Source organism: Arthrobacter mobilis (assembly GCF_012395835.1).
GTDB lineage: Bacteria > Actinomycetota > Actinomycetes > Actinomycetales > Micrococcaceae > Crystallibacter > Crystallibacter mobilis.
The window spans coordinates 113313-153961 of record NZ_JAAZSQ010000003.1; the positions used below are offsets into that span (position 1 = coordinate 113313).

Below are 40649 nucleotides of genomic sequence, written 5' to 3' on the forward strand. Positions count from 1 at the left end.
GGGGCGACACTGGAGGTACGCCGTCGAAAGGATGTCATGGCAGCGACCGGGATGCGTCCCATTGATCTGGAACGCCGGCAGCGGTGCCTGGACGAGCTCCGCGCCCGCTTCCCGGATCATGCCGGAGAGGTGATGGCTGCCGTGGACGCAAACCCGTCAGCTGACCTGCCCTACCACGGAACCCCGCATCTGTTCGTGGTCGCCCTGGCAGCCCTGGACCTCGCCCAGGCCGAAGGCCTGACTCCGGACGAGACGGACACAGTATTCCTGGCCGCGCTCTTCCACGACTGGGGCTACCTCTCCGCCCCGGACGATCGGGTGAACATCGCCGTTGCCGTGGCGGCCGCCCGGGAGCACCTGGGCTTTACCGCTGCCGGCCGGATCGCCGAGGTCATCGAAGGCAGCTGTTTCCCGTATGGGCCGGAACCGCCGGACCGGGTGCAGGCCGTGCTGCGCGATGCCGATGTCCTGTACTCGACCCTGATGCTGCCGGACTCCCAGCACTTCCGCACCGGCCTGTTCCTGGAGCGGGGCGCGCCGGCCACCGAGCAGGACGCCATTGCGTTCATCCTCCGCCACGGTGCCCAGACGGCCTCCGGTGCCCGGGCGGTCACCGGGTTCCTGGCCCGGCCTGCCGCACCGTGAGACGTCTGTCAGGCCGGAGGGTGCTCCGCCCGCGGACGGTGCCGGGCGGAGGTGCCCGCCCAGGCTATGACCAGGACCGCCAGTCCCATCGCGGCGAGCCCCAGACCCGAGTAGCCGGCGGCGGCCAGCACCGGTCCGGCCAGGGCACCGGCGGAAGCTCCCGCCGCATTCATGACCAGGTCCGAGGTTCCCTGCACGGTGGCGCGGTGTTCGACCTGGACCGCTTCGGCGACCAGGGCCGAACCCGCCACGACGGACGCGGACCAGCCCAGGCCCAGCAAAACCAGGCAGGCCGTGACGGCTGGACGGGACCCGGCGCCGGCCCAGGCCAGCAGCAGGGCGGACAGCAGCAGGACCTGGCCCAGCAGGATCACCGGCAGCCGTCCGGCACGGTCCGCCAGCCAGCCGAAGACCGGCGAGAGGGCGTACATCCCTGACACATGCAGACTGATGGTCAGACCCACCACCGCCAGAGTGGCTCCGTGTTCATACAGGTGGACCGGCGTCATGGACATCAGTGCCACCATGGTGGCGTGGCTGAGCGCTACCGCCGCGACCGCGAAGCGGGCCCGGGGATTGGAGCCCAACACGGCCAGCGCGCCGGCCCGCCGGGGAGGCCCCGCCCCGGCGGGATTCCTAGCCAGCGCGGTGAGCAGCGGGTCGGGCCGGAGGCCCGCGGCGAAGACGACGGCGGCCAAAGCCAGGGTCAGGACGGAAAAGGCGAACGCCCCGGACAGCTCGGGCAGTCCCAGCATGGCGCCCACCGCTTCCCCTGGTTCAAAGAGGTTGGGTCCGAGTACTGCCCCGATGGTCGTTGACCAGACCACCAGCGACAGATCCCGTGCACGGGTAGTGTCACTGGCCAGGTCGGTGGCCGCGAAGCGGGCCTGCAGGTTGATGGCGGAGGCTGCACCCAGCATCAGCAGCGCGGCAAGCAGCAGCGGAAAGGACCTCACCGCCGCGGCCGTAATGGCCAGGACTGCACCCAGGGAAGCAGTGACAGCACCTGCTGACAGCGACACACGGCGCCCGCGGGCCTGGGCCAGGCGGGCCAGCGGGACGGCCAGGAGTGCTGCGCCCAGCGTGCTCATGGTCGCGGCCATGCCGGAGAACGCGTTCGAGCCGGAGATCGCTGCTGCCAGCAGCGATCCCAGGGAGAGCGTGGCACCCATCCCCACGCCGCCCAGGACCTGGCCAGCCGCCAGGATCCCGACCACCCGCCGCTGGTCCGGGTCCCCGGCTGCGGTGGACGGCGGCCGGCGCCTGTGGCGGACAGGGCCCTCCAGACGGTCCCGCTTCATGCTGCGGCTCCTTTGCTGGTGCGGCAGCCGGGGAGCGGTGAGGCATCACCGCGCGGCCGCTCCGTCACCAGTATGCCTGAGACCGCAGGGGAGAAGTTCCCCCCTCCCGTTGCCTCTGCCGGGGCCGCCGATAAGGTAGACAGCGGACCCAGGCCGCGACCGCGGGGCGGTTGTGCATCAACAGATGGAGGCACCGATGAGTATGGCCACGAGGACGGAAACGCAGCCGCCTGCGCTGCACGTCGCCGACAGCCACGACCTGATCCGCGTGCAGGGCGCACGGGAGAACAACCTCAAGGACGTGCATCTTGAGATCCCCAAGCGGCGGCTGACGGTGTTCACCGGTATCTCGGGGTCAGGCAAGAGCTCGCTGGTGTTCGGCACGATCGCCGCGGAGTCACAGCGGATGATCAACGAAACCTACAGCGCTTTCGTGCAGGGCTTCATGCCGACGCTGTCGCGGCCGGAGGTCGACCTGCTGGAAGGGCTGACGACGGCGATCATCGTCGACCAGGAGCGGATGGGCGCCAACCCCCGCTCCACCGTGGGCACCGCCACCGACGCCAACGCAATGCTGCGCATCCTCTTCAGCCGGCTCGGGCAGCCGCATATCGGCTCGCCCAACGCGTACTCCTTCAATGTCCCCTCGGTGAAGGCCAGCGGCGCGATCACCATCGAGCGTGGCAGCAAGACGAAGGCCGAGAAAGCCACCTTCAACCGACTCGGCGGCATGTGTCCGCGCTGCGAGGGGATGGGCTCAGTCACCGACTTCGACCTTTCGACCCTGTACGACGACAGCAAGTCACTGAGTGAAGGTGCGCTCGCCGTCCCCGGCTACTCCATGGACGGCTGGTACGGGCGCATCTTCAGCGGCAGCGGCTTCTTCACCATGGACAAGCCGATCCGCAAGTACTCGAAGAAAGAACTACACGACCTGCTCTACAAGGAGCCGACCAAGATCAAGGTTGAGGGCATCAACCTCACCTACGAGGGCCTGATCCCGAAGATCCAGAAGTCCATGCTCTCCAAGGACCTCGACGCGCTGCAGCCGCACGTCCGTGCCTTCGTCGAGCGGGCCGTGACTTTCCAGACCTGTCCCGAGTGCGGCGGCACCCGGCTCAGCCAGGAGGCGCTGTCGTCGAAGATCAAGGGGAAGAACATCGCCGACGTCTGCTCGATGCAGATCACCGACCTGGCCGGCTGGATCCGGGACCTCGACGAACCCTCGGTGGCCCCGCTCCTCAAAGGGCTGCGGCACCTGCTCGACTCGTTCGCGGAGATCGGACTGGGGTACCTCTCGCTGGACCGGCCGGCGGGAACGCTGTCCGGGGGAGAGGCGCAGCGCACCAAGATGATCCGCCACCTCGGTTCATCGCTCACCGACGTCACCTACGTCTTCGACGAGCCCACGATCGGCCTGCACCCCCATGACATCGAGCGGATGAACAACCTGCTGCTGCAGCTGCGGGACAAAGGCAACACGGTGCTGGTTGTGGAGCACAAGCCCGAGACCATCGGAATTGCAGACCACGTCGTCGACCTCGGCCCAGGCGCCGGGACTGCCGGTGGCGAGGTGGTGTTCGAGGGCACCGTCGACGGGCTGCGCGCCAGCGGCACGCTCACCGGCAGGCACCTCGACGACCGCGCGGCACTCAAGGAGGCGGTGCGTTCGTCCCCGGGCACGCTGGAGGTCCGCGGCGCGTCGGCGCACAACCTGCGGAACGTCGACGTCGACATCCCGCTCGGGGTGCTCTGCGTGGTCACGGGCGTCGCCGGCTCCGGCAAGAGCTCGCTGATCCACGGCTCCGTCGCCGGCCGCGACGGCGTGGTGGTGATCGACCAGGGGGCCATCCGCGGTTCCCGGCGGAGCAATCCGGCGACCTACACCGGGCTGCTCGAGCCGGTCCGCAAGGCGTTCGCGAAGGCCAATGGCGTGAAGCCGGCGCTGTTCAGCTCCAACTCCGAGGGTGCCTGCCCCGCCTGCAACGGCGCCGGCGTCATCTATACCGACCTGGGCGTGATGGCCACCGTCGAGTCCACCTGCGAGGAGTGCGACGGCAAGCGGTTCCAGGCGTCGGTGCTGGAGTACACGCTGGGCGGCCGGAACATCACCGAGGTGCTCGCGATGTCCGTGACCGAGGCCGAGGCATTCTTCGGCGCCGGCGAGGCACGTACGCCGGCCGCCCACAAGATCCTCGACCGGCTCGCCGACGTGGGGCTCGGCTACCTCACGCTCGGCCAGCCGCTGACCACACTCTCCGGCGGCGAGCGGCAGCGGCTCAAGCTCGCCACCCAGATGGCCGAGAAGGGCGATGTCTACGTCCTCGACGAGCCGACCACCGGCCTGCACCTGGCCGACGTCGGGCAGCTGCTCGGCCTGCTGGACCGGCTCGTCGACTCCGGCAAGTCGGTCATCGTCATCGAGCACCACCAGGCGGTCATGGCGCACGCCGACTGGATCATCGACCTCGGCCCCGGCGCCGGGCACGACGGCGGCCGGATCGTCTTCGAGGGCACGCCTGCTGAACTTGTTGCGACACGTTCCACGCTCACAGGCGAACACCTGGCGGCCTATGTCCGCAGCTGACCGGGGGAGGATGCGGACGTCGACGATGACAACGGCGGCCTACTGCATATTCGACCCAGGATTCCTTTGCACGGCACTCGATTGCCGCAGGGGAGTGCCTGACCGGCCGGGTGATGATGGCCACGGGTGGTGAGTAGCCACGGAACATGCGGACTGTTCGGATGTGCGGCCGTCAGGACGTTGCCGGGAAAGGTACGCCGGGATGCCATGCCAAGTCGCGGATTCCAGCACACTTCGGGACGGCACGGCAACAGACTGCCGCGCGTCACCGCATCGGTGAAAAGAGAGCCGCAGGATCGACGGAGGATTATGTCAACCTGGGTGGGATCGTCGCTGCGGCTCCAGGTCCGGCGGCTTCGATGCCGGCGCGGTTTGGGTACTGGTCAGTGATGCGGGCCAGTACTTTAGGACGACTGCCTTCCTGCGGCAGCGCCGTCGTTAATGCCGTTCATGACCTGGCCTTCGCAGCGTGCGGTGCACGCATCCGGCCGCTCAGCGCAGCCGGACAAACCACGGGCCAACGCCTTGCCGGTGGGTGGAACCTTCGAGGACCGGTATGCCGGGCACCCAATGCACCTGAACCGGGTTCTTGGATGCCTGCGAACAGCCGCTGTGCGGTGCCCGCTTGGCTCTCATTAAAACGCCGATAATCTACATTATGTCAACTAACGTTTCGGGAGTGCTCCCCCTGCGACTGATTGACTGTGTCCGTTCTCAATCGAGGTGGCAATTTTCGACCGCGCAGAGGATTCGCGCTCAGCGCCTCGTCTCGTACCTGGTCAGGACCACACCGCCGGGAAACGTCCGCGTCTCCACCAGGTCCAGGTTCACCCAGCTGTCCAGCGCGGTGAAGAACGGCGTGCCGCCGCCCACCAGGACCGGATAGGTGGCCAGCGCGTACTCGTCGATCAGCCCGGCCCGCATGGCCGCCCCGGCCAGCGTTGCCCCGCCGATGCCCATCGGGCCGCCGTCCCCGGCCTTGAGCCGGGTGATCTCGGCGATCGCGTCGCCGGTGACCAGGCGGGTGTTCCAGTCGACCTTGTCGATCGTCGAGGAGAACACCACCTTCGGCGTCTCCCGCCAGTTCCGCGCGAACTCGATCTCCGCTGGTGTAGCGTTGGGCTGCTGGTCGCCGGTCGGCCAGTAGGAGCTCATCGTCTCCCACAGCCTGCGCCCGTACAGCGACAGGCCGCTCGCCCGCTCCCGGTCGAGCCACCACTGGAACAGCTCCTCGCTCGGCCCGCTCCAGCCGATGTCGTCGCCGGCCGCGGCGATGTAGCCGTCCAGGGTCAGGTTCATGCCATAGACCAGTTTCCGCATGGCGCCAGCCTTCCATCAGTCGGTCCCAGCGTATAGACCGGCGCGGCACGGGAAACTCACCGGTGCGCGATCCGGGCCGCTGCTCCTGGCATTGGACGAACACGCCCCGGCCGACTGAACCCTCGTGGCGCGTTTCGCTCGCATTCTGGCCCACCCCTCCCAGGGGTCCGTTGCGTCGAGTCGAAGCACAGCGCGGGCGGGGAGCGCCGTGGACCGCTCCCCCGGTTCCACAGCAAGACGCCGCGTCGTCCCGTTGCTCCCTCCGCCCCGAGCCACCACCGGCCGTACCAGAGCTGTCCGGGCCGACACCATTGTCTTCGCCGCCATGGGCATCGCGGCCAAGGGCAGCTTCCGGGCACCGGAACCGTCCCGCCAGTGCGTGATCTGTCCCGCACGCCACGGGGCGGCCTCCCCCAACGGGAGACCGCCCCTGACTGGCGGATCGGGTGGATTACTCGCCCTGGTCGCCGCCCTTCTCAGCGAACTTTGCGGCCTTCCATTCGGCCTTACCTTCCGCCTTGACGGCCTTCCAATCGGTCCGGCCCTGCGCCTTGGCGGCCTTCCACTCAGCATCAGCTTCGGCCTTGACCACCTTCCACTCGGCAGTCGGCTGCGGAGCCGGCTTTTCCTCAATCGGCTCTTCCTCGACGGGGGCCGGCTCCTCGATCACCGGGGGCTCCTCAACCGGGACCGGCTCGGGGGCCGGCTCCTGGACAGGTGCTTCCTCCACCGGAGGCTCCTCGATCGGGGCCGGCTCGGGGGCCGGTTCCCCGACAGGCACTTCGCCCTCACCTGGCGCCGGCGCGGGCGCCTCCTCCACCGGAGGCTCATCACCGGGGGCCGGTGCCGGGGCGGGTTCTTCCGCAACGGGGGCATCGCCGGCGGTGCCGTCCTCGACGACCGGAGTGGTTTCCTCGACTGGAGCCGGGGTGATGGTCACATCCTCGGCCGCGATGGAGACGAACGGATCCTGCGTTTCGTGGGCCGAAGCGGCTCCACCGACTCCAGCGGTCACCATACCTGCAACGGCGACCCCTGCAGCCAGCCGGCGGGCCCTGGCTTTCAGAAACGACGACATGTCTTGCTCCAATCTCTAGGGAATGTTGCAACTTAATCGTTACATCAGCATGCTTGCCATTCGCAAAGAGAATGAGTTACTTGCGGGCAAAAAGAGGCGAACCTGCTGGCAGGGGTGGACAGGCGGCTCCGACCTGCGGCAACATATTCGCCCGCGCGAGGGTGCGGACAATGAGGTTCGACTCTTCCCTTGGAGACCGGCGGGAGGTGATCCCGGATACAAGTTGGTTCACGCCGAAGCCAAATCATTTTCAAGATCCGGCGCATTGAAGCCTGGAGGTGCCAGTGTCGGTCCCTTTCCACCGCCGTACGGCCGAGGTCCCTCAATCCGGGTTCGGGGGCGGTCCGTGGACGCCGCTGTTCGCTGGGCGGGGCTGAATTTCAAGAAGGCGCTGTGGGCGGGCGCTGTCTGATGTATCCGATATGGACGGGGGCACGGACTAGACCGGCCAGAAAATGGAGCATTTGCGGGCCAGCGCATTCGACTCGCTGGAAGGGCTGCCTGCCGTCGGGGATTCCGGCGGACAGGCCGTCCTGCGTGAAATGGATGATCAACATGAATCCAAGGGAAAGCGGCATTGTGCCCAGCCTCGGAAGGTCGCCGACGCGATTGATGTTGAGGCCGCACCGCTCCGCTCCCCTGGGAATCCTGATCGCCGGCGCCGGGCAGCCACCAATTGAGGCAGGCTGCGGAACGACTGTAGTCACCGGCCTCTAAGCCTGTCCCCCGGTGAATGTATCTGCGTCGGAAGGTGTCCGCCGCCGCGGCGGCCCGCAGCTTCAGTCCGCCCGGCCGGCGGAGAGGGTCCGGGCCCACCATTCCAGCCCCTCGGCGAGGGCGGCGAGCTTCGGCTCGATCCGTTCGAACACGCTGAAATCGCCAGGGTCTTTCGACTTCATGGCGGGGCGGATGTCCTCGGGCAGGATGTGCACGGCGTGACGCATCGGCGCCATCTCGAACTCGACGGCCACCTCGCGCAGCTGCTCGATCGCCCGGGCGCCGCCGACGCCGCCCCATCCGATGAAGGCGACCGGCTTGCGCCTCCACTCGATGAAGGTATGGTCCATGGCATTCTTCAGCACCGCCGGATAGCCGTGGTTGTACTCGCCCGTCAGGATGACGAAGCCTTCGGCCTCGTCCAGCTTCCGGCCCAGTCTTGCCACTTCCGGCGTCGGGTAGTCGCGCAAGGTGACCGACGGGGGTTTCTGGTCGAAGAAGGGCAGCGGGTAATCCCGCAGGTCCACCAGTTCCACCTCGAAGCCGCGGTCCTTCAGCCGCTGCACCGCCCACGGCGCCACCCTTTCACTGAAGCGACCGGTCCGGGTGGTACCCATAATGATCTGGATCCTGGTCACGGTGTCCTCCCGGGAATCACGAAAGGCGGATCCTTCTGGGGGAAACCGGGACGGCGGCCATGTTATTTCCGGATCGTCCGTCCGGGCTGGTCAGGGCCGAGTGCGGCCCGGTTATCCGGCTGTCCGGCGTGCCTCACGGATTTTTTCCGGAGTCTATGAAAGCTTAGACGTTTAACCTAAACTTGGAACGTTGGCCGCGAAGGTTCGTTCCGGTGCCTGCTCCGGCCAGCGAGCCATTCACTACGCACAGCACGGAGAAACAACCCCCATGCCACTCGCTCCCAAAATCGCCTCGGTTGCCCTGGCCGCAGGCCTCCTCGTATCAGGCGGGGCCGGTGCCGCCGTCGCAGCCGAGCCCAAGCCCGCATCCGTTGCCGCCGTCGACGGTTCCTACTCCGCCGAGGAGCTGGCTGCCCTGAAGAAGGCTGCCGCCGCCGAGAAGAAGGAAGCCGCAGAAGCCAGGAAGGCGCTGGCCAAGGCCAAGGCTGCAGAGAAGAAGGAAGCCGCCGAGGCCAGGAAGGCAGCGGCCAAGACCAAGGCCGAAGCCAAGAAGCTGGCCGCCGCCGAGAAGAAGCTCAAGGCGAAGGCAACCGCCGCGGCCAAGAAGGAAGCCGCAGCCGCCAAGAAGGCGCTGGCAGCTGCGAAGGTCGCAGAGAAGAAGGCAGCCCTCGAAGCGAAGAAGGCGGCCAAGCAGGCTGCTGACGCCGCCAAGAAGGCCGCCCGCGAGGCCCGCCAGGCCGAGGAGCGTGCCGCCGAACTGCGCGAGGCCGAGGAAGAGGCCGCCCGCGAAGCCGAGGAAGCGGCAGCGGAGGAGGCCGCGGAGCAGGAAGCCGGCGACGACGCCGCGTCGGATGACACCACGGACGGAACTGTCCCCGGTGACGAAACCACCTCGGGTGGCACCACCGACGGCGCCACGGAGGAAACGGACTCCGGTGACGTCCAGGAGCAGCCCGCGGCCTAAGCTGCCGGCCGTACCGCCATGGTGAAAGCGCCCCGGCCGCCGGTCATCCGGCCGGGGCGCTTTTTCCTGCGGCCGGCACCCCCGGTGTTGCGGAGGCCGTGGCTCGGTGCACTGTGGCAGGATCAATCCCAGCCAATCCGCACCGCAGGTCTTTGCCCAATCTGCCGCACACATGGGGAACACGAACATGCTCAAAGTCCATCTGGCGCGCCCGCTGGCGGCCCTCGCCGCCGCCGGAGCACTGCTGCTGGGCGGCTTCGCTGCCGTACCGGCCGGCGCTGCCGGCCCGAAAGCCACCGGGCCGTCCGCTGCGTCGGTACTGAACACCCTGCCGGTCAAGGGCAAGGCCGCCAAAACCGGCTATGACCGCGACAAGTTCGGCCCCGCCTGGTCCGACACGAACAAGAACGGCTGCGACACCCGCAATGACATCCTCAAGCGGGACCTGGCCCGCGACCGCTTCAAGGCCGGAACCCGCGACTGCGTCATCACCACCGGGACTCTGAAAGACCCCTACACAGGCAAGACCATCAGCCATGTGCGCGGCGGCAACAAGGTCGACATCGACCACGTCGTCGCCTTGGGCCAGGCGTGGGTGGCCGGCGCCCGGAAGCTGTCCACCGCCCAGCGGACCGCTTTCGCCAACGATCCGCTGAACCTGCTTGCCGTGGACGCTTCCGCGAACCGCCAGAAGGGAGACCGCGAGGCCTCCGCCTGGCTGCCGAAAAACAAGTCCTTCCGCTGCACCTATGTGGCCACCCAGATCGCGGTGAAGAAGAAGTATGCCCTGTCGGTCACCTCGGCGGAGAAGTCCGCGATGAAACGGGTGCTCTCCTCCTGCCCGGGCCAGAAGTCGGTCAAGGTCACCCCGATCAAGCCCGCCGGCGGGAAGACCACCTCTCCGTCCAAGCCCCCGGTGAAGGACACTGCCCCGGCAAAAACCGTCAAACGTGTGCGCCCCGGGGCGTACTGCGCGTAAGCAGTGGCGGGCTACAAGGGCATCGGTACCAACGGCCGGACCTACACCTGCAAGACATCGGCCGCGGACAGCCGGCTGCGCTGGCGCGCCTGACGCCAGGTGAAGGACGGAAACGGAAGCGCCGGGTGCCCGGCGCTTCCGTTTCTTCTTCCCGGGGTTGGAAATTTGAAGCGGCAGCCCCCCGTTGTCGAGAAAGGATGATCCCGCCATGCACCCTGGCTCTGTCAGTCCGCCAATTGTGGATGCGATCCGTGCCGGTGACTTCCCCGCGGTAATGACCGTCATCGGGACAGACCGTACCGGAGTGGCCCGGCACCGGAAGGACATCTCTGCCCTGTTCCAGGCCATCGCCGATGCCCCGCACGGCTCCCGATCCCCGGAAGGGCACTGGCACGGGGAGCTGGACCGGCACTACGAGTGCGCGCTCGCTGCCCACATGGCCTGCATCGGGGCCGAACGGGCAGCGAAACTGACTGCAGTCCCCAGGCCGTTCGCCTCCAAAGCCATCCCGAAGCTGTTCCCGGGCGGGTTGCCCGTCTTCGTGACCGTCTGGTCCGAGCTCTACCAGCGCTCCCCGCGGAACTGGGACCGCATCGCCCACTACCCCGTTATGTTCGATTGGCTCCGCCGCGGTCTGGTGGATCCGCCCCGGCAGGACGGGGCGGTGAACCTGCTGCTCTCCCACCTGCCTGATACCCCGAATCCCGTGAAGTACCTGCGCGATAGACCCGGGCTGGTCGGGGTCACCTTGCCGGCGCTGTTCGATGCCGCAGTGCGCCCCTCCATCGGGGCGGCCGCGGTGGATTCCAACCTCCCGCCCGGCGACAGCCGCCGCATTGACATGACGGTGGCCGCCCTCGCGGCCGAAAACCTGTGGGAGCAGGAGATGGTGGAAGCCGGCATCGGCCGCGCCTGGGAAGCCCGGACCAGCCCCTTCCAGCGCCGCTGGCTGGCGGGCCTGCGCAGCCTGCTCGAGCAGGGTTGAGGCGGCTTCAGCCGGCGGACTCGTCACCGTCGGAGGGCATTTCCCCGCCCACTTCCCCGAAGGTGTCCCCCGGCGCTTTCGGAGAACCGCCTGCGCTGATGCGCCGCCTGATCCCGGACCGCTTCCACAGGTTCTTATCCGCTACTGGCCGGCCCGGCCCCGCCCGGAGCCTCCGGGACCGGCTGGTCCGGACAGGAAGAGGTAAGGATCCGTTTGATGGCCGAGTGCTCAGCCGGGGTCATCCATAACCCGTACTTGGCCTTGACTGCCGTCTGCAGGGCCACGTACCGGCAGCGGAAGGCCCGGTTCGGCGGCAGCCAGGTGGCGGCATCGGCGTCGGACTTGGCATTGTTGGTGGGCCCGTCCACGGCCAGCAAGTTCAACGGGTCGTTGGCGAAGGCCTCGCGCTGCTTTGGGGCCAGCTGCTGCGCGCCGGTCTGCCAGGCCAGTGCCAGTGGGACGACGTGGTCGATCTGGACTTCTGCGCTGGTCCGGTCCCCGCGGACGAAGTCGATGACGGTGCCCGTGTAGGGGTCGGTCAGGGTGCCGGTGAGCACGATGCAGTTGCCGGTGCCGCGTTTGAACGTCTCGTCCACCAGGTCGCGTGCCAGGACGTCGTTGCGGGCGTCGCAGCCGTTGCGGTCCGGGTCCAGCCAGCCGTCACCGAACTCTTCGCGCTCATAGCCGGTGCGCGGGGCGCGTCCCTTGACCGGTATGCTCTCCAGCTGCTCCAGGGCCGTTCCTGCCGGCGGCTCCCGGGCAGGCATCCCGACGTCGCAGCCGGCAGCGCCGAGGCTGATCAGGACGGCGGCAACGGCAGATAGGGCTCGGGAGGCTGATGTTCTCATGGTTCTCGTGGGTGGTAGCTGTGCTGGCCATTTTCCCACGCACCCGGGCAACCTGTATCGTCAGCCCCGCTCGGCGAACGGGGGGACATGGTCGTGCGGCCCGAACGGCTTGAACCAGTCCTCGAACTTCATCGACGGAGCACCCTCCGGGCTGGCCGCCGGGTCGTTCTCGAAACCGTCCATTGCCGGGTCGTAGAGCATCATCGAGTCGGCGAAGCGCAGAAACGCATTCTCCAGCATGCCCAGCCAGTCCGGCGGCAGTTCGGCCTCGAGCTCCAGTTCCTCAGCCAGGTAGTCTGCCTCGGCCAGCAGGCACCGTACGGCCAGTTCCTGGGCCACGCAGGACGGTTCCTTCCAGCCGGCCACCAGGTTCATCGACAGGTCGGTGCAGATGGTGAGGAAGCGCGCCGCGAAGCGGGTGTCATAGCGGTGGGCGAACTGCGGGGGCAGGTTGGCGATCACGTAGGTCTCGTCGATGTCGGCGGAGGTGGGGGTGCGGTCCCGCAGCAGGTCCAGATCATTGAACAGTTCATCGGTCATGGCCGCCGCTGCATGCCAGAGCAGGCCGGCCAGCACCCTGGCCCGGTGCTCGGCGAGCCGGCGCTGCGCCTCCTCGGCAGCCTGATCGACACCCAGCAGATCCAGGTTCAGCCCGGTGACCCGGCGCGAGGCCTCCAGCAGGCTGGCCACCGGATCGTCGCCAATCCCGGTGGCCGCGGGCTCGCGCTCGTCCGACTCCCCCGCAAAGCCCGGCAGAGCCAGGTCGGCCACCCCGTGCCCTTGCGCCGGTTCGACCTTGCCCCGCAGCAGCCGGACGCCGGGAACGTCTTCGGCGATGGCCAGCGGGTCCATCGAGACGGCCAGGGCCGCATACAGGTCTGCCGAGGCCATGGCGATGTGCTCGGGGGTTTCGGCCTTGGCCACCGCGAAGCTGCGCATCGCCTCCGGGTCGGTAATGTCGAGGTCGATGGCAATGTAGATGGAAGCTTCGATTGGCTGGTCCGGGCTCATGCCGGAAAGACTACCCGCTGGGGCCAAGCGAGGCAGCCGGTACCGGAAGGCCAACGTGGCGCGGCCCGGCCGGCGAAGGGCTCTGATCCGATTCGGCCGGCGGGCCGCATCACCATGGTAGGCGCCGGCAGGCGTTTTGGCTCCGGTCTTTGCCAAACCGTGCCCGTGGTCACGGGTCAGTCTCGCCGCACTGCCTCCGCAGGAGGGCGCCTGCCAGCTGACCGCCCGGAAATGCAGGGCCGGGTGCGGCATCCCCCAATACCGCGCCCGGCCCCTGATGCACAGTCGCTGTTTCCTGGACAACATCCCCACATGTTGTCCAGGAGCTCCTGTGTACGGCTTCGGCCCGCCCCGCTGCCTGTGATAAATCGTATGACCGGTACCGGTTTGGCGTCGACGAAATTTTTCCCAAAGGTTTGCGCCATACGGGCCGGCCTGCTGGGTCCCGTATGGCAGGCCAGGGGCCGGTTCGCCCTGGACGGGGGTGGGAACCGCCCCCGGTCCACGCTAGTGTGATCGCAGATCGGACCGCGCCGTGGGCAGGCAGACCTATGGATCCTGGACACCGCGTCCGGTCCCTGCCGGCGAACGCTCCCGCGCGCCTTCCCACTCCCCTACGTTCAGGACATTAGATGAACGACTCCCAGCCCTCCCGGAAGCCGGATCCCGTCCTCGGCCCCGACCAGCTCGAACGCATCAATGCGTGGTGGCGGGCAGCGAACTACCTGTCAGTCGGACAAATCTACTTGATGGACAACCCCCTGCTGCGCGAGCCGCTGCGCCCTGAACACATCAAGCCGCGGCTGCTGGGGCACTGGGGAACGACGCCGGGATTGAACTTCATCTACGCCCACCTCAACCGCGCCATCAGCGAGCGCGGCGTGGAGATGATGTACATCATGGGGCCGGGCCATGGAGGCCCCGGCCCGGTGGCAGCAGCCTGGCTGGAGGGCACCTACAGCGAGACCTATCCCAACGTGTCCCGGGACCTGGAAGGGATGCGGAGGCTGTTCCGCCAGTTCTCCTTTCCCGGCGGCATTCCCAGCCACGTTGCGCCCGAAACGCCCGGCTCGATCCATGAAGGCGGCGAACTCGGGTACGCGCTCTCGCACGCCTACGGAGCAGCCTTCGACAGCCCGGACCTGGTTGTCGCCGCCATTCTTGGCGACGGGGAAGCCGAAACGGGCCCGTTGGCCGCCAGCTGGCACTCGAACAAGTTTCTCAACCCGGCCCGCGACGGCGCGGTGCTGCCGATCCTGCACCTGAACGGCTACAAGATCGCCAATCCCACGCTCCTGGCCAGGATCGAGCACGACGAACTGGATGCATTGCTCCGCGGCTACGGCCATGTGCCCCACTTCGTGGAAGGCGACGATCCGGTACAGATGCACCAGGACTTTGCCCGGGTCCTGGACACCTGCCTCGACGATATCCGGCAGATCCAGCGCCGGGCCCGCGCTGACAGGCAGACGGGCAGGCCCCGCTGGCCGATGATCGTGTTCCGCTCCCCCAAGGGCTGGACGGGACCGGCCGAGGTCGACGGGCAGAAGATCGAGGACTACTGGCGCGCCCACCAGGTGCCGTTCGACGCCGCACGGGAGAACGATACCCACCGGCAGGTGCTCGAAGATTGGCTGCGCAGCTACCACCCGGAGGAACTTTTCGACGAGGCCGGCACCCCTGTCGAAGCGGTCGCCAGCCTGCACCCTGAAGGGCACCACCGGATGAGCGCCACCCCGTACGCCAACGGGGGCCTGCTGCTGAAGGACCTGCGGATGCCGGACTTCCGCGACTACGCGGTGCCGGTGCCCGAGCCAGGCACCGGAGCGGTGGAATCGACCCGCGTGCTGGGTGAAATGCTGCGGGACGTGGTGGCCCGCAATCCGGACAACTTCAGGGTCTTCGCTCCGGACGAGAACAATTCGAACCGGCTCGGGGCCGTGCTGGAAGCAACAGACCGGACCTGGAACGCCCGGAGGCTCCCGGAGGATGACCATCTGGATCCCGGCGGCCGGGTGATGGAAATCCTCTCCGAGCACACCTGCCAAGGCTGGCTGGAAGGATACCTGCTCACCGGACGGCATGGGTTCTTCTCCTGCTACGAGGCGTTCATCCACATCGTCGACTCGATGTTCAACCAGCACGCCAAATGGCTGCATACCAGCAACCGCATCGCCTGGCGCAGGCCGGTGGCCTCGCTGAACTACCTGCTGACGTCCCACGTCTGGCGGCAGGACCACAATGGGTTCTCGCACCAGGATCCGGGCTTCATCGACCATGTGGTCAACAAGAAGGCCGACGTGGTGCGTGTCTACCTTCCCCCGGATGCGAACACCCTGCTCTCCGTGGCCGACCACTGCCTGCGCAGCCGCCAGTACGTCAACGTGATCGTGGCCGGCAAGCAGCCGCAGCTGCAGTACCTGGACATGGACGCGGCCGTGGTGCACTGCACCAAAGGGATCGGCATCTGGGAGTGGGCGAGTTCGGATGCCGGGGCCGAACCCGACGTCGTCATGGGCTGCGCCGGGGACGTGCCCACGATGGAAACCCTCGCCGCCGTCGAAATCCTGCGCTCGCGGTTCCCGGACCTGCGGATCCGGGTGGTCAACGTGGTGGACCTGATGCGGCTGCAGGACGACGCCGAAAACCCCCACGGCCTGCCCCACCGTGCCTTCGACGCCCTGTTCACCACGGACAAGCCAATCATCTTCGCCTACCACGGCTATCCGTGGCTGATCCACCGGCTGACCTACCGGCGCACCAACCACGGCAACCTGCACGTCCGCGGCTACAAGGAGGAAGGCACCACCACCACGCCGTTCGACATGTGCGTGCTGAACCAGATCGACCGGTTCAGCCTGGCCATCGACGTGATCGACCGGGTGCCGCGGTTGACGGATGTTTCGGCCCATGCGCGCGAGGAACTGCAGAACAAGCTCATCGAGCACCGCCGGTACATCCGGATCCACGGCGAGGACATGCCGGAAGTCAGGAACTGGCAGTGGACCGCTTCCGCAGGTCCGGCGAACCGGCGGCCGGATGAAGCACGGCAGGAGCCCGTTTAGCACACCCGCGTACAGCGGCCGCAGGCCGGAGCCGGACCCGAGGAGGAAACCCATGCTCGTGCTCGTGATCAACTCCGGCTCCTCATCGCTGAAGTACTCGGTGCGCCTGATGGACGCGGACAATCCTGACGGGGGCGGACGGAGGATCGCCGGGGGCGTGGTGGAGCGGATCGGCGAAGACGAGGTCGCCGACCATACCCAGGCCTTCGGCGTTGCCAGCCGGGAGCTGCAGGACGCGCTTGGCGGACAAGCGCTCGACGCCGTCGGGCACCGCGTGGTCCACGGCGGCGAGCGCTTCACCGGTCCGGTGCTGATCGACAACGAGATCACCCGCTCCATCGAGCGGCTGAACCCGCTGGCCCCGCTGCATAACCCGCCGAGTGTGCTGTGCCTCCGCGCGGCCGTCCAGCAGTGGCCCCGGGTACCGCAGGTGGCCGTTTTCGACACGGCCTTCCACCGCACCCTGCCCGAGCCTGCCTGGCGCTATGCCCTGCCGGACGGGCTGTACCGGCGGTACGGGATCCGCCGCTATGGCTTCCACGGGACCAGCGTCGAATACGTCGGCCGCCGTGCCGCCGCCCTGCTGAATGTGCCGTGGGAGAAGTTCGACGGCGTCGTCGCCCACTTGGGCAACGGCGCTTCGGTGACTGCCATTCAAGGCGGGCGCAGCGTGGACACCTCCATGGGGTTCACGCCCCTGGAGGGACTGGTGATGGGCACCCGGTCCGGGGACGTGGATCCGGGCATCCTCATCTTCCTGCTGCGCGAAGGCTACGGCGCCGACGAACTCGACAGCATGCTGAACCGGAATTCCGGATTCAAGGCACTGGCCGGGCATAACGACATGCGCGCCATCACCGAGGCCGCCGCCGGCGGGGACGAGCAGGCGGGACTGGCGCTGGAGATTGCGGCGCACCGGCTGGCCCGGTACATCGGTGGCTACCATGTGGCCTGCGGCGGAGCCAGGGCGGTGGTGCTCACCGGCGGCATCGGGGAAAACTCGGCCGCGTTCCGCGCCCGGGTACTCGCCAAGCTCGCGCCGCTGGGCATCAGCCTGGACACCGCGGCGAACGAGGCTGCCGCGGGCCTGGACGAGGGCCGGACCATCTCCGGCCCCGGCTCGGCCATCCCGGTCCTGGTGGTGCCCACGGACGAGGAGGCGGCGGTCGCCGACGCGACGGCCGCCGTCGTCCTGCAATCCTGAGCAGGGCACCATCGGGCACGGAAGCCGGCCTCGTCACAGCCGGGCGGGCGGCCTGCCGGGGTGAAGACCCCTTCGACGGGTTGAAGGCCGTAATCGTCTGGCAGTACCCGGTCATGCTGGCCGAGGTCCCGGCCATCGGATGGAATCCGCAGGAGGGTGCGGAACAGGTCCCTGCCGGCGCCCTCGCTGCGGACTTCGACGGCAATGTCCCGGCGGACCTGGATAAAGCCGTCGTCGAGGGCCAGCAGGCCCATGTCCTGGCGGAGGCGAGCCGCGGAGCCGAGATGCTGGTGGGCTCGGTCAGCACCGCCGTCGCGGCGCATGCACATTGCCCGGTGCTGATCACGCACACGGAACCGGACCCGGCACGCTGATTTTCCGGCTCCGGGGCTTATTCGTTGCATCCGTTCCCCCGCCCCCTGGCCAGTCCGGCGGCCGATTGTTTCCTGCTGCCTTCGCGCTTATTCTGGGCCCACGGCTGCCGGGGAGTACACAATGCGCATGCTGTTCGGATACGCACGCTGAAGGGAACGCCATGAACGCGTATCAGGCACCGGCCGGCGGCCAGCCATTTCCCGGTGCTCCGGCAGCACGCATGAAGCCTGGGCACTGGGTCCTGCTGGTCTGCGGTGTGCTGCTGAGCCTTTCGGGGCTGGGCCTGGCCATTGGCGGAACCTGGCTGCTGGCCGCGGATGCCGCCCAGCAGGGCGGCCGGTACGTGAGCGGGCCGGCGGAGCGGCACCAGACCGCCGGTTACGCACTGACCACGCCCTCGCTGGCGGTGGACCCCGGGCAGGCCGGCCTGCCCGGGGCTCCGCGGCTCGGCGATCTGGCCAGCGTCCAGGTGCGGGTAACGCCGGTGGTGCCGGACCAGGAAATCTTCGTGGGCATTGCCAAAGCCTCCGAGGTCGCGGCCTACCTCGACGGCGTGCCCCATGCCGCGCTCGGGGACCGCTCCCGGACCGACGGTGGCAGGTGGGATGAGCAGGACGGATGGGACGACGAGGACGGAGAGGCAGAGCAGGGCGGAACCCGCGCCCCGGCCTCCCCCGCCGGGCAGGATTTCTGGGCAGCATCCGCTTCCGGCGCCGGAGCCCGGGAACTGACGTGGGACCTGCAGCCGGGCACCTGGAGCCTGGTGGTCATGAATGCCGATGCCACCCGCCCGGTCTGGGTGGACCTGCAGGCCGGCGTGCGCTCCGGCCTGCTGGGGCCGGTGGGCACGGGAGTGCTGGTGGGCGGGCTGGCCGGCCTCGTCGTCGGCGTGCCGCTGCTGCTGCTCGGTTCCGCGGGGCTCGGCCGGGACATCGGCACCTCCGGGGCCCGGCCGGGAACCGGCCCGGGTGCGGCGCTGGCCGGATCCGCCGGAGGGGACGGTTCCGACACCGCCTCCGCCGTCTATCCGGTCCGGCTCCTGGGGTGGCTGGACTCGAAGCTGTCGCGCGGTTTGTGGCTGGTCAAGTGGCTGCTGGCCATCCCGCACTACCTCATCCTGGCCCTGCTGTGGTTCGCCCTGCTCGTAACCACCATTGCGGCCGGCATAGCGATCCTGTTCACGGGCCGTTACCCGCAGTCCTGGTTCTCCTTCTGCACCGGCGTGCTGCGCTGGACCTGGCGGGTAGGCTTCTACGCCTACTCCGCCCTGGGCACCGACAGGTATCCGCCCTTCACCCTGGCACGTGCCGACTATCCGGCGGATTTCGAGGTCGACTACCCGGCCCGGCTCTCCCGCGGGCTGGTGCTGGTCAAGTGGTGGCTGCTGGCCATCCCGCACGTGCTCGTCGTCGCCATCCTCACCGGCAGCATCGGCACCCGCTGGGACGAGGACAACGGCGGCGGCAGCTGGGGGCCCTCCCTGCTGGGCCTGCTCGTGCTCATCGCGGCAGTGATCCTGCTGTTCACCGGCCGGTACCGGCAGGGACTGTTCGACCTGGTGATGGGCATCAACCGGTGGGCCTGGCGGGTGGGCGCCTACGTGCTGCTGCTGCGGGACGAGTACCCGCCGTTCCGCCTGGACCAGGGACCTGCCGAACCCCCGGCCCCGCCGCCACCGCCGGCTGCATGACCTGGCCGTGTCACCACCGGTTTTGTTAGGTTTGCCTTATCTCCTATCCTTTCACGGTGACCATCGAGCTCCTCCCCCCGCGGGTGTCCTTTGCTGCGGACCTCGCCCGCTTCGGCGACAATCCTGCCGTCCTGATGCAGGACCGCGTCCTGACCTACCGGGAGCTGGCCGGCCGGGTCGACGACCTTGCCGCCCGGCTCGGGCCGGTGCGGCGCCTGGTGGCGCTGGCCGCCGCCAATGACCTGGACTCGCTGGTGGCCTACCTGGCGGCGCTGTCGTCGGGCCACCCGCTGCTGCTGGCCCCGGCGGACAAGCCGGCCGCCCTGGACTCGCTGGTCGCAGCCTACGACCCGGACGTCATCCTGCGCTCCGGCGGCGGGGAACCGGTGCTGGAGGAACGACGCCCCGGCACGCGCCATGAGCTGCACCCCGAGCTGGCCCTGCTGCTGAGCACGTCCGGTTCCACCGGCTCCCCCAAGCTGGTCCGGCTCTCGCATGAGAACGTGCAGGCCAACGCCGAGTCCATCGCCCAGTACCTGCGCATCGGGGCCGGCGACCGCGCCGCCACGACGCTGCCCATGTACTACTGCTACGGGCTCTCGGTGATCAACAGCCACCTGCTGCGCGGAGCCGGTCTGGTGCTCACGGACCTGTCAGTGGTGGATCCCTGCTTCTGGGAGCTGTTCCGCGTCCACGGTGCGACGTCGTTCGCGGCCGTGCCGTACACCTTCGAGCTCCTCGAATGCGTGGGCTTCGCCGGCATGGACCTGCCGAGCCTGCGGTACGTCACCCAGGCCGGCGGCCGGCTGGGCCCCGAAACCGTGCGCCGGTATGCCGAGCTGGGCCGGCGGCGGGGCTGGGAGCTGTTCGTGATGTACGGCCAGACCGAGGCCACGGCCCGGATGGCCTACCTGCCCCCGGAACTGGCCGCGGCCCACCCGGGCACCATCGGGGTCCCGGTGCCCGGCGGCGCCTTCCGGATCGACCCGGTACCCGGACTGGATGACGGCGAACTCGTCTACACCGGTCCCAACGTCATGCTGGGCTATGCCGAGCGGCCGGAGGACCTGGCCGCCGGCCGCACCATCGAGGAGCTGCGCACGGGCGACCTGGCCCGGCAGCATCCGACCGGCCTGTACGAGGTCGTGGGACGGCGCAGCCGGTTCGTCAAGATCGTGGGCCTGCGCATCGACCTGGGGCAGGTGGAGCGGATTCTCGCCGGGCTCGGCGTGGCGGCAGCCAGCGCCGGGTCGGACGAGCGCCTGGTCGTGGCGGTCGAAGGCGGCCACGATACGGACCTGCTCGGCAAGGTGCTGGCCCAGGACCTGGGTCTGCCCCGCGCGGCCGTGGAGGTGCACGCCGTCGAACACCTCCCCCGCCTGGCCACCGGCAAGCTCGACTACCCGGCCATCCTCGCGCTCGCCGAGCCCTGCCCCGCGCCCGCCGCGTCCGGCGCCCCCGGGGACGGACCGGCGGACGTGAGAAGGATTTTCGCCGAAGTCCTCGAGTGCCCCGACGTCCGGGACGAGGACACCTTCGTCTCGCTCGGCGGCGACTCGCTGTCCTACGTCGCGGCTTCCATCCGGCTGGAAAAGGCGCTCGGGAACCTCCCGCCGGACTGGCATCTGGTCCCCGTGGGCGAATTGGCGGCCCGGCAGCAGCCGGGCCGGCGGCACCGGCGGTTCACCGCCCCGCTGGAGACCAGTATCGTGCTGCGGGCCGTGGCCATCGTCGCCATCATCAGCACCCATGCCCAGCTCTTCGCCTGGCCGGGCACCGCCCATGTGCTGATGGCGGTGGCAGGGTTCAACTTCGCGCGCTTCCAGCTCACCGGCGGAGGGCTCCCCCGGCTGCGGCGCCAGCTGCGCAGCCTCGGCAGGATTGTCATCCCCAGCGTGGTCTTCATCGCCGTCGCCTACCTGCTCACCGACAGGTACACCCCCGCGAACATAGTGCTCCTCAATGCCTTCGTGGGTCCGGAGAAGTGGACCACCCAGTGGGACTTCTGGTTCGTCGAAGTGCTCGTCTACGTGCTGGTCGCGGTGGCGGCATTGCTGGCCGTTCCGTGGGCGGACCGCTTCCAACGCCGCCTGCCCTTCGCCTTCCCGCTCGCCCTGTTTGCCGTCGGGCTGCTCACCCGTTTCGAGCTGGTGGATCTGGAGGTGCCCAACCCCAAGCCGGTCCTGTGGCTGTTCGCCCTGGGCTGGGCGGTCGCCCGGGCACGGCACCTGCCCCACCGGCTGCTGCTCTCGGCGGCCGCTGCCCTGGCCGTCCCCGGCTTCTTCGGCAACCCCTGGCGGGACCTGACGATCCTGGCGGGCATCCTGCTGCTCATCTGGCTGCCGGCCATGCCGGTCCCCGTTCTCCTGCACCGCCTTCTGGGAGTGCTGGCCGGCGCGTCGCTGTACGCCTACCTCACGCACTGGCTGGTCTACCCGGGGCTGGCACCGGTCAGCCCCGCGCTCGCCGTCGCCGCCTCGCTGGCCGCAGGGGTGGTGTACTGGGCGCTGTCCATGCGCCTGCTGGATGCAGTGCGGCGCTGGCGGACGCTCCTGGCAAGGGTCCGTCCGGCGGCCGGCAAACGGGGGGTGGAGTCCTAGCCGGACTCCGCGGTTCCCTTCTCCGAAGGTCCCGCCGTTCCTAGGATGGAGGGCGTGACCATCATCGAAGCCCGGGGGCTGAAGAAGATCTACAAAGCGAAGACCGGGGCGGTCCATGCCTTGGACGGCTTGGACCTGGCCATCCCGTCCGGGACGGTCAAGGCACTGCTGGGTCCCAACGGTGCCGGCAAGACGACGGCGGTCAAGGTCCTGACCACCTTGATCAGGCCGGACGCGGGCACCGCGCGGATCGACGGGATCGACGTCGTCGCGGATCCGAAGGCGGTCCGGCGCATCATCGGCGTCGCCGGCCAGTACGCGGCCGTGGACGAGAACCTCACCGGATTCGAGAACCTGGAAATGGTGGGCAGGCTCTACCATCTGGGGGCGAAGGCGGCGCGCCGCCGCGCGCGGGAGCTGATCGAGCAGTTCGAGCTCACCGAGGCCGGCAACCGGCCGGTCAAAGGGTTCTCCGGCGGCATGCGGCGGCGGATCGACCTTGCCGGAGCGCTGGTCATCAATCCCAAGATCCTGTTCCTGGATGAGCCGACCACCGGGCTGGATCCGCGCAGCCGGCTCGCGCTGTGGGGCGTGATCAAGAACCTCGTGGCCGAAGGGACCACGCTGCTGCTGACCACCCAGTATCTGGAGGAAGCCGACCAGCTCTCGGACGATATTGCGGTGATCGACGGCGGCAAGGTCATTGCCGAAGGGACTGCCGATGAGTTGAAGGCGCGGATCGGCGGCCACCGGGTGGAGGTCACGTTGGTCGACGCCGGCGACGCGGCCCGGACCGCCGACGTGCTCAGCCGCCACGGCGACGGCGAGGCGAGCGTCTCCGGCGACCGGCGGACGGTGGGGGTCGCCGTCGTCGACGGGCCGCGCGCCCTGCAGTTTGTCCTGCGCGAGCTGGGCGACGCCGGGGTCGAGCTGCATGACGCGGGAATGCGCCGCCCGACCTTGGACGATGTCTTCCTCAAGCTCACCGGCCACCGGGCCGAGGAAGGCCAGGAAGACCAGCAGACCGAAATGGAGAATGCCCGATGAGCGGGCCCGCAGGCTACCGCCCCGCAGGCACCGGCGGGCCCTTCCGGCAGTTCCTCTCCGACGGCTGGGTCGCCACCTGGCGGAACCTGCTCAAAATCAAGCGCGTACCGGAGATCCTGGTCTTCACCATCCTGCAGCCAATCATGTTCGTGCTGCTGTTCAGCCAGGTCTACGGCGGCGCCATGGCCGTCGACAACTACACCCAGTTCCTGATGGCCGGCATCTTTGCCCAGACGGTGATCTTCGGGTCCACCTTCTCCGGCGCTGCCATGGCGCAGGATCTCAAGGACGGCATCATCGACCGCTTCCGCACACTGCCGATGAGCCCGGCGGCCGTGCTGATCGGGCGGACCAACGGGGACCTGGCCATCAACTCGATCTCCATGCTGATCATGATGGGCACCGGCTGGGCCGTCGGATGGCGCGTCACCACCTCGTTCTGGGGATTTGCCGGCGGCGTGGCCGTCCTGCTGCTGTTCTCCTACGCGTTCAGCTGGGTGATGGCGCTGCTGGGCATGAGCGTGCGGAGCCCGGAAGTGATCAACAATGCGGCCTTCATGATCCTGTTTCCGCTGACCTTCATCTCCAACGCCTTCGTGCCCATCCACACCATGCCGGACGTGCTCCGGGTCATCGCCGAATGGAATCCGGTCTCCGCCCTGGTCGAAAGCGCCCGGCAGCTGTTCGGCAACACCTACTCCGAATTCCCGGCCGCGGCGGCCTGGACGCTGCAGCATCCGTTCGCCACCATCTTCCTCGGCGTGGCGGCCATGCTGGTCGTGTTCGTGCCGCTCTGCATCAGGAAATTCGAATCCATCAGCTCGCGCTGATGCCGTGGCGGTGCCGCCATGGCGCCGCCGGGAAAGGACGGAATGCCTGGACACCGTGCACAGGAGAACTTCCGTGTTGCCCTGGCCGGCATCGACGGCGCCGGCAAGTCGACAGCAGCCGCCGACCTGCGCGGCAGGCTCGAAAGCTGCGGGACTCCGGCCGTGGTCTACGGCGTGTTCGGCGGGCGGAAGACCTTGGACAGTTGGGCCCGCCGTTTCGGTACCAGCGCCGTGCGCATCCTGGGCACGCGGGGCCTGGACCTGGTGGAAACACTGGTCCGCACGGTGGCGATGGTCAGGATGTGCCTGGCACGGCAGGGCCCGGACACCCTGGTGGTCATGGACCGGTCCTTCTATTGCCAGCTGGCCCTGCGGCAGAGCCGGGGACTGCGCGGCGGCGGTCTGGCCGGGTGGCTGCTCGGCTTGTTTCCGAAGCCTCACCTTGTGGTCTATTTCGCCATTTCCCCGGAGCAGGCCTTGCGGCGCATCCGCGTGCGGGACACGGATGCCGAATCCCTCGAAGCACTGCGGGCCTTGGACGCCGGCTACCGCGCGCTGGAGGACTTCGGCAGCTTCGAGGTCATCGACGCCGGCCGCTCCCGGACGGAGGTACTGGACCAGCTCGAGCGCGTGATCCAACGTCCCGAAGGACAGATGTGCCGGCGGCCGTAGCTGACAGCGGCCGGCCGGAGGAAGATGTGAAGCGAACAGCTGCACCGGCCGACGCCGGCACAGCGGCAGGATACCCGGCAGGAAAGAGGCCAGGATGTTCGAACCCCCCAGCCTGATGTACGCTGCCGCGGGCATTGCCGTCTTTGCTGCCGCGCTGCTGCCCAGGCTTCTGCGCGATGCCCCGTTCTCGATGCCGATGATTTTCCTGGGCACCGGGATCCTGGCGTTTACTGCGTTCGAGAACCTGCCCGATCCGGATCCAATCAGGCATGCGGAGATCACCACGCACCTGACCGAAGTGTGCGTCATCATCTCACTGATGGGCGCCGGCCTGGCCCTGGACCGGCCGTTCGGCCGGGTTCGCTGGGGCACTACCTGGCGCATGCTGGGCATCGTGATGCCGCTGTGCCTGCTCGGAATGACTGTCCTCGGGCTGTGGGCATTGGGCCTCGGGCTGGCCGCGGCCGTCCTCATTGCCGCCGTCCTTGCGCCCACCGACCCGGTACTGGCCTCGGAGGTGCAGGTCGGGGAGCCAGCGGACGAAGAGGAGGAAACGGAGAAGGAGGACGAGATCCGCTTCGGCCTGACTTCGGAGGCAGGCCTCAACGACGGGCTGGCCTTCCCTTTCGTCTATCTGGCCATTGCCATCAGCGCGGCCGGAACCGACCCGGCCGCCTGGCTGCCGCAGTGGCTGGCGGTCGACGTGCTGTGGCGGATCGGGATCGGTCTGCTGGTGGGCTTCGGCGTCGGCAAACTGCTGGCCGCACTGTTCTTCACCGCGCGGCCCGAGAGCCTCCGCCTGGCCAACCATTCCCAGGGCTTCGTGGCTTTGGCCGCAACGTTCCTGGCCTACGGGCTGACCGAGATGATCGAAGGCTACGGCTTTATCGCCGTCTTCACCACTGCGGTCACCATCCGCAACGTGGAGCACACCCACGGCTACCACAGGGTGCTGCACAGCTACGTGGAACAGCTCGAGCGGCTGCTGACGGTTGTCATCCTGGTGCTGCTCGGCGGCGCGCTGGCACGCGGCCTGCTGGCGGGAATCGGCTGGGCCGAGGTGCTCGTCGCGCTGGGTTTCCTGCTGCTGGTCCGTCCACTGGCCGGCCTGATTGGGCTGGCCGGCGGCAGGACGGGCCCCCGCGAACGCATCGCGATCTCCTTCTTCGGCATCCGCGGCATCGGTTCGCTCTACTATCTGGGCTACGCGCTGAGCCAAGGCCACTTCACCGGGCAGGCCGAGCAGCTTTGGGCCCTGACCGGACTGGTGGTCACCCTCTCGATCCTCCTGCATGGAGTGACGACGGCGCCGGTAATGAACAGGCTGGACCGGCTGCGCGAGCGCAGGGCGGTCCAGCAGTTCGGCGACAAGGGCCAGGCGCCGAACACCCCTGTCTAGGCCGGGCCGCCGATCGACACGGCTTCATCCAGAGTGTGCGGCTCGAAGCGTTCGAGCAGGTCCTGCATCGCCGCAGTACCCTCGGTAAAAGCCCGTGACTGCCGCCACTGCCCGACCTGTTCAACCGAGTCCCACGGTCCTGTGCTGATGAACCGGTTGGGGACATCGCGGTCATGCAGCAATACCGCCCGGGCGCCCGGAAACTCCTCCAGTGTCCTGCGGGCCAGTTCCTGCCAGGCCTGCACAAAGTCTTCCTCGCGGCCCGGTTTCACCAGCCAGATTCCAAGCGTGTAAACGGACATTTCCGGGTCCTCCAGCCTTGAACAGGTGTTTGTCCCCCGATTATCTACCTGCGGCCGGAGAGCCGGAAGCCCCGCCGCAGTGCAGGCAGAAGCCGGCTGGGCCGCGGTTCACCCACGGCGTAGCCGGCGGTGGATTAGCGGCGGAAGTTCCCCGGTTGTACATAGACAACCACCGGTTCCAGGAGGTGCGTGGTGAATGTCCTGCCGGACGCCCGGTCTGCCGGTTCCCGGGATGCCGAAGAGCCGCTCGATGCCTATTCACGGACAGTCATCGGGGTGGCCGAGACCGTCACCCCGCATGTGGCCGCCATCGAAATGACCGCCGCACGCCGCAACGGGCAGGTGCGGATCGGCGGCGGCTCCGCCGTGGTGTTCACCGAGGACGGCTACCTGCTGACCAACGCGCACGTTGTCGCCGGTGCCGACGGCGGACGTGCCGCCTTTGCCGACGGCACCCGCATGGAGATCGACGTCGTCGGGGCCGACCCGCTGTCGGACCTGGCCGTCATCCGCGGGCGGATGGCGGTGCCGCCTCCTGCCGTGCTCGGCGACGCCGAAACGCTGCGGGTGGGCCAGCTGGTGATTGCGGTGGGCACTCCGCTCGGACTTACCGGTTCGGTGACCGCCGGCGTCGTCAGCGGCCTGGGCCGCTCCCTGCCCACGTCGGTGGGGCGGACCAGGCGCGTGATCGAGGACGTGATCCAGACCGACGCGGCGCTGAACCCGGGCAGTTCCGGCGGTGCCCTGGCCGATGCGCACGGCCGGATCGTCGGCATCAATACGGCCGTCGCGGGCATCGGCCTGGGCCTGGCGGTGCCCATCAACGCCACGACCCGCCGGATCATTTCGGCCCTGCTCGCGGACGGGCGCGTGCGGCGGGCCTATCTGGGACTGGTCAGCACGCCGGTGCCGTTGTCCGAACCGGAGGTGCTGCGCACCGGGCAACGGCGGGCGCTGCGCGTGGTGGAAGTGATCGCCGGTTCCCCGGCGGACGACGCCGGCCTGCGGCCCGGCGACCTGGTCCTCAGGGCCGGCGGACGGCCGGTCTCCCGGGCCGGCGATCTGCAGCAGCTGCTCTTTGCCGATGTCATCGGCGCGCCGTTCCCCCTCGCCGCACTGCGTTCGGGCGTAGTGCTGGACCTCGTCGCCGTGCCGCAGGAGATGACCGAGCCCGGATAACGCTCCTCCGCGGTTGCCCGCCCGCGACGGGAGGGCAACCGCCAAGTAGCGGCGCCGGAAACCCGGGTAGGAATACTTATGGTCCGCCCTGCGGCGCCGCCGCTACGCTGGCTTCGGCACGCGCAGGAAAGGCACCGGGCAAGGTCCGGAACGGGGTGGGCGTGTCCGGTACGGACCGTGAAACACCGTGACACAAGGAGTAACCGCATGAAGAAGGCACTAGCCGCCCTCGCCGTCGCCGGCCTGGCATTGCCGGGAAGTTCCGCCCCGGCAGAGGCCGCTCCGCCGGCGAACCAGCTCTGCCCGAAGTGGGATTCAGGCAGGATCGATGTTTCCGGCAAGCAGGGCAGCGTGACCATCAAGGCCCCGGCAGGCAAGACCATCGCGGCTGTCTGCGTCAAGGCCGGCTCGGCCAAGCAGGGACTCGGCGCCGAGGTGACCTACCTGGACTACGCCAAGAAGGCCGTGACCGTCTCGCATTCGAGCGGCAAGGACATCTCGCACTACTCGGTCAAGTACGTACCCGCCTACGGCTACAAGAGCTGACCTGCTCCGGCGCAGCAGTGCCCGGATCCTTGCCGGGCAAGGACCCGGGCACTGCTGCGCCAACCGCTATTGCGTATTGCGCCGCCCGGGCACCGGGTCTACCGTGTTCGGCATCGGAAACCACCGCCGCAAAGGAAGAGCCATGGCTGGGTTTGTACAGATCATCGAATTCCAAACCTCCCGCATTCAGGAGATCGAAGACCTGGGGCGGCCGTCCCGCAGCGAAGGAACCACACCGGCCACCTTCCGCCGCATCGTCGCCACGGCGGACCGTGACCGTCCCGGAACGTACTACACGATCGTCGAATTCGACTCGTACGAGTCCGCGATGGAAAACTCCAACCGGCCGGAAACCTCGGAGTTCGCGGCAAAGTTCGCCGCCCTGTGCGATGCACCCCCGGTGTTCCGCAACCTTGATGTTCTCTGGGAGGACACCGGCGAGGCCGGGACCGCCGGCTCCGGGGGGCCTGCGTAGGCAGCGGCTGCCGGTCCGGTCCGGGTCCTGCTACCCCACGGAGCGGCCCGGCAGCGTGCCGATGATGACGGTCGCGTCCAGTTCTTCGGAGCGCGCCAGCCGCGGGTCCAGGCCGTTGCGGGCGAACATGTCCGCCGTCCGCGGAGCCAGGTACGCGCCGGTCTCGATCAGCAGGTGGCCGCCGGGCCTGAGCCACGCGGGCGCGGCGGCGGCGATCCGCCGCTGGACCTGCAGCCCGTCAGGTCCGCCGTCGAGCGCCGCCCGCGGCTCGTGCAGGCGGGCCTCGGGTGGCATCGTACCGATTGCCGCGGCAGGTACGTAGGGTGCGTTGGCAACGAGGATGTCGATCCGGCCGCGCAATGAGGCCGGCAGCGCGTCGTACAGATCGCCCTCGTAGACCCGCCCGCCGGCAGGGACCACGTTCCGGCGGGCACACCTGACGGCGGCAGGATCGACGTCGGCAGCATGCAGTTCAATGCCTGTCGCCGCCGCGGCCAGCGCCGTGCCGACAGCTGCGGAGCCGCAGCAGAGGTCAACGACGACAGCACCCTGCCGGGCGAGGGCGGCCGCCTCCTTGACCAGGAACCCGGTGCGGCGCCTCGGCACGAAGATCCCCGGCTCCACGGCTATCCGCAGGCCGCAGAACTCCGCCCAGCCGAGGATGTGCTCCAGCGGCTCGCCCCCGCTCCGCCGGCCCACCATGGCCTCGAGGGCGGCCGGCGAGTCTGCAGCGGCCAGAAGCAGCCGCGCCTCGTCCTCGGCGAAGACGCAGCCGGCAGCCCGGAGCCTGCCGATAACGGCGGCACGCAGCTGGGATGGGGCGGGAAACGGCATCCAGGCACCTTTGTCTGGTTGGGAGCAGCAATACTAGCGTGCCGCACCTTCCCGCTGCTCGCTGCTGCCGGCCGGCCGCAGCCGGACGCAGCAGCGATCCGGCCCCGGATCCGCCACAGCCATATAGCGCGGTCCCTCCGCCTGCGCGGCGGCGGCGGCGAGGAATCCCAGGTTGAGCCCGCACACCGTCTCCTGATGGTTGCGGGCCAGCTGGTGGAAGGGGCAGTTGGCCAGCGTGAGCGATCCGTCCGCTTCATGCTGCGGCTCGAAGCCATGCCGGACCAGGGATTCCTCCAGGTCCGGCGCCCCGCTGCCCGCCGCGGCTCCTGCAGCCGACGCCGCCTGCTGCAGGCACTCCCCCACCGGCCTGCCGGTGCCCATCGATTCTTCGACGGCCGCAGCCAGGATGTCCGCGGCCAGGTCGTAATGGCGTTCGGGCAGGCTTACCGACACTTCCGCCACTGCCGGCGCGTAAAGCTTGGCCGGCCGTCCGGAACCTGGACCCGTACGTCCGCCCAGGCGCCGGTAGCTGACTGTCAGCAGGCCCTCCCGGGCCAGCCTGTCCAGATGGAAGGCGGCAGTGCCGCGCACCATGTCCAGCGCAGCGGCGACGTCGTCCCGGCCGACCGGGCCGGGGGCGCGCAGCACATGGTCGTACACCGCCCGCCGGGACGGGTCATGCAGTGCCGCCACTGCCGCGAGCCGGTCAGGAATGCGATGGCCGTTCATGAAGTCCTCATCCAAATACAAGATCCATTGACGAAAGAAACGCTGCTTTCTAAAATCAATACTACCTGCTTTTAGAAAGGATAGGGCCATGGCCACTCAACAATTGCGGTTGCCGATTGCCTCCCTGCGGGAGGATCCCGCCCGCCAGGCATTCCTGCTCCTGCGCAGTCTCTACACTGTCGCGCCGATCCTTTTCGGTCTGGACAAATTCTTCAACATCCTCACCGACTGGCCGCAGTACCTGGCACCGCTCGCCGTGGACATCGTGCCGGTTTCCGCGCAGACGTTCATGTACGGGGTGGGCGTGGTGGAAGTCGCCGCCGGCCTGCTGGTGGCGTGGAAGCCGCGGCTGGGGTCCCTGGTGGTCGCACTGTGGCTGGCCGGCATCATCGTCAACCTGCTGCTGGTCCCGGGCTTCTACGATGTGGCCCTGCGTGACTTCGGCCTGCTCGCCGGGGCGCTGGCCCTGAACCGGCTCGCCGGCCGCTACGCCGGGAGTGCGCCGTCCTGAGGTTCGGGCAACGGCCTCAAGCCGCCGGAGCCGCCTGCTCGGCATGCCGTTTCAAATCCGACAGATGGTGCGGCCAGGCCTCGCGGTGGTCCGCTGCGAGTTCCTGGCCGCGCGCCAGTGCGCCGAAGCCGGATTCGGTCAGCAGCACGCGGGTTCCGGAACCGGCAGCTTCGAACTCCCAGCGGACGGTTGTGGCGTCCTCCCAGTCAGGTTCGGCCCAGACGAAGACCAGGCGGCGGCCGCTGATGACATCCTGGACGGTCCCCACCGCACTGAACTGGATTCCGTCCACTTCCCATTGCTCGCGCAGGAGGGAGCCGATGACCGGCCAGAAGTCCAGCTCCGGCCACCATTGACCCCGCTCATGGGCGAAGGCGGTCCAGACGCGGTCCACGGGAGCACTGATGCTGGCCTCCAGCTGGATCTGGTCGACGGCTTCCACCACCCCTTTATGCCACAGCCAGGTGGCGGGGACAATGCCGGCCAGGCAGCGGGCGCTACCGGACCAGCACGGCGATGCCGGTAGCCGCGGCGGCCCAGAGCACGCTGGCGAAGGTGCCGAGGATGAAACGCTCGGCCGCACCGGCCTGGCCCAGCTCGTTGTACCTGCCCAGGCCCTTGACCGCCAGCACGACCGCAAGGCCTTCGGGCCAGCCCGCCAGCAGGGTTGCCGCAATGGCGGTGCGCTCCAGGACGCCGATCCAGGCGCCGCCGCGCAGCACCGGCGCATCCTCGGGATCGATGGAGTTTTCCGGGTGGGAGGCATTGAACGACAGCCGCAGGATGGTCACCGTCGGCGGTCCCCCTCCGAGGGCTGCCGCTGCCACTGCAAAGGCATACACCCCGGCACCGAGGCCACCTTCGCCCAGGCTCGAGGTCAGCCCTGCGACCCCCAGCAGGACGAGCGAGACAGCGCTAGCAGCGTAGAGGTAGCGGTTATCTTTCCCTTGGAACCGGTTGAAGTACATTGGCGCGGCCACGGCGGCGGCCACGCAGAGCAGGATGATGCCGGCCAGGCTCACGCATCGGCTCCTTCCAGAAGTACCACGCCTACCTCGGCTGCCCGCCGGCATTCATGCCACAGCCCGCTGTGGAGGCGGCTTGAAACCGCCTGCTGGCTGATGCCCAGGCGGCTGGCGGCCTCCTGCTGGGTCAGCCCCTCACTGATCAGTAAACCGGCTTCCGCCGACAGTTTGCTGCGTTTGCGCGTCACCGCTGCGACCAGCTGCAGCACGGCCTCGGCCTGGCCGGCCAGGGGACTCGCGCCGGAAACGGCAATGTTGCCCGGGGCGGTCTTCGCCGCGGTCACCGCTGCCCGGGCCCGTTCGAACGCTTCGCCGGCCGCTGCCCGCGTGTTGGACGGCAGCGGCTCCCGAACCCCTCCGACGCCGATGCCGACGCTCCAGTGGCCGCTCGCTGCCAGTTCAAGGCCAATGCCCACCGCGGTGGCCGCGCTCTCCGTGGCCGCCTGCATTTCATCGCCGGCGGTCCTGTCGAAGGCGAGCCGCAGCGGCCGGCCCGGGTCCCGGTTCAACGCTGTCATGGCCGCTTCCACGAGGTCCGCAGCGGTGCGCGACTTGCGCTGGTCCACGGTCAGCACGAACACCACAAAACCTCCGCTTTGTAATCAGGAGTACAAAACTATGGTCATGTACTGCCCGATGCAAGCCGCCACGCCGCCAGGCAGCGCCAGTACGCTCGCTCCGCTCAGGGCGGGGCCCTCGGCGGCTAGCGCCCAGCCGCCTCCCGCCCCTCGCTCCGCTCGGGGCGGGGCCCTCGGCGGCTAGGCTGGGAAGGTGAAAAGACCTGCATTTCCCGCGTTGGCCGGCGACCTGGCCGCCGTCGTCCTGTTTGCCGCCCTGGGCCGCGAGACCCACGAGCACGGCCTCGACCCGGCAGGCGTCCTGCTCACCGCGGCGCCGTTCCTGGCCGGCGCGGGCCTTGGCTGGCTGGTGGCCCGCGCCTGGCGCCGGCCCATGGCAGTCTGGCCCACCGGCGTCGCCATCTGGCTTGGCGCCGTGGTTGCCGGCCTGCTGCTGCGGGGGGCTTTCGGCGGCGGGCTGGCCCCTGCCTTCCAGATCGTCACGCTGGTGACCCTGGGGGTGCTCCTCGTGGGCTGGCGGCTGGCCGCCGCGCTCGTCACGAAACTGCGCAATGTCCGGGCGGTGCCATAACCTCGTAGTAATCCAGTCAAGGTGCAGTGAAAGGCAGCCACAGTGGTAACAGCGTTCGTCCTGATCAAGACCGATGCCTCGCGGATTCCCGAATGTGCCGAGGAAATTTCCGAACTGCAGGGCATCGCCGAGGTGTATTCAGTGACGGGCGAATGGGACCTGATCGCCGTCGCCCGGGTCGCCCAGCACGAGGACCTGGCGGAGGTCATCGCTGACAAGCTGTCCAAGGTCCACGGGGTGGAGCACACCATCACCCATATGGCCTTCCGGGCCTATTCGCGGCATGACCTGGATGCTGCCTTCTCCCTGGGTTTCGAACACTGACCCAGGCGCCGGAGCCTGCCGCGGCGGGCCGGAGGTGATCCTCCGGCCCGCCGCCTGCTTTTGCGGGCACGGCTTGTTGGCGTGCTCCGGTGGATTACCGCGTGGCGGCCACCCAGCGGTCCAGTGCGGCGGCCGCGGCTCCGGTATCGACGGCCTCGGTGGCCCGCCGCAGCCCGGCGGCCAGCCGTTCTTCGAGCGGGCCGTCCGCTGCCGGCTCCAGGGCAACCAATGCGGCGGCGGCGTTGAGGACGACGGCGTCACGCACCGGTCCCTTCTCCCCGGCCAGCACCTGGCGCACCACCTGGGCATTGGCCTGGGCATCGCCGCCGCGCAGGTCCTCCAGCGTCGCCCGCGGAATGCCCAGGCCCAGCGGATCGAATTCGGACTCGGACACCTTGCCGTCGCGGACCTCCCAAATGGTCGACGGGCCGGTGGTCGTCAGCTCGTCCAGCCCGTCCCCACCCCGGAAGACCAGGGCACGCAGGCCGCGGGCGGCCAGCACACCGGCCACCAGCGGAGCCATCCGGGCATCCGCAACACCGATGGCCGCGGCCGTAGGATGGGCCGGATTCGTCAGCGGTCCCATGAAGTTGAACACCGTGGGAATGCCCAACTCGCGCCGAGGCACCGCGGTGAAGCGGAACGAGGGATGGAACACCTGGGCGAAGCAGAAGGTGATGCCCGCTTCCATGGCGGTGCTGGCCACCCGCTCCACCGGCAGGTCCAGCCGGACCCCGAGGGCCTCGATCACATCGGCGGACCCGGAAGAGGACGAGGCTGCGCGGTTGCCATGCTTGACAATGCGCGCACCGGCGCCGGCGCACACGAGGGCGGCCATCGATGAAATGTTCACCGTGTTCTGGCGGTCCCCGCCGGTGCCGACGATGTCCAGCTTCTCGCCCGGAATCTCGATGGGGCGGGCGTGGGCCACCATGGCCTCGACCAGCCCGGTCAGCTCCTCCACGGTCTCGCCCTTCGACCGCAGCGCAACGAGGAAGCCGGCAATCTGCACATCGGTGGCTTCGCCGGCCATGATCGTGTTCATGGCCCAGCGGGTCTGGCCGGCGCTGAGGTCCTTGCCGGCGATCAATGCGGAGATCAGGACGGGCCAGGTGGGAGTGTTTCGATAGTCAGATTCCGTGGTCACCGTCCTAGGTTATCTACGAATTGTAGAAAGCGCGTGATTATTAATCCCCCGAACTGGCGCGGATTCCCGGGGCTCGGGAACCTCTGCGGCTCGCCGGGCGTTCCCTTGCGTTGGTGAACGCGCCTGATTTATAGACATAATGTCCTTGTGACAACTGCAACCCATGCTCCCAGTACCCCGGCGCATCCCACGCTGAACCGCCCGAATCTGGTTTCCGTCGGAACCGTCGTGTGGCTCTCGAGCGAGCTGATGTTCTTCGCCGGCCTTTTCGCCATGTACTTCACCCTCCGGGCCACCTCGGGCGAGCTCTGGGCCACGGAATCGGCCAAGCTGGACGTTCCGTTTGCCCTGATCAACACGATCATCCTCGTGTCGAGCTCCTTTACCTGCCAGTTCGGTGTGTTCGCCGCCGAGCGGCTGCAGCCGCACCGCACCGGAGGGGTGTTCAACCTCGGACGCTGGGGCATGGTCGAGTGGTTCCTGCTGACCTTCCTGCTCGGTGCCATCTTCGTCGCGGTCCAGGCCTACGAATACACCCACCTCGTGGAAGTGGGCGTGTCGCTCTCATCCCACGCCTACGGTTCCGCCTTCTACATCACCACCGGCTTCCACGGCCTGCACGTGACCGGCGGCCTGATCGCCTTCCTGCTGATCATCGGCCGGGCCTACATCGCCAAGAAGTTCGGGCACTTTGAGGCGACGTCGGCGATCGTGACGTCCTACTACTGGCACTTTGTGGACGTCGTCTGGATCGCGCTCTTCATCATCATCTACTTCCTGAAGTAAGCCGATTTGACTCTTCTTCTACAAGCGGAAGAATTTCAGGAAGCTGCATTAGACGCACACGCACCACAGAGTAAGGAACCACCACAGTGAAGGCACTTTCCCAAAGGCGACGACACCCGCTGGCGGCCATTGCCCTGCTGCTCTTGGGACTGCTGGTTACCGGCGGCCTCTACGCAGTGGCGGGCACCGTCAACGAGGCCAAGGCGCAGACCACAACGTACAGCGCGCAGGATGTTGAAGAGGGCGAAAAGCTCTTCGTGGCAAACTGCGCGACGTGCCACGGAATCGGCGCTGTCGGTGCACCGGAAGGCGCCCACGGGAACCAGGCAGGTCCTTCGCTGGTCGGTGTCGGTGCTGCCGCCGTCGACTTCCAGGTCGGCACCGGCCGCATGCCCATGCAGATGAACGGCCCGCAGGCCCAGGTCAAGCCCGTGCAGTTCAACGATGAGCAGACGCGCCAGCTCTCCGCCTACGTGGCATCCCTCGGCGCCGGCCCGGCCGTGCCCAGCGAGGAAGTGCTGGACGCCAGCCAGGGCGACCCGGCCAAGGGCGGGGAACTGTTCCGCGTCAACTGCGCCATGTGCCACAACGCCGCTGCCGCCGGCGGTGCGCTGACCCGCGGCAAGTTCGCTCCGGGTCTGGACGGCGTGAGCGAGAAGCATATCTACGAGGCCATGGTCACAGGCCCGCAGAACATGCCTGTCTTCAACGACGCCAACGTCACCCCGGAAGGCAAGCGGGACATCATCGCCTTCCTGAAGTCCATCGAGACGGAAGGCTCCCCCGGCGGTGCCGAACTCGGCTCCCTGGGTCCGGTTGCCGAAGGCCTGTTCATCTGGACGGCCGGCCTGGGCATCATCATCGGCTTCACCATCTGGCTGACCCAGCGGTCATCCTGAAGCCTTCCTCCCGGCGGCCCGGACTGGGCCGCCGGGACATCAACGAAACAGCACATACGCACTTTTAGAGTCACATACAGAGAAGGATGAGAGGGATCATGGGCGACCATAGTCACGGCGACCCGAATACCTCGGGCACCGTTGCTACGGCTGGCCAGGGCCAAGTGGAGAAGTTTCAGGATCCTGGACTTCCTCCGCACCGCCCGCGCCTTGCCGACAAGGATCCCCGGGCCGAAAAGCGTGCCGAGCGGCAGGTTGCGATTCTCTTCGCAGTCTCCATCATCGGCACCCTGCTTTTCTTCGTCGGGTACTTTGCCATCCGTTTGGATGAATCCACCGCGATTTCCACGCTGCGCCTGCAGAACATGCTGCTGGGCCTGGGTACGGCGTTCGCCATGCTCGGCATCGGCGTGGGCATCGTCCACTGGGCGAAGACCCTGATGCCGGACCATGAGGTTGCCGAGGAGCGCCACGAGGTCCGCCCGGAGGAAGACCGCCAGGTTGCCGAAAAGATGATCGGCCAGATCCTGGACGAGTCCGGGATCAAGCGCCGTCCGCTGATCCGCAACACCCTTCTCGGCGCCGGAGTGCTGGCCATCCTGCCGGCCATCGGCATCTTCCGCGACCTGTCGAAGAACATCAACCCGGACGTGCTGCGCCACACGATGTGGGACGAGGGCGTGCGCCTGGCGCGCGACCCCGAGGGCACGCCGATCCGGGCTGCGGACGTCACCATCGGTTCCGCGTTCCACGTCATCCCCGAGGGCCTGAACGACCTGCATGAGGGCAAGCTCAACGAGAAGGCCAAGGCAGTTGTCCTGCTCATGCGCCTGAACCCGGAGGACCTGCAGGTTTCCCCCGGCCGCGAGGACTGGAACTACAACGGCATCGTTGCCTACTCCAAGATCTGCACGCACGTCGGCTGCCCGGTGGCACTCTACGAGCAGCAGACCCACCACCTGCTCTGCCCCTGCCACCAGTCCACGTTCGACCTGACGCAGGAGTGCAAGGTCATCTTCGGTCCGGCCGCCCACCCGCTGCCGCAGCTGCCGATCACGGTTGACAGCGAAGGCTACCTCGTGGCGCGGAGCGACTTCCAATCACCTGTCGGCCCGAGCTTCTGGGAGCGTGGCTAGCAATGAGCTCGACTTCTGCACCTGACACCTATACGCCGAAGACGCGCGTGGGGCGGATCGCCAACTTCGTTGACAGCCGCACCGGCGGCTCGGCGATGGTCAAGGAATTCGGCCGGAAGATCTTTCCCGACCACTGGTCCTTCATGTTCGGCGAGGTGGCGCTGTACTCCTTCGTCATCCTGCTGCTCTCGGGCACCTTCCTGACCTTCTTCTTCGATCCCTCGATGGCGGAAACGCACTACGACGGCTCCTACGTCCCGCTCAAGGGCGTGGAAATGTCGGTGGCCTACGCCTCGTCCCTGGACATCTCCTTCGATATCCGCGGCGGCCTGTTCATGCGCCAGGTCCACCACTGGGCGGCCCTGCTGTTCGTTGCGGCCATGTCCGTGCACATGCTGCGCGTCTTCTTCACCGGCGCGTTCCGCCGGCCCCGCGAACTGAACTGGGTTGTCGGCGGCGTGCTGCTCATCCTGGGCATGGCAGCCGGCTTCACCGGCTACTCGCTGCCGGACGACCTGCTCTCCGGCAACGGCCTGCGCATCATCGACGGCGTGATCAAGTCCATCCCGCTGGTGGGCACCTACATCTCGTTCTTCCTCTTCGGCGGCGAGTTCCCGGGTACCGCGATCATCGGCCGGCTGTACGTGCTGCACATCCTGCTGGTTCCGGCCATCATCCTCCTGATGATCGCCCTGCACATGTTCATGCTGGTGGTCCACAAGCACACCCAGTACCCCGGCCCGGGGCGGACCGAGACCAACGTGGTCGGCTACCCGGTCGGCCCGGTCTACGCGGCCAAGGCCGGCGGCTTCTTCTTCATCGTGTTCGGTGTCATTGCGGTCATTGCCGGGCTGTTCACCATCAACCCGATCTGGAACTACGGCCCGTACGACCCCTCCCCCGTCTCGGCCGGTACCCAGCCTGACTGGTACATCGGGTTCGTGGACGGCGCGCTGCGCCTGATGCCCGGCGTGATCGGCGAGTTCCCGTTCGAGTACGTGATCTTCGGGCGCACACTGACGCTGAACGTGCTGCTTCCGGCGCTCGGCCCGGCCGGCATCCTGTTCACGCTGCTGTTCGCCTGGCCGTGGATCGAACGCTGGGTCACCCGTGACGACCGCGAGCACCACCTGCTGGACCGCCCGCGCAACGCCCCGACCCGCACCGCCATCGGCGTCGCCGGCTTCGTGTGGTACGCCGTGATGTGGGCAGCTGCCGGTTCCGACCTGATCGCCACCCACTTCCTGGTCTCGCTGAACGACGTGACCTACTGGCTGCGCGCGCTGTTCTTCCTCGGGCCGATCGTTGCCTACATCGTGACCAAGCGGATCTGCCTGTCGCTGCAGCGCAAGGACCGCGAGATCGCCCTGCACGGCCGCGAGACCGGACGCATTGTGCGCCTGCCGCACGGTGAGTTCATCGAGGTGCACGAACCGCTGGACGACTACCACCAGTACCGGCTGGTCAACTTCGAGTCCCCCGAGGTCCTGCCGGCCCAGCCGGACGCCAACGGCCGCATCGGCCGCACGGAGAAGCTGCGCGGACGCCTGTCCCGGCTCTTCTTCGAGGACCGCGTTGCCCCGGTCACCCCGGCCGAGCTCGAGGCCGCACATGCCCACGGACATCCGGCCGTCGAGGAAGCCGCGGAGTCCCGCACCAGCGAAGTCTCCCGCCACTAGCACGGGCCAGCGCCCGGCTGCTTACTGAAGCGAAGGCCCCGGACATCATGTCCGGGGCCTTCGCCGTACCTGGAGCCAGCCCCTGCGGCCCGCAGACGGGCCGGAAAGGCAGCCAGGTTCCTCAGTAGCGTTTGACGTTGTAGGAGCGCGGAGAGCGCCCGCCAGGGCGCTGCAGGGGCACCCACAGCTTGTACCGGTCGGCCCGGTAGTAGGAAATCGAAAAGTCCACCATCGCGCGCGACACGTAGGCGTGCCGCTGGATCTTCAGCAGCGGCGCACCGATCTCGACGTTCAGCAGCCGGGCAATGGACGGCTGGGCCGCCGTGGCCTCGATGGTGTCCTCCCCCCACTCCATCACCAGCCCGTACCGTTCGCTCAGCACCTGGTACAGCGACGACGGCGGCGGATCGTCCAGGATGCCCGGAACCCGGCTGGCCGGAATGAAGTTCTCGTCCACGCTCATCGGGTCGCCGTCGGCCAGCAGCAGCCGCCGGAACCGGACCACCGGCTGCCCTTCCTCGATCTGCAGTTCCCGCGCCACCAGCGATGTCGCCCCGATCTGCTCGAAGCTGAGCACCTTGGCATCGGGCACCATCCCCCGCCGCTGCATTTCCTCGCTGTAGGAGGTCAGTTTCACCTGCAGGTCGAGTTTCGGCTGGGCGACGAAGGTACCCAGCCCCACAACCCGCTCAAGCACCTGCTCGGCCACGAGCGAATCGATGGCCTGCCGCACCGTCATGCGGGCGACGCCGAAACGTTCGGTGAGTTCACGTTCGGAGGGGAATGCCGCCCCCGGTTCGCAGGCCTGCTGGGCGTGCCGGCGCAGGATGGTGCGCAGCTGCACGTGTTTGGAGACATCGGAGGCAGGGTCGATATCGCCGGCAATGGCCTGTGCCGCCTTCGAGACCATGGTTGTCCACTCCTGATTGTCGCCGCAGGGTCGCCACCATTCTACGCCAGTGGTCTAGACCGGAGTGCCGGCAGGAGCAGAGGCCCGGCGGTGTTCCCGCCCTGCCGTGGATCGGTCTCCGGTGAAGTGACCGCTTAAAGCAGTGCGGGCCCGGAACACATGTTCCGGGCCCGCACCGCCGGCAGCTGCCGGACGGATGGTCCTAGTGTGCGTGCAGCCCGCGGCTGTACTCGTACACCCAGCCGACGATCGCGACCGCCGAGAAGCCGACACTGATGTAGACGATCCACCAGCCGACGGCCAGGCCCAGGAAGCCGGTGGCGGCCGCAGCCGAGAGGACGATCGGCCACCAGCTCCACGGGCTGAAGTGGCCCTGCTCTCCGGAGCCTTCGTGGATCTCGGCGTCCAGGCGGTCCTCCGGACGGAGGCCGACGCGGCGGGCCGTGAACAGCAGGTAGAAGCCGATCATGCCCGAGAGCCCGGCAACCAGGTACATGCCCAGGTAGCCGACATGCTCACCCCAGCCGGTCATGAAACCGTACACGGTCGCGGTCAGGGCGAAGAACGGCACCAAGCCGATGAAAAGCCAGGATTCAATCTTCACGGTCAGGCGTCCTTCTGGTCAGCGGAACCGTACAGCTGCGCTGCCGGCACGGGAGTGGTCGGTGTGTGCCGCGGGGCCAGCTCCGGGTGGTGCAGGTCCAGGGCGGGGCGCTCGGAGCGGATGCGCGGCAGCGAGGTGAAGTTGTGCCGCGGCGGCGGGCAGGAGGTGGCCCACTCGAGCGAGCCGCCGAAGCCCCAGGGATCGTCCACCTCGACCTTTTTGCCGCTGCGCCAGGTGACGTACACGTTCCAGAAGAACGGGATCAGCGAGGCGCCGAGCACGAAGGAGGACACCGTGGAGAACTGGTTCATCGCGGTGAAGTTGTCCTCGGGCAGGTAGTCCGCGTACCGGCGGGGCATGCCGATGACGCCGAGCCAGTGCTGGATCAGGAAGGTGCCGTGGAAGCCCAGGAAGAGCATCCAGAAGTGGATCTTGCCCAGGCGCTCGTTGAGCATCTTG

The 40649-nt window shown here is 68.1% G+C and carries 40 protein-coding genes; 24 read left to right on the top strand and 16 right to left on the bottom strand.

Annotated features, from left to right (window positions below; all coding sequences use genetic code 11):
• Positions 1–36: 36 nt before the first annotated feature.
• Positions 37–645: a hypothetical protein gene (locus HGG74_RS05325; RefSeq protein ID WP_246262661.1), complete on the top strand. Its 609-nt coding sequence runs from the start codon at positions 37–39 to the stop codon at positions 643–645.
• Between the two features lie 8 nt (positions 646–653).
• Here the strand turns inward: HGG74_RS05325 and HGG74_RS05330 are convergent, their stop codons facing one another.
• Positions 654–1946 (bottom strand): MFS transporter, encoded by a 1293-nt coding sequence (locus tag HGG74_RS05330; protein WP_168485312.1) that lies wholly within the window; start codon positions 1944–1946, stop codon positions 654–656.
• Between the two features lie 196 nt (positions 1947–2142).
• Here HGG74_RS05330 and HGG74_RS05335 point away from each other — a divergent pair, with 196 nt between their 5' ends.
• Positions 2143–4533, top strand: a complete 2391-nt coding sequence (locus HGG74_RS05335; protein WP_205761409.1) for an ATP-binding cassette domain-containing protein — start codon at positions 2143–2145, stop codon at positions 4531–4533.
• Positions 4534–5289: 756 nt separating this feature from the next.
• Here the strand turns inward: HGG74_RS05335 and HGG74_RS05340 are convergent.
• From HGG74_RS05340 to HGG74_RS05350, 3 genes are all read right to left on the bottom strand, one after another.
• The gene (locus tag HGG74_RS05340; protein ID WP_168485313.1) at positions 5290–5853 is read right to left on the bottom strand and encodes a dihydrofolate reductase family protein; all 564 of its coding nucleotides are present in this window, start codon (positions 5851–5853) and stop codon (positions 5290–5292) included.
• Positions 5854–6304: 451 nt separating this feature from the next.
• Positions 6305–6931: a hypothetical protein gene (locus tag HGG74_RS05345; protein WP_168485314.1), complete on the bottom strand. Its 627-nt coding sequence runs from the start codon at positions 6929–6931 to the stop codon at positions 6305–6307.
• A gap of 779 nt (positions 6932–7710) precedes the next feature.
• Entirely contained in the window at positions 7711–8286 is a 576-nt protein-coding gene (locus HGG74_RS05350; protein ID WP_168485315.1) for an NADPH-dependent FMN reductase, read from the bottom strand.
• Positions 8287–8554: 268 nt separating this feature from the next.
• Here HGG74_RS05350 and HGG74_RS05355 point away from each other — a divergent pair, with 268 nt between their 5' ends.
• From HGG74_RS05355 to HGG74_RS05365, 3 genes are all read left to right on the top strand, one after another.
• The gene (locus HGG74_RS05355) at positions 8555–9250 is read left to right on the top strand and encodes a hypothetical protein (RefSeq protein ID WP_168485316.1); all 696 of its coding nucleotides are present in this window, start codon (positions 8555–8557) and stop codon (positions 9248–9250) included.
• Positions 9251–9422: 172 nt separating this feature from the next.
• Positions 9423–10229, top strand: a complete 807-nt coding sequence (locus tag HGG74_RS05360; RefSeq protein WP_246262662.1) for an HNH endonuclease family protein — start codon at positions 9423–9425, stop codon at positions 10227–10229.
• 208 nt (positions 10230–10437) lie between these two features.
• A complete protein-coding gene (locus HGG74_RS05365) occupies positions 10438–11214 on the top strand; it encodes a hypothetical protein (protein WP_168485317.1) in 777 nt (258 codons plus the stop codon).
• A gap of 134 nt (positions 11215–11348) precedes the next feature.
• On the opposite strand, the gene HGG74_RS05370 is transcribed toward HGG74_RS05365, so the two are convergent.
• Both HGG74_RS05370 and HGG74_RS05375 read right to left on the bottom strand, forming a co-directional pair.
• Complete coding sequence (locus tag HGG74_RS05370; protein ID WP_168485318.1) at positions 11349–12062, bottom strand: HNH endonuclease family protein; 714 nt, start codon at positions 12060–12062, stop codon at positions 11349–11351.
• 60 nt (positions 12063–12122) lie between these two features.
• Positions 12123–13073 (bottom strand): hypothetical protein, encoded by a 951-nt coding sequence (locus HGG74_RS05375; protein WP_168485319.1) that lies wholly within the window; start codon positions 13071–13073, stop codon positions 12123–12125.
• 632 nt (positions 13074–13705) lie between these two features.
• Here HGG74_RS05375 and HGG74_RS05380 point away from each other — a divergent pair.
• From HGG74_RS05380 to HGG74_RS05420, 9 genes are all read left to right on the top strand, one after another.
• On the top strand, positions 13706–16138 hold the full coding sequence (locus HGG74_RS05380; RefSeq protein WP_168485320.1) for a phosphoketolase family protein: 2433 nt from the start codon (positions 13706–13708) through the stop codon (positions 16136–16138).
• A gap of 52 nt (positions 16139–16190) precedes the next feature.
• Positions 16191–17342, top strand: a complete 1152-nt coding sequence (locus tag HGG74_RS05385; RefSeq protein ID WP_168485321.1) for an acetate/propionate family kinase — start codon at positions 16191–16193, stop codon at positions 17340–17342.
• A gap of 80 nt (positions 17343–17422) precedes the next feature.
• Positions 17423–17716 (top strand): universal stress protein, encoded by a 294-nt coding sequence (locus HGG74_RS05390; protein WP_246262663.1) that lies wholly within the window; start codon positions 17423–17425, stop codon positions 17714–17716.
• Positions 17717–17877: 161 nt separating this feature from the next.
• Positions 17878–19407, top strand: a complete 1530-nt coding sequence (locus tag HGG74_RS05395; protein ID WP_205761410.1) for a DUF4389 domain-containing protein — start codon at positions 17878–17880, stop codon at positions 19405–19407.
• A 56-nt stretch (positions 19408–19463) separates the two neighbouring features.
• A complete protein-coding gene (locus HGG74_RS05400) occupies positions 19464–22007 on the top strand; it encodes a non-ribosomal peptide synthetase (RefSeq protein WP_168485322.1) in 2544 nt (847 codons plus the stop codon).
• A 54-nt stretch (positions 22008–22061) separates the two neighbouring features.
• Positions 22062–23054, top strand: coding sequence for an ATP-binding cassette domain-containing protein (locus tag HGG74_RS05405; protein ID WP_312856749.1), 993 nt, complete (start codon positions 22062–22064; stop codon positions 23052–23054).
• A complete protein-coding gene (locus HGG74_RS05410) occupies positions 23051–23884 on the top strand; it encodes an ABC transporter permease (RefSeq protein ID WP_168485324.1) in 834 nt (277 codons plus the stop codon). Before HGG74_RS05405 ends, HGG74_RS05410 begins: the two co-directional genes overlap by 4 nt.
• Before the next feature lie 42 nt (positions 23885–23926).
• A complete protein-coding gene (locus HGG74_RS05415) occupies positions 23927–24556 on the top strand; it encodes a nucleoside/nucleotide kinase family protein (RefSeq protein ID WP_168485325.1) in 630 nt (209 codons plus the stop codon).
• Between the two features lie 94 nt (positions 24557–24650).
• Positions 24651–25955 carry a cation:proton antiporter gene (locus tag HGG74_RS05420; RefSeq protein WP_168485326.1) on the top strand — a complete coding sequence of 435 codons (1305 nt, stop codon included), beginning with the start codon at positions 24651–24653 and terminating at the stop codon, positions 25953–25955.
• Here HGG74_RS05420 and HGG74_RS05425 read toward each other — a convergent pair.
• Positions 25952–26257 (bottom strand): antibiotic biosynthesis monooxygenase family protein, encoded by a 306-nt coding sequence (locus tag HGG74_RS05425; protein WP_168485327.1) that lies wholly within the window; start codon positions 26255–26257, stop codon positions 25952–25954. The two genes, HGG74_RS05420 and HGG74_RS05425, sit on opposite strands and share 4 nt — an antisense overlap.
• A gap of 192 nt (positions 26258–26449) precedes the next feature.
• On the opposite strand from HGG74_RS05425, the gene HGG74_RS05430 reads away from it, so the two are divergent.
• From HGG74_RS05430 to HGG74_RS05440, 3 genes are all read left to right on the top strand, one after another.
• Positions 26450–27436, top strand: a complete 987-nt coding sequence (locus HGG74_RS05430) for a S1C family serine protease (RefSeq protein ID WP_312856763.1) — start codon at positions 26450–26452, stop codon at positions 27434–27436.
• 207 nt (positions 27437–27643) lie between these two features.
• A complete protein-coding gene (locus HGG74_RS05435) occupies positions 27644–27982 on the top strand; it encodes a hypothetical protein (RefSeq protein ID WP_168485328.1) in 339 nt (112 codons plus the stop codon).
• 142 nt (positions 27983–28124) lie between these two features.
• The gene (locus tag HGG74_RS05440; RefSeq protein ID WP_168485329.1) at positions 28125–28457 is read left to right on the top strand and encodes an NIPSNAP family protein; all 333 of its coding nucleotides are present in this window, start codon (positions 28125–28127) and stop codon (positions 28455–28457) included.
• Positions 28458–28487: 30 nt separating this feature from the next.
• On the opposite strand, the gene HGG74_RS05445 is transcribed toward HGG74_RS05440, so the two are convergent.
• Positions 28488–29291 carry a putative protein N(5)-glutamine methyltransferase gene (locus tag HGG74_RS05445; protein ID WP_168485330.1) on the bottom strand — a complete coding sequence of 268 codons (804 nt, stop codon included), beginning with the start codon at positions 29289–29291 and terminating at the stop codon, positions 28488–28490.
• A gap of 33 nt (positions 29292–29324) precedes the next feature.
• On the bottom strand, positions 29325–30020 hold the full coding sequence (locus HGG74_RS05450) for a helix-turn-helix transcriptional regulator (RefSeq protein ID WP_168485331.1): 696 nt from the start codon (positions 30018–30020) through the stop codon (positions 29325–29327).
• An 88-nt stretch (positions 30021–30108) separates the two neighbouring features.
• On the opposite strand from HGG74_RS05450, the gene HGG74_RS05455 reads away from it, so the two are divergent.
• A complete protein-coding gene (locus HGG74_RS05455; protein WP_168485332.1) occupies positions 30109–30531 on the top strand; it encodes a hypothetical protein in 423 nt (140 codons plus the stop codon).
• Positions 30532–30547: 16 nt separating this feature from the next.
• On the opposite strand, the gene HGG74_RS05460 is transcribed toward HGG74_RS05455, so the two are convergent.
• The 3 genes from HGG74_RS05460 to HGG74_RS05470 are packed head-to-tail and all read right to left on the bottom strand — an operon-like array spanning position 30548 to position 32140.
• On the bottom strand, positions 30548–30973 hold the full coding sequence (locus HGG74_RS05460; RefSeq protein ID WP_168485333.1) for an SRPBCC family protein: 426 nt from the start codon (positions 30971–30973) through the stop codon (positions 30548–30550).
• A gap of 55 nt (positions 30974–31028) precedes the next feature.
• Complete coding sequence (locus HGG74_RS05465; protein ID WP_168485334.1) at positions 31029–31553, bottom strand: hypothetical protein; 525 nt, start codon at positions 31551–31553, stop codon at positions 31029–31031.
• Entirely contained in the window at positions 31550–32140 is a 591-nt protein-coding gene (locus HGG74_RS05470) for a sigma factor-like helix-turn-helix DNA-binding protein (RefSeq protein ID WP_205761412.1), read from the bottom strand. Before HGG74_RS05470 ends, HGG74_RS05465 begins: the two co-directional genes overlap by 4 nt.
• A 187-nt stretch (positions 32141–32327) precedes the next feature.
• Here HGG74_RS05470 and HGG74_RS05475 point away from each other — a divergent pair, with 187 nt between their 5' ends.
• Positions 32328–32705, top strand: coding sequence for a DUF3054 domain-containing protein (locus HGG74_RS05475; protein ID WP_168485335.1), 378 nt, complete (start codon positions 32328–32330; stop codon positions 32703–32705).
• Positions 32706–32747: 42 nt separating this feature from the next.
• Positions 32748–33029, top strand: a complete 282-nt coding sequence (locus tag HGG74_RS05480) for an Lrp/AsnC family transcriptional regulator (RefSeq protein ID WP_168485336.1) — start codon at positions 32748–32750, stop codon at positions 33027–33029.
• A gap of 94 nt (positions 33030–33123) precedes the next feature.
• Here the strand turns inward: HGG74_RS05480 and trpD are convergent, their stop codons facing one another.
• Positions 33124–34176 (bottom strand): anthranilate phosphoribosyltransferase, encoded by a 1053-nt coding sequence (trpD, locus tag HGG74_RS05485; RefSeq protein ID WP_168485337.1) that lies wholly within the window; start codon positions 34174–34176, stop codon positions 33124–33126.
• A gap of 147 nt (positions 34177–34323) precedes the next feature.
• Between trpD and ctaE the strand changes: the two genes are divergently transcribed.
• The 4 genes from ctaE (at position 34324) to qcrB (ending at position 38676) form a co-directional block, all read left to right on the top strand.
• Positions 34324–34962, top strand: a complete 639-nt coding sequence (ctaE, locus tag HGG74_RS05490; protein ID WP_168485338.1) for an aa3-type cytochrome oxidase subunit III — start codon at positions 34324–34326, stop codon at positions 34960–34962.
• Between the two features lie 86 nt (positions 34963–35048).
• Complete coding sequence (gene qcrC, locus HGG74_RS05495; protein ID WP_168485339.1) at positions 35049–35861, top strand: cytochrome bc1 complex diheme cytochrome c subunit; 813 nt, start codon at positions 35049–35051, stop codon at positions 35859–35861.
• A gap of 98 nt (positions 35862–35959) precedes the next feature.
• The gene (gene qcrA, locus HGG74_RS05500) at positions 35960–36997 is read left to right on the top strand and encodes a cytochrome bc1 complex Rieske iron-sulfur subunit (protein WP_168485340.1); all 1038 of its coding nucleotides are present in this window, start codon (positions 35960–35962) and stop codon (positions 36995–36997) included.
• Positions 36998–36999: 2 nt separating this feature from the next.
• Positions 37000–38676: a cytochrome bc1 complex cytochrome b subunit gene (qcrB, locus tag HGG74_RS05505; protein WP_168485341.1), complete on the top strand. Its 1677-nt coding sequence runs from the start codon at positions 37000–37002 to the stop codon at positions 38674–38676.
• Positions 38677–38797: 121 nt separating this feature from the next.
• Here the strand turns inward: qcrB and HGG74_RS05510 are convergent, their stop codons facing one another.
• The 3 genes from HGG74_RS05510 to HGG74_RS21390 all read right to left on the bottom strand — a co-directional run.
• Positions 38798–39586: a GntR family transcriptional regulator gene (locus tag HGG74_RS05510; RefSeq protein ID WP_168485342.1), complete on the bottom strand. Its 789-nt coding sequence runs from the start codon at positions 39584–39586 to the stop codon at positions 38798–38800.
• Between the two features lie 202 nt (positions 39587–39788).
• A complete protein-coding gene (locus HGG74_RS05515) occupies positions 39789–40190 on the bottom strand; it encodes a cytochrome c oxidase subunit 4 (RefSeq protein WP_168485343.1) in 402 nt (133 codons plus the stop codon).
• Positions 40191–40192: 2 nt separating this feature from the next.
• Positions 40193–40649 (bottom strand): cbb3-type cytochrome c oxidase subunit I (locus tag HGG74_RS21390; RefSeq protein WP_246262664.1); only part of this gene is annotated, 457 nt, incomplete at its 5' end.

What these genes read in the sequence shown, in the direction of transcription:
- HGG74_RS05440 (WP_168485329.1), top strand. Translation starts at nt 28,125, where the DNA reads ATGGCTGGGTTTGTACAGATCATCGAATTCCAAACCTCCCGCATTCAG.
- HGG74_RS05455 (WP_168485332.1), top strand. Translation starts at nt 30,109, where the DNA reads ATGGCCACTCAACAATTGCGGTTGCCGATTGCCTCCCTGCGGGAGGAT.
- HGG74_RS05375 (WP_168485319.1), bottom strand. Translation starts at nt 13,073, where the DNA reads ATGAGCCCGGACCAGCCAATCGAAGCTTCCATCTACATTGCCATCGAC.
- HGG74_RS05345 (WP_168485314.1), bottom strand. Translation starts at nt 6,931, where the DNA reads ATGTCGTCGTTTCTGAAAGCCAGGGCCCGCCGGCTGGCTGCAGGGGTC.
- HGG74_RS05510 (WP_168485342.1), bottom strand. Translation starts at nt 39,586, where the DNA reads ATGGTCTCGAAGGCGGCACAGGCCATTGCCGGCGATATCGACCCTGCC.
- HGG74_RS05365 (WP_168485317.1), top strand. Translation starts at nt 10,438, where the DNA reads ATGCACCCTGGCTCTGTCAGTCCGCCAATTGTGGATGCGATCCGTGCC.
- HGG74_RS05410 (WP_168485324.1), top strand. Translation starts at nt 23,051, where the DNA reads ATGAGCGGGCCCGCAGGCTACCGCCCCGCAGGCACCGGCGGGCCCTTC.
- HGG74_RS05335 (WP_205761409.1), top strand. Translation starts at nt 2,143, where the DNA reads ATGAGTATGGCCACGAGGACGGAAACGCAGCCGCCTGCGCTGCACGTC.
- HGG74_RS05355 (WP_168485316.1), top strand. Translation starts at nt 8,555, where the DNA reads ATGCCACTCGCTCCCAAAATCGCCTCGGTTGCCCTGGCCGCAGGCCTC.
- HGG74_RS05385 (WP_168485321.1), top strand. Translation starts at nt 16,191, where the DNA reads ATGCTCGTGCTCGTGATCAACTCCGGCTCCTCATCGCTGAAGTACTCG.
- HGG74_RS05435 (WP_168485328.1), top strand. Translation starts at nt 27,644, where the DNA reads ATGAAGAAGGCACTAGCCGCCCTCGCCGTCGCCGGCCTGGCATTGCCG.
- HGG74_RS05325 (WP_246262661.1), top strand. Translation starts at nt 37, where the DNA reads ATGGCAGCGACCGGGATGCGTCCCATTGATCTGGAACGCCGGCAGCGG.
- HGG74_RS05415 (WP_168485325.1), top strand. Translation starts at nt 23,927, where the DNA reads ATGCCTGGACACCGTGCACAGGAGAACTTCCGTGTTGCCCTGGCCGGC.
- HGG74_RS05340 (WP_168485313.1), bottom strand. Translation starts at nt 5,853, where the DNA reads ATGCGGAAACTGGTCTATGGCATGAACCTGACCCTGGACGGCTACATC.
- HGG74_RS05330 (WP_168485312.1), bottom strand. Translation starts at nt 1,946, where the DNA reads ATGAAGCGGGACCGTCTGGAGGGCCCTGTCCGCCACAGGCGCCGGCCG.
- HGG74_RS05395 (WP_205761410.1), top strand. Translation starts at nt 17,878, where the DNA reads ATGAACGCGTATCAGGCACCGGCCGGCGGCCAGCCATTTCCCGGTGCT.
- HGG74_RS05445 (WP_168485330.1), bottom strand. Translation starts at nt 29,291, where the DNA reads ATGCCGTTTCCCGCCCCATCCCAGCTGCGTGCCGCCGTTATCGGCAGG.
- HGG74_RS05450 (WP_168485331.1), bottom strand. Translation starts at nt 30,020, where the DNA reads ATGAACGGCCATCGCATTCCTGACCGGCTCGCGGCAGTGGCGGCACTG.
- qcrA (WP_168485340.1), top strand. Translation starts at nt 35,960, where the DNA reads ATGGGCGACCATAGTCACGGCGACCCGAATACCTCGGGCACCGTTGCT.
- HGG74_RS05370 (WP_168485318.1), bottom strand. Translation starts at nt 12,062, where the DNA reads ATGAGAACATCAGCCTCCCGAGCCCTATCTGCCGTTGCCGCCGTCCTG.
- HGG74_RS05380 (WP_168485320.1), top strand. Translation starts at nt 13,706, where the DNA reads ATGAACGACTCCCAGCCCTCCCGGAAGCCGGATCCCGTCCTCGGCCCC.
- HGG74_RS05420 (WP_168485326.1), top strand. Translation starts at nt 24,651, where the DNA reads ATGTTCGAACCCCCCAGCCTGATGTACGCTGCCGCGGGCATTGCCGTC.
- HGG74_RS05360 (WP_246262662.1), top strand. Translation starts at nt 9,423, where the DNA reads ATGGGGAACACGAACATGCTCAAAGTCCATCTGGCGCGCCCGCTGGCG.
- HGG74_RS05425 (WP_168485327.1), bottom strand. Translation starts at nt 26,257, where the DNA reads ATGTCCGTTTACACGCTTGGAATCTGGCTGGTGAAACCGGGCCGCGAG.
- qcrB (WP_168485341.1), top strand. Translation starts at nt 37,000, where the DNA reads ATGAGCTCGACTTCTGCACCTGACACCTATACGCCGAAGACGCGCGTG.